Below are 53,741 nucleotides of genomic sequence, written 5' to 3'. Positions count from 1 at the left end.
AGCAACGGTGATCGATGCGCTGCCGTCCGTCGCCGTCGGGCCAGTACCGTCGGTGATGCTGATCGGCTGCACTGCAGTCGCCGTATCGCCGTCGCCATCGGTGATCTTGTAGCTGAAGCCGGCATTCACGGCCGAAGTGCTGTTCAGGCTCGCAACCGGCGTGAACGTCCATGCACCCGCAGACGTGAAGCTATAGGTGCCGTTCGCCGTGACGACCGGCGTCGAGCCCGAAGCCGCAACCGTATGCTCGGTACCACCAATCGTCACTGAGGTCAGCGTCGCACCGTCAGCACCGGCCGTGTCGTTGCCGAGCACGTTGCCGCTGATCTGCGCCCCACCCTCGACAACGCTCTGGGCACCGTCATCAACCGCCGTCGGAACGTCGTCGGAGACTGATACGTTCACCGTGCCCTCAGCCGTGTCGCCGTCCGTGTCGGAGGCGATCACCTTGACCGAGCCGAGGCTCGCAAGGTCATCGGCATTGACGCCGGGATGGCTGGCGTAGTTGTCGTTCAGCGTCGCCGTTACCGTGGCGCTGTCGCCGCTGCGCACCAGGTCGAGCGTGACGATCGCAACACCGCCGGCGCGGCCGATAATCTGCGTGTCGGAGACGCGGTCCCAGGTCAGTGCCCCGGTCAGGCCGCTGGTGTCGCCGAACGCGATCGTCGCGATCGCATCCGAACCGGCCGTAAAGCCGATCGTGCCGGCGCTCGTGTTCGAACCCGGCGTCGAGCCGTCGGCGAGGTTCTGGTCGTCGAGCGTCAGCGACGCGGTTCCGCCCTCCGCTGCGGTCGTCGGACCGCTACCGTCGGTGATGCTGATCGTCTGGCTGTCGCTCGTGGTGTCACCGTCGGCGTCGGTGGCCGACAGCGAGAAGGTGACGTTGACGCCACCGGCATTGTTGAGATTGCTGGCCGCATCGAACGACCAGGTCTTGTCGGCATTGACCGTCAGTGTGCCTTCGGCAAGCGTGAAGACCACAGACTGACCTGCCGTCAGCGCCAGCGTCTGGGTGGTGTTGCCGACCGTGACGTCCACGGTGCTGACACCGTCAGCGCCGGCCGTCAGCGTCCAGTTGCCGGCAAGCGCCTGGCCCTCGACCACGTTGGACGAGGCCGGATCCGTGATGCCGACCACCGGAACGTCGTCGGAGACCGATACGTTCACCGTGCCCTCGGCCGTGTCGCCGTCCGTGTCGGAGGCGATCACCTTGACCGAGCCGAGGCTCGCAAGGTCGTCGGCGTTGATGCCGGGATGGCTGGCGTAGTTGTCGTTCAGCGTCGCCGTTACCGTGGCGCTGTCGCCGCTGCGCACCAGGTCGAGCGTGACGATCGCAACACCGCCGGCGCGGCCGATAATCTGCGTGTCGGAGACGCGGTCCCAGGTCAGTGCCCCGGTCAGACCGCTGGTGTCGCCGAACGCGATCGTCGCGATCGCATCCGAACCGGCCGCAAAGCCGATCGTGCCGGCGCTCGTGGTCGAACCCGGCGCCGAGCCGTCGGCAAGGGTCTGGTCGTCGAGCGTCAGCGATGCGGAAGCCGCAAGCGGATCGACCGTCGGGCCAGCACCGTCGGTGATGCTGATCGTCTGGCTGTCGCTCGTGGTGTCACCGTCGGCATCCGTGGCCGACAGCGAGAAGGTGACGTTGACGCCACCGGCATTGTTGAGGTTGCTGGCCGCATCGAACGACCAGGTCTTGTCGGCATTGACCGTCAGCGTGCCTTCGGCAAGCGCGAACACCACCGACTGACCTGCCGTCAGCGCCAGCGTCTGGGTGGTGTTGCCGACCGTCACGTCCACGGTGCTGACACCATCAGCGCCGGCCGTCAGCGTCCAGTTGCCGGCAAGCGCCTGGCCCTCGACCACGTTGGACGAGGACGGATCCGTGATACCGATCGAGGGAACGTCGTCGACGATATCAACGCGCAGCGTCGCCGTACCCGTCGCGCCGTCAACGTCGGTGACCGTCAGATTGAAGGTATCCCGGTCCTGCTCGACATTTGCGCCCGGGCCGGAGCCAGTAACGGGGCTCGTCAGTTCATAGGTATACTGCGCCGCGCCAGTGGCGGGGTTGTACGCGGTGATGGTCAGCACGCCGAACAGGCCCGCGACCGATTGGCCGACGAGTCCGCCGATTGCGAAAGTCTGGCCGTTGATCGTCAGGCTGGCGACATCGTCCAGGCCGTCCGGATCGGAGATCGTGAAGATGCCGTTGACCGAAGCACTGCCATCGCCGGCGCGCGATCCGCTGGCGAGGCCAGCTTCGTCGACCTGCCGGTCGCTCACAAGGATGCCGCTGGGATCGCTGCTACCGCCATCGGGGATGATCGACGGATTGTCATTGGGGTCAAGCGTAAAGGGAAGAAGCTCGGTCGCCTCAAGCGTCGGAAATTCCAGGGCGGTCGGCGGCAACAGACCGATGACCGGTCCGGCCTGGCCAATGTCCGCGTTGGCGTCACCAAAGCCGCCGCCGCTGCTCTGGTTCGAGACGACGCTGATGCTGCCGTCCGGACCCGCTGCAACGTTGATGCCGTTTTCGCCGAGCACAGCCACCAGGGTTTCGCGCGGGATTTCAGCGTCGCCGATGACGAAGGTCGGAACCTTCAATGCGGCGTTGAGAATGGTGATCGTCGAGCCGTCCGGCTGTTCCAAAACGATATTGGTACCGACGACCTTGATATTCTCGATCGACGCGCCTGCGGGCAGGTGCACCACGTTCGAAGCATCGGCGGTGACCGTCGCGGGCATGGGCGAAGTCTGTGGCGCAGTCTCGGCGCCTTTCACCGGCGCTCCGGTTGCCGGGTCGGCGAGCTGGGGTTCTCCCTCTTCTCCCGTCGCCGCCTGCGCCACCAGTCGGTCAGCCTTGCCATCCGGCGCGTTGCGGAACTCGATTGCCTCTGCCTGCGTAGCGGCGGCTTCGTTCGAAATTGTGGTGCCTTCGGTTGCCATAGAAATACCCCTCGACCTTTGCGAGCAAGAAAACACCAAGCTTTTTGGAGCGCAATCGGGGGCTGAGGGATTAGCGAAAAACAGCATAATATATTATGCTAATACCCAAAATTGGTGAGCTTAGTACAAATTTAGTATTTCTGGTCATTGGTCCGCAACCATCTTCCGCGCGGGCACGGCGACTCGAAAAAGTAGCCCGGAAATCGTGCTCGACGACACCTGAGCCCTTCCATTGAATCGACATGCGGGCTTATCGCTTAGGGAACTTCAGGAGGATCTGCGAAACAAACGGTCGCGATTTGCAATCCACGCGACATGCCGCCAATGACGATGTTGCGGGTGTGTCTACAAGGTGGGCTGGCGACCTGATCCGAAAGAATACACAAGTATAAAATTTGAATAAAATTTTATACAAAACGTATTGTTCCGGAGCACACTAAATAATACATACCGCTTTACCGGCATTTTTCTTTTCGTTCGTACAGTGTCCTCACGAAACCGAGAGACACGGCAATGAACAAGAACAGCTGGAAGCACTGCGGAAAATACCTGAAGACTTCGGTGTTCGCGATCGGCCTGGTGTCGCTATCTGCGACATCATCCGTTCAGGCGGGCCAGTCCGGTATGCTCCACGCTGGTCTCTTCCAGCAGCTGCTGAGCATGGCAAGCCCCCTGGCAGCCGTCGCCACGGAGACGATCAACACCTTGTCGAAGCAGGCTTCCGAGGCTCTGAAGAGCCGGCAGGTGCAGAAGGTGGCGGTGACTGCGCGCGCGAGCCTCGGCGGCCAGGCAGCGGCAGAGTCGGAACCCTCCGCCGTGTTCCATTCGGTCGCCTTCCGCGTCTCTTCAATCCCAGTGGCGCGCAAATGGAAGACCGTCTATCCGGCAGTCGTGGCGGCGGACTTCAACCGCTGCGCACAGGAGAGCGGTTGTGCCGCCCGCGGCATTCTCGGCAAGGCGATCGAAAACGCCAACGGTCTTGCATTCCGCCAGAAAATCAGCGGCATCAACCGCACGGTGAATCGGATCGTGCGCTACCAGCCGGACGCGGAGAACTACGGCTCCAAGGACTACTGGGCAAAGCCGGATGAAATTCTTGCCCGCGGCAAGGGTGACTGCGAAGACTATGCCATCCTGAAGATGGCTGCCCTGAAGGCGGCCGGTCTGCCGTCAGAGGCCATGTCGATCGTTGTACTTCGCGATGTCCGGCGCAACCTCTATCACGCGGTGCTGGCAATCACGACAAGCCAGGGCCACTTCATTCTCGACAACCTGAGTGACGAGGTGAAGCTTGACCGCGCGCTTCCGAGCTATCAGGCGCTCTTTTCGGTCAGCGCCGATCGCTCCTGGATCCATGGCATCAAGACCACCGGCGATAAGGTCGCGTCTGCCGCACCTTTCTCGGATGTCATGCCCGGCGAAGGCGTTGCGGTTCGCTGAACCTCGGCTCCAACGTCGACGTCTTCACCGATCAGACAACGCCGCCCAGCCGTCCTCGCGGCAGGCGGACCTCCGAGCTCTCAGGCCAGGATGAAGCCGATGATCACGTCCTGGTCGGCAAGCGGGGCCAGTGCGGCGTTGAGTTTGCCGCGCGTCACCTGCCCCTGCACGCCGATAGTGAAACCCGCGGGCTGCGGCTCACCTGGAGCTGCCTTCAAACGGCGGACAAGATCGACGAACTGAACATCGAAGGCGAGCCTCAAGCCGCGCGCCGGCTGCGGCTGCTGCGACCGCAGAACCCGCGACTGGACAAAGGAGAGGAACGCGGGGTTGAAGGCGACGATGTTCTTGTTTCCCGTGAGCGCAAAGGCAGGCGTTGGGCTGGCGCGAACCTGGCCGGCGACGATCGCCAGATTGCTGCGTTGCCTGGCACCGATAAGCTCGTCGCGCATGTAGCGCGTGGCGACGTAGCGCAGTCGCGCCGTCAAATTCCCCTCGCCTTCAAGCTCTCTTTCACAAGCTGCAACGATATCCGCAAGTCTTCGTCCCTGCCGCGCGGCAAGCTCGCCAAGACACTGCCAATAGATTTCCTCGAGCTTGATCCCGCGGCGCTGACCGCCGATGGTGACGACGCGGAACCGCAGCGCGCTCAGGTCCTCATCGGACGGTGGAGGCTGCGTTTCGTTCATTCATCAGCGCTCCCGCAGAGCTTCCTCACGCGCCTTGTTGATCGGCTTCATCAGATAGGCAAGGATCGTCTTCTTGCCCGTCATGATATCGACCGAAGCGATCATGCCCGGCATGATGGCATATTCCCGCCCGTCCTTCACCAGCGCAGCCGTGTCGGTTTTAACGCGCACGAGATAATAGGTCTCGCCATTGTTCTGGTCGACGAGACTGTCGGCGCTGACGGTTTCAACGATGCCGCCGAGGCCGCCATAAATCGAGAAATCATAGGCGGAGACCTTGATCAAAGCCGGTTGGCCCGGACGCACGAAGGCGACGTCGCGCGGTGAAAGCCGCGCCTCGACGAGCAGCGTCTCCGATGTCGGCACGACGCCGCCGATCACTGCGCCCGGCGTCACATAGGCACCGACCGTGTTGACATCTAACGTATTGATGATGCCATCGACCGGGGAACGGATATCGGTGTTGGCGACCCGGCTGGTCGCCCCGCGGATCGTTTCGTCGATCACGGAAAGCTGCGAGAGGGCCTCCGTTTTTTCCGCCAGGGCCTCCTGCTTCAGTTGCAGGGAGAGTTCGGTGACCTGCAGCGACGCCTCCTCGAGCGCCGCCTCCAGCTTGCCGACCGATTGCTTCCAGAGGGCGAGCTGTCCCCGGGTGTCGGTCAATTCCTTTTCGACCCGCAGTAGCTCTGTTTGAGCGATGAGCTTGCGTTTGGCCATCGGCTCGATGAGCCCCTGTTCCCGTTCCGTGACCTGCAGGCTTTCGGTCAGCCGGGTGATGTTGGCTTGCGCCTCCGCCAGTTCCTTCTGACGCTGGCCCTCGCGGGCCTGCATGACCGACAGCTTGTTGTTGAAGTTTCCAGCCTTCGCCTGGAGCAGTTGCTCCTCGTTGGCGCAGATAGCCGGTGCGACCTTGGCGATATTCTCGGGGCAATTGTACTTGGCGTCGTAGGCCCCACTCTCTTCGAGCTCCAAGCGCGCTATCTGCGCGCGCAGCGACCGTGCCTTGGCTTCGAGCTCGCCAAGCGAGGAGCCGCTGGCCGTATCGTCGAGCCGCAGGATCAGGTCGCCGCGGCGGACGACCTGCCCGAGCTGCACGGCGATCTCGCGCACGATGCCGGGCTCGCTCGACTGGATGATCTGCGTCTTCGAGACGGGAATGACCTTGCCTTCGCCACGTGCGATTTCGTCTACCTCGGCAATCGCCGCCCAGGCGACGAAACAGCTGATCAGCAAGCCGATGACAAGCAGTCCGGCGCGCGCGGCAAGCGGCGGTTTCTCAGTCATGCTGCCCCCTCCCGCCACTTGCGGACAGGCATTGTTTCGTCGTCATGTCGAGAGCGTGGATCACAACCCCGCCCCCTCGGCCGGTCCGGCAGGACCGGAGCGTCGTTGCAACTGTTCGATGACCGCGGCCTTCGGGCCATCAGCGACGAGGCGCCCGCGGTCGAGAACAAGCAGGCGATCGACGAGGCTCAGCATGCTGTGACGGTGCGTGGAGATCAGAAGGGTGACATCGCCGCTGAACACATTGGAGAGCTTGTTGATCAGTTCACGCTCGCTGGCGAGGTCCATGGCCCCGGAAGGCTCGTCCAGGAACACCACCTTCGGCTTGCGCAACAACAGCCGGGCAATGGCGACCGCCTGGCGCTGCCCGCCCGAAAGCTGGGAACCGCGCTCACCGACCGGCATGTCATAGCCACGCGGATGATGGGAGACGAAGTCGTCGACGCCGGCAAGCCGGGCTGCCGCGACCACTTCTTCATCGCTGGCGGTCGGGTTCGCCATCAGCAGGTTTTCCTTGATGGTGCCGGAAAACAGGTCAGAATTCTGCGACACGAAGGAGACGGCCGAGCGGACGACGGAGGGATGCAACTGCCGGATATCGACGCCATCGAGCAGAATACGGCCGGCGCTGGGCGCGTAGAGACCTGCGAGAAGCCGGCCGAGCGTGGTCTTTCCCGAACCGATGCGGCCAATGATGCCAACACGCTCGCCCGCCTTTATCGTCACGTTCATGCCGCTGACCACTTTGTAGTCGGTTCCCGGATAGGCGAAATCGAGATTGGTGAAAGTGATAGTGCCGTTGCGGATCTCGCGGTTGACGAAACCGATCGTGTCCGGCCGATCTTCCGGCTGCTCCATCACCGCATTTAGGATGCGCAGCGACAAAATCGCCTGACGCAGCCGTGCCAGCGTCATCGCAATCTGCCCCAGCGGCGCGACGGCACGGCCGGAAAGCATGCTGGCCGCAATGATCGCGCCCGAGGAAATGTTGCCTTCAGTGAATTCGTAAGCGCCGGCGACGACAATGCAGACCGTCACCAATTGCTGCACGAATTGTGTCGCGTGCGAGGCCCAGGAGGAGATTTCCTTGATCTGCTCGGCCGTGTTCGAAGAGTGCTTGGCCAGTTCGTTCCAGCGGCGCAAAAGCTGCTTTTCCGAATGCAGCGTCTTCACCGTCTCGATGGCGCTGATCGTCTCTACCAATAGCGCCTGGCGCTGGGCTGATTCGTTCGAGGCGGCGGCGACGCGGTTGCCGATCTTGTACTGCGCGACATAGCCGATCAAGACGCTCAAGAGGAACGCGACCGCCGGGATGAGCGCGATCCAGCCTGCGACCGCGTAGACCGCTGCGATGAAAACGAAGACGAAAAGGCTGTCGATGAGGGTGCTGAGCGTATTCGAGGTGAAGAACTCGCGAACGAATTCGTACTGCATCGCTCGGTTGGCGTATTCGCCTGTCGAAGGTGGCCGCGATGCCATCGTCGCATGCAGTATCTTCTCGAACAGCATGTAGGAGAGCTTCAGGTCAGCCTTCCGTCCGGCATAGTCGATCAGCGCGGCACGAACCGTCTTGAGCAGAAAGTCGAACAGAATGGCGGTGCTGATGCCGAGCGCCAGCACCCAAAGTGTCGCCATCGCCTTGTTCGGCAGAATCCGGTCATAGACGTTCATCGTAAAGAGCGGCGCGGCCAGCGCCAGCACGTTGATGAAAAAGGCCGCGATCGCCACCTGCACATAGGCTTGCCAGAATGGCTTGACCGTGGCCGTCAGCCAATGCCGGCGGTCGATGTTACGGGCCTCACCGACGCCGCGGCCGGACGCCGTATTGAGATAGGTGGCTGAGAAGGACAAGGCATAGGCGAGACCGCCGAGCTGCAACTCAGACAGTTTCACCGCCGCTTCGCCGGGGGCAACAGCTCTGTTCGAAAGGTTCAACGTGCCGTCAGGCGCCTCTTCCAAAAGCGCCATGGCGCTGCCGTCACGAAAGACGAGCAGCAGCGGGTACACGAAATCACGATTCCCGATCCCGCGCCCGGAAACGATTTCCGTTTCCAGGCCGACCCGCTCCGCAATACGTGAGACGTCCTCGGCGCTCGGCAACCGCGCGTCAAAAGGAACGTCGGAATAAAGCACGCTGTCGGACGAGGGGCGGTTCAAGAAGATACAGATCTCCTTGAACGCCTCGGAAAAGCCAGTCAAAGACGGGCCGATCTGCACATGCCTGTCAATGCTTTGCACTACCACCGATTGTGTCCACCTTGACGAGGACTATCATTTCTGCCGGATCGGCGCCAACAAATCGAGCGGCAAGTCGTTCGTCTGGCGCGAAGGAACACGGCGATAGGTTTCCGTGGGCGGCGTATCCGGAACATTGAACTCGTTGCGGGCATAGGCTTCGGCCTGGGCCGGCGCCTTGATCTGCATCGTCGACAGGAGCTGGCCGGTCGCCGCAAGCAGGCGGTACTCGGCAAACAGAGCGGCGTACTGCGAGGTTTTCGCTAGAACGCTGACATTGAAACGCGAATTCTGCGCGCCGAGCACGTCAAGCAGCGAACGCTGCCCGACCTTGAGCTGTTCGCGATAGGACTCGACGAGCTGTACGTTCATCTGAGCCTGCGCGTTCAGCGTGCGGGAGATCTCGTACTGGCTGTTACGGCGTTCCCAGGAAATGCGAACGGCTTCCTCGACCTCGCGATGTGCCTGGTGGAAGACCAGCCGCTGTTCGCTTGCGCGGCGCATCTGCTCCTGCTCGTTGGCGATATCAATGCCGCCACGATAGAGGTTCCACTTCGCCACGATCCGCGCCTGGGCATCCCAGCTGTTGCCGGTCGCGCCGTCGATATCGTTGCCGGTGCGCACACGCCCTTCGGCGAAGACTTCCGGAAGCATGTTCGAGCGTGCCGCTTTGACCTGCGAATCTGCAGCGCTGATGTCGGAATCGGCGGCCTTGATGCGCGGATTGCTGCCGCGGGCGATACCGATTGCCGTCTCGAGCGTCTTCGGCAGAACGCCGGCGACCGACTTCGGCATGGACGGCTTCGTGAGGGGCTGGCCAACCAGGCGGTTGAAGCTGATCTTGACGGTTTCGAGCGATTCCTCTGCTTCCTGCAGACGGGCCTTGGCCGACAACAGGCGTTCACTCGCCTGCTGGCGATCCGCATCGGTCAGGGCGCCACCTGAAATCAGCGAGCTGATATCCGACAGGATCGACTGGTGCACGCCGACGTTCTTGCGCGCTTCCGCAACGATCTGCTGCTGGAGAATATATTCGAAATATTCGCGGACGATCTGCAGACCGATCGTCTCGGACCGTTCGAGGACCCGGAAGGAGGCGCTGTCGACGCGCGCAGCCTGACGCTCCAGTTCGGCGCGACGACCACCGCCATCGAAGAGCTTCTGCGTAATGGTCAGCCCGACGTCGGAAGGATAGAGCGGATCGTTCTCAATGGAACCAAGGCGACGGGCTTCGTCCTCAAGATGTTGAACGCCCGTCGAAGCTTCCATGTCGACGCTCGGCAGATAGAGACCGCGCGCCTGCCGCAGTTCGAACTCGATTGCCTCGCGGTTCTCGATCGACTGCCCGATTTCCGGGTTCGATTCCATCGCGATCTGAAGCGCTTCCCTCAGCGTCATCGCTTCGGCCGCGCCACCTGCAAATACGGTTGACGCGAGCAGAATGGAAAAAAGTCCGCCCTTAAAAGTTTTCCCCACTTTCAATATTATCCCCCTCGCAATCCGTACGTCATGCTGGCGAATCCGAGCGTGCGTTACAACTGCCGAAATTTACCGATAGATAATACAGAGGTAATATAACGCGGCCACCAATTTTGGGGTGGTTCTATGGCGCCCCAAGCTTTCGCACGGCTATGTTGCAAAAATGGAACATTCGTGTGGCAACAAGAGTAACCGTTAACCTATTGAAATAAAATAAATCAGCCGCGGCTGCCCAAGGTAACAAGGCGCTTCGGCCCGTTGCAACGTTGCCGTCAACGCAACGGCAGCGCGAAATCCTCACTATGGCCTCAGCCGCTGCGAGCGGAGATTACCCGTCTTCCCGTCACTGGCGCCGGCACCCAGTAAATCACGCTGAAGGGAGCCGGACGAAATCGACGGTTTGTGTTCCCTCGCTGGCAACCAATACAGTTTCGGATGCTGCCGCACGGCGCAACCGTTCGAGATCTACGCTGCCGTCGAACAATGCGCCGCCGACGCTAATTGCCAGATCGACCTTGCTGCCGTCTGCCGAGAAGTGTGCCGAAGCCAATGCCTTCGTCAGGCGGATGGAAACGTGCTCGGCATCCGATTCGCTCGCGCCGACCAAAAGAACGTCGAAGCTTGCCGGGCCGGTTCGAGCGACGATGTCATCGCGCCGCACCGAGGTGCTGATCGTGGAGGCGACGAACTGGAGCAGTTCTTCGCTCCAGGCCGGACCGAAAGCGGCACCGACATCGTCGAGGTTGTTGATCCTGAGATGAATGAGTGCTCCGTGAAGCTCTTCGCCGGCGCGTTGCCGGCGACGCTCGAGGCCATTGACCTGCTGGACCAGCCCGCGGCCGGTTACGCAGCCCGTCGTGGCATCGTGGGCGACGACATGGTTGATCTGGTTGCGAAGGCGCTGGGCCCGGCGAAACTGCGTCGCCGCGAGGACGATCAGCGGCACGCCCATCAACAGGGAGATCAACGCGGCGCCAACCACGGCGGCCGCATAGGGCCGATCGACGAGAGCCACCAGGCTGAGATAGACCAAAACCTGCGCGAGTACGGCGAAACCAACAATGCCACCGATGACATATCGCGCGATTCGCCAGTCCCTCTGCCCGTTGAACTGTACTTCTCTTCGCATCCACCGCTCCCGATTCACCAATGACGATCGGTCTAGCGCGAGTTTATGGATATTCCATTTCCAGGGTACCTACAACTTTATGCAGTATGCGGGCTTTCCAAGAAAAATGCTCCAAAACGGGATATCCGGTTCGCCGAAAGCAGCTTGCCGGTCCCTCCCGCGGGCTTGAACGCGCCGTCAACCTGCACCGACGAAAAGAAGCGATTCGATGCCGGATGTCACCTTACCGACCGGGCTCGCGCACAGCAACGCTGCCCAAAGCAGTCGCTGGCTGCCGTCGATCGCTTTGTTCTCAGTACGCGGTGCACCGCCGACAACCGACGAAGCGCGCCTTGTCTTCGGCGCTTGATAGGGCCCATGCGTCCGTTCAACTGCGACAAGGTCGGGAACCCTCCCCGTCTTTCGGCGTTCCTATTCCGCCGGGCGCCCTCGCCCGATGCTGAAGCGCCACGAAAGGAACCGATAATGTACGACAGGGAGCGTTGGCCAGAACAAAGGGCATCAACCGGACTGCCGGTCGGAATCATGCTTCTTTCAGCCCTCGCCATTACCGCCTATCTCGCCGTCGGCGGCGCTTTTTCGGACGGTGGTGATCAGGCTGTCGTCTACATCCCACAGACAATCGGAAAGTAACCCACGCAGCGCGGAAGTGCACGGCTACGTTGACCGAAGCTGGCGGACATGAGACATCTCGCAGGCGTGAGACGGGGCGGCTCCTCCTCCGTCCCGTAATTCACGACAGGCCTAAAATGTCTCTACAAACAATGCCGTGAGTGACCGGCAATGAATCCGGCCGAGCATACAGCCCGCCCGGTGGCCATTCACGAGCTATCAAGGTGACAGCGAAGGCCATTAAAGGCAACGAATCAAAAGGGTGGCGAACTCCTCAATTCGGGCTAGGCGGTGCTGATCTCAGCGTCGGGGTTTGCCTATCGCTCAACTGCGCGCGAGCGCCCGCCCGCCGTCCTTGAGACGATGGAGTGCCGACTGTCCGGGGGCCTTTCTCATCCGAAACGATCAGATCTAGCCGAGACGCATGTGGATCTTTCGAACGCGCCCCAGCGCGCGGCTCCAATATTTGCTAAATCGGCTATAAGCCACTCGGTCAAACCACTCAGGAGAAATCATGGAAACCGTCGAGATCAGCGGCCGCAGCGACTTCGCACTTTGGGCAATCCAGCGCGCCCAGGAAATCGTCACCGCCGAGGGCGCCGCCTTTGCTATGGCCGCTCGCGACATGAATGAGGATACGCTGGGGGAAACTGCCGCCGCGCTCGGCAAAGCCATCAGCGATGCCATGCTCGAAGTCTTTGACGGTCTGACCGCGGAGTGACCTGAGCCGTCGGGATGCACACCGGTCTCGCGATAGGGGCGAGCGCCGGATATCCAAATGGAGGGGGGCGGGTAGCGATCAGCCGCACATCTGGCTTGTGGTTCGCGGTCCGGAGGGCTCGCCGTTCGCCTGTCACCAGAACGCAATGGCGCGCGCCTGTCCTTCATCAACGCATCCAGTTCTTGAGGAGGGTTCACTTCTGCCGCACGTCGAGGCCTAATGCCTCGGCGATTGTGATGGTTTGGTCGATCGTGATGATCGCGTCCTTGAGGTGCACGTTTTCCGGTTCGATCGCACTGAGGTCGCTGCCTCTGAGATCACAGGCTGTGAAATCGATGCCGTGCAGCCACGCGCCGGAGAAATCGACGTCTCTCAGCGAGCCACCCTTGCAGGAGGCACCGGTAAGGTCTGCCTCCCGCAAGCGGGTTTCCTTGAAGGATGCGCGGCCGAGACCGGCGCCGGGCAAGCTGACGAAGGACCAGTCGCCGCCTGAGACCTGCATCTGGTCGAAGTCGCATGTATCGAACATGCTGCCGACGAACTTGCACTCTGTGAACCGGCTGTCGAAGAATTTGCAGGACACGAAAGTGCAATTCACGAAGGCACCCGCCTGATGCGACGAGGCATTGAAGCGCGCCCGCCGGAAGGTGCATTCGTGGAAGACGACACCAACGGTCTGCGCCTCGGTCAGGTCGAGATCGACGAACAGAGTGTTCTGATGACGCTCGCGATCGATCTGCCGGCCATACCAGTCCGCACCGGCAATCGTGATATCTATCTTCGGCGGCACTTCGCCATATCGTCGTTCAGCCATCGTCATCCATCCATTGAGCTCTGTTAGACGGCGAACGCCTGCCGTTCGGTCATCCTGTTCGACCGGGCAACAATTGAGGACACCGGCAGCGACCTCGCTTCACGCGAGGGTCGACAGACTGTTCAACCTGACTAGCAGAGTCGACAGATTCTAGTAACCGGCAGCTGCCGAAGACCAGCCCGGCCGCGCGTCAGTCGTCGATCCGGAAACCGACCTTCATGACCACCTGATAGTGCGCCACTTCGCCGTCCTTGATGTGGCCCCGGATCTGATCGACCTCGAACCACTCGAGATTTCTCATGGTTTTCGACGCCCGCGCGATCGCCGTTTCGATCGCCTCCGTAACGGAAGACTTCGAACTGCCGACAAGTTCTACCTTCTTGTAGACATGGTCACTCATGACACCCTCCCGGTTGCCTCTAGAAGCGATCACCAAGCCTACAGGCAAATCACGAAAGCAGCACCTGCCCCACGCATCGAAAGCGACGCGCGCGAGTTGCGGGCATCGCCACGGCTTGCTTCGACTACGGTCGTCCTGGAAAGCGAGCGTGACCTCAAAGCGGATCATGCCCATGCCCAGCGACCGCGTGATTTGCACAAGGAACGTGCAGTTTGCCTGGCACTGGCCAGTTTTTCCCGCAAATCGGACGCGCGGTCGTGCAAATGCAACACCGTTTCAGGTGGCCCAACTCTTGCTTCACTCTGTCTGAAACATCCAACCAAGGGATTGTCGGATGATGTGGAGTGGGTTGCTGCTGTCGCTGCTGCTGAGCGTTTCAATGGCCTTCAGCCTGACGGAGTTGAGTTTCGTGCGCAATGGCCGCGGCCAGCAATCGCGCGGCGATGCGGTGCGAACAACGCTCGCGATGTCATCTGGATTGACCGCTTTGGGATTGGCGTTCAGTCATCAGGGGCCATCACTGGGGGTAATGGCAGTCGTCGCCGGCATAGCGCTCTCATGGCTGGCGGCGCGGTTCGCCTCACGTACCGTTGCGCTCGCGGTCACCATCCTGTCGCTCGGCTTCTATCTGCAGTTCGCGGAACTCGCACCCTTGCGCCCTTGACCGACGGTGCATGAAAGCGTTCGCCCTTCGGTCACGATCGCATCCATCGCGATGTCGTGCCATTGTGGCCTGATGCTCTCCATTCTCTGCTGTTCGAACCCAACGCCGATCACGAATGGCTTCGGTTGAAGCACGGCGAGTGTACGATCGTAATAGCCCCCACCATAACCCAAGCGACAACCGCTCTCGTCGAAACCGACGACCGGTGCGATGACGATGGTCGGCTGAACATCCCGCCCCTCGGTCGGAATTGGGATCCCCCAAACACCCCTCTCGAGCGCCTCGCCAGCGCGCCAGGATCGAAAGCCGAGAGGTTTTGCCTTGGCGAGCACCACCGGTAATGCGCAGTTGGCGCCGCGGGCAATGAGCGTGTTCATCCAAGAGCGCAGATCCGGTTCACCACGGAACGGCCAATACAGCGAAATCGTTTCGCCTCGAACGTTGGGCAGAAGTTGGTCGAGCGCAGAAACGATCGCGTCTGTCCGTGCGGTCCGTTCTGCAATCGGAATGCCCTGTCGCGCGGATATCAGCCTTTTTCTCTCCTGCTCCCGCCATTGCACAATCGAGATCGCCTCTGGAGACTCCATGCCCATATAGGCCGGATCCACCTCGTGCATCAGGCAAGGCGGTGATGAAAAGCGCGACGGAAGATCGTCCTCATCAGGCGTGCACATGGTCGATGGCCTTTCTCCGTTTCCGGGAATGTTTCGAACGCAGTTTCACGAGATCACCTTGATTATCATTTCCCATTCGAGAACAATAAAGCAGCTTCATTCCCTTCGTAGATAAAATGGACTTCACGACCCTTGAGATTTTTCTGCTGGTAGCCGAGCGCACCAGCGTGACCCGCGCCGCCACCGAGATTGGCCGTGCGCCATCCAACGTCACCAACCGTATTCGCGCACTCGAGGAAGAATTGGGCGTCGGCCTGTTCAGCCGCGACGGCAAGAAGATGACGCTGACGCGCGAGGGGCGTCTTTTTCGCTCCTACGCCACACGGCTGGTGGCGCTCGGTGACGAGGCGCGCAACGCGCTGAAGCCGACGATGAAGCCGGACGTCTTGCGGCTGGGCAGCATGGAGAGTACCGCTGCCAGCCGCCTGCCGCCGGTTCTGCAGACGATCAACCGAACGCACCCGGATTTGGCGCTGAGGCTCTCAATGGGCTCGACGGAGGAACTGACCCGAGCCGTGCTCGCTGAAGAAATCGACTGTGCGCTGATCGCACGTTTGCCAAGCGATATCGCGATGCCGAGACCCGACCCGCTCGAGGACCTCGATGGAGAGCCGATCTACCGCGAAGACGTTTTGATCGTCTTGCCCGCGTCGCATCCGCCGATCAAAACCGCCCTGGACGTGCGTGTGAGCTGGTTGGCGGCGCTCGAACCCGGATGCACGTACCGCCGTGTCGCGGAACAATGGGCACGTCCCTCGCCGACGATTGCGACCAAGGAGGTTTCCTCCTATCACGCCATACTGGCGAGCGTTGCAGCCGGTGACGCGATCGGTGTAGTGCCACGATCCGTATTCGAACTGATGGACTGGCCAGGCGACGCTCGAACCCATTCATTGCGTGAAATTCAGACACTGCTCATCTATCGTAGGGAGGCCAGCTCCCCTGCGATCGAAATCCTGCGCCGCGCATTGCATACCGACGCTGGCACCCACTGAAATATTCAACCTACGCGCTGCCATTTACAGGTGACTGCATGACCAATTCGCCCAACCAGACGCCCTCGCAACCGCCGGGCCGTCGTTTCTTCGCGCCGATCCTGGCGGGTGCGACGTTGAGGGAGCGCCTGATTGCGTGTCTCGGAGCGCTGGTTGGTATCCTCCTGACCGGTATGATCAGCGGCAGTATCTTTGGTGGCGGTGCCAGCCTTCCGTTGATCGTGGCGCCGATGGGCGCATCCGCGGTTCTGCTGTTTGCGGTTCCCACAAGCCCGCTTGCCCAGCCGTGGTCGATCGTCGGCGGCAACACGATCTCCGCCTTCGTGGGGGTTCTGTCAGCTATGTTCGTGCCGGATCCGCTGATCGCAACCGGTATTGCCGTGGGGATCGCGATCGCGGCGATGTCCTTTACGCGCTGCCTGCATCCGCCCGGCGGCGCCGCTGCGTTGACGGCAGTGCTTGGCGGCCCTGTCGTGGCGAGCTGGGGCCTCCTGTTCCCGCTGGTGCCCGTCGCGCTCAACTCGTGCCTGCTGGTGGCTCTCGGGATCCTGTTTCACAAGCTGGCCAGACGCAACTACCCGCACGTCGTCGCTCCGCCCGCAAATATGCACGCGACCATTGATCCGCCCGCCAATCGCCGGGTCGGCTTTACCGGCGCGGATGTCGATGCCGCGCTCGAGGCGTTGGACGAAACGTTTGACATCAGTCGGGAAGATCTTGATCGGGTGCTGCGCCAGGTGGAATTGCAGGCGGCAATTCGGGCGACACCTCACATCCTGTGCCGGGACATCATGTCGCGCGACGTCATCTGCGTCCATCAAGACGACAGCAGCGAGGCCGCGCGCTCGTTGCTTCTCAGACACAATATCCGGACCATCCCCGTAAAGGATGGAAACGAGCGGCTTGTCGGTACAGTCGGACTGAGGGAGCTGACCGAGCCCGGCGCCACCGTCGGCAGCAACGTTGCGACGCCAGTAGTCGCGCGCCAGGACGACCGGGCGATGAACTTGCTTCCGGCGCTCAGCAGCGGAACAATTCACGCGGTCATCATCGTCGATGACGACCATCATGTGCTGGGACTGATTTCGCAAACGGATCTGCTGGCGGCAGCAGCGCGGACGTTGTTCGATCACAACGCAGGTCGCGAACAGGCTGCGTAGGATTTGCCTTCGGTTGTCCACGCGGATCAATCCACTGTGCCCGTCGGCAGATTGGCGAGACCAGCAGGCTCAGTGCAGCGAAATCTGTCGCGTCGGTTGCCTCACGTGATGCACGAGCGGTGTTTCGCTCGATATCAGTCGCGCAACCAGACGCCCTGACGCCGTAACCACATCGATGACGGCGTCGCAATAGTCGTCGTCCTTGGTCAGTTCATCGACAATCCTTTGACCATAGGCAACTGCGGGTCCATCCGATGGGTATTTCCGGCCAACTTCGTCGCGGCTGACGACGCCTGCTGCATAGATGTTGAACAGATAGCGGCGCATGATATTCCACTCCATACGGGATGCCGCGTCGGCGCTGGCCATGCTGATGGCACTGAAGGCGCTATGAGCGGCATTGAAGGGTTTGAAATGACCCTGCAACCTATCGCGACATCGTCTCCTTGTCGCGTGACCCGAGCGTGACATTTACTCTACGTTAAGCATCGTCAGCTTCACCGTGCTCGACGGACAAGGTGGGATCGGCGTGTCGGATGCGTCTGACGCTTTCCTGGCTCGGGACATATTGCCGGTCAAAAAACGGCTCGCGGTCGAGGTCGATCCCTGGGCGGACGACGCCCCGCACCTAAGAGGAACCGGTAGGTCGAAGACGAGACGCACGCGCGGTTCTGAAGTTTGCGCAGGCACAAAGACGAAGATCCTCCCCTCTCGTAGTCAAGGATGCTCTCTGCGCCGCGCGGCAGCCCGGAAGTCCCCGGCGCCGGAGGGGCCGATACACATTGCCTCAACCCCAGACGACTTCGATGCGTCCGAGCGCTGCTCGGAATTCGTCTGCAAGCATCCAACAAGGAACAGATGATGACCGATCTCAGCCTCGAAAGCACAGTCGCAACGATCGCAGCCGAATTGCCGGGGGCCGCGGAACTCTTCCGCCGTTACGGCATCAGCTTCTGTTGCGGCGGCAAGATGTTGTTGTCGGAAGCTGCGCTCAAGGTCGGTATCGCCCCTTCGGCATTGCTTACAGAACTGGAAACGCTCAAGCGTTCCGCAAGTCGAGATGCCCCGGAGGAGACCGCCGATCTCATCGCTCACCTCCTCCACAGGTACCACCAAACGCACCGTGCTGAGCTCGCATGGTTGATTCCGCTTGCTCAGAAGGTGGAACGGGTACACGGCGGCCATCCGTCGGCGCCTGTCGGGCTTTCCCAAGCCCTGGAGGCGCTGCGCGACGAGCTCGAAAGCCACATGATGAAGGAAGAGCTCGTGCTGTTCCCGATGATGCAGCGCGGTGATGGCGCGACGATTTCCTATCCGATCGCCCAGATGCGGCGCGAGCACGACGACGAGGTGGAGCATCTGCGAACGATCGAGCACGTCACCCACGGGCTTTCCTTGCCGGACGGCGCCTGCGGTTCGTGGACTGCGCTTTATACCGGGTTGCGTAAGCTCACCGACGACCTCGTCACTCATATGCATCTCGAAAATGCCGTGCTGTTTCCGCGCTTCGAGGCTGGCCTCCAGACGATTTGGTGATCGCGGCGCCAAAGGCGTGGACATCGATCTGGCAGGCGCCGCACCGACCCCTGTTCTTTCTGGCGGGTCTCTGGGCGTTTGTCGCGCCTGCGGTCTGGCTTCTGCCCGAGGGTATTGGACCGGACAAAGCCGCCTGGCACAGCCATGAGCTTCTCTTCGGCATGGCCGGTGCGGCGGCAGGTGGTTACCTGTTGACCGCCCTGCCTGCCTGGACAAAGAAGGGCCCGGTCTCGCGTGATGTCACCGTGCTCGCGACCGTTCTCTGGTGCGTGGCCCGCCTGACGACGGCTCTTTCGGCGCACCTCTCGGTCGTTGCTGCAGCGGTCGGGATGTCAGCCTACTTCGTCTTTCTCGCGGTCGTTCTCGCCCGGGGGGGTGTATCGAGCAGAGCGGGACGCCGCTTCTGGGCACCGTTCGCCATGGCGCTGATTGGCATGCTCAGCTCGCTGTGGCTTGACGGAGAGGCAAGCTATCTCGTCGCAGAGGCAGTGCCGCGGATCTTCCTCGCCTTGATCACCCTGATCGGCGGCCGTGCGGTGCCCGCTTTCACACGCTCCTGGCTCGGACGAACTGGTGAGGCAGATCTCGTTCGGGACCAGCCCGAGCTTTCCTACCTGGCGATCGGCGGCATAGTTGCCGCCGCCTGGCTCAACGCTTCCGAACAATCGAATGCAGAGGGCATCTTCCTCGTACTGTCCGGCTTGGCGCTCGTGTTACGAATGAGCGGCTGGCAATGCCTGAGGACCCGGCGCTACCCGGCGCTCTTCATTCTGCATCTTGCTTTTTGCTGGACGCCGGCGGCTCTTCTGCTCATTGGCTTCGCCACCATTTTTCCAGACCAGATGTCACCCGCGACCGCCGTGCATGCGGCGACCATGGGGGCAATGGGAACAATGATGGCGGCCCTCATGATGCGTGCTGCGATGGCACGCAACGAAAGCGTACTCGTGCTCAACGGGAAGATGGCATGTGCTTTCGCTCTTATCTGCCTCGCCGCAATGATTCGCATTCTGGCCGAATGGATCGGTAGCGCGTATTTCAATCCCGTCGTCGCCGCGGCCGCATGCTGGATGTTGGCATGGGGGCTGTTCCTTCTTGCCTATCTACTGGCGCTAAGAGGGCCTGTTCCGAGACCAGTCCTGAGCGCTGACAGGGCGCTAGCACCGCTGACCGAACCCGAACGATAGGCTTTGCGCGGTCCTTTCGGACCCGCCATGTGCACCGCCGCGAGAGCGAGTTCCGTTGCCGGAAACACCTGCCTGCCGGCCAATTGCACATTGCATCATGAACATTGTCAGGTCACAAGGTCGCGCTATCTTCCGGAAGATCCATTTAGCGGTAGCCGATGCCACGCCCTCCCAAGACCTCAACCCAGATTGCAAACACCTCCAGCAAGGGTGCCGATCGCCCGGAAAGCTCGGAATCGACTGTCGAGCATGTCGTGCTCCAGACGGGCGCTTCAAACCCATCCGACGGGCCGGATCAATCCACGAAAGCCACCCCCTCCCCGACACTCTTCGGCCAAAGCGGACAGGCAGCTCGCCATCTGTTGGTTGCGCTCGGCCACGACTTGAAGGTGGGTGCAACCTTGGTCCGCGCGAAGACTAAGTATGCGGCTTCCTATCTGAAAACGAAATTCAGGCCTTCGAATGCAGACGAAGCCGCATCAACTGCCGACGATCCCCGTGGGTGGTTCGTGGCTGCTCTGGCGAAGTTCGGGAACCGGCTGGGTGCGCTGCGTAAGAAGCCCTCCGAAGATCGCGCACGCACCTTCGTCAGGCCAAGCTGGTGGAAGGTTGCCATCGGCTTGGCCCTCCTCGCCTGCCTCCTTCTTCCCGGTACTGTACTCGTGTGGGCGCTGAAGGATGTTCCCTGGAGCGAGATCCGAGACGGAACTTTGAAGCCTGTCGTGGTGCTGGAAACGGCGGACGGAGGACCGCTGGTCAGACAAGGCCCTTATCAGGGACCCTACGCACAGTACGACCAATTCCCTCCGCGGCTGATTGATGCCGTGCTGTCAATCGAGGACCGCCGGTTCATGGACCATTTCGGCATCGATGTCAGAGGGATCGGACGGGCGCTTGTGCGGAACTTCGAAGCTGGCTCGGTGGTCGAGGGCGGCAGCACCATCACCCAACAGCTCATCAAGCTGCAATATCTCGACAGCGACCGAACAATGAAACGAAAGATCCAGGAGTTCGTGATCGCCCTGTGGCTGGAGTGGAAGCTGGGCAAGCAGGAAATTCTGACGCGTTACCTCAACACCGCCTATCTCGGCGCCGGCGCCACCGGCATGCCCGCAGCCGCAAGGATCTATTTCAACAAGGACATCGGCGCACTCAACCTACCGGAATCGGCGATGCTGGCTGGCTTGTTGCGGGCGCCGAGCCAGTGGAATCCGATCGACAATTTTGAGGGTGCGCGCCAACGCACATCGGTCGTCCTCGACACGATGGTAGCCAATGGCAAGATCACCGCACCCGAGGCTGCACAAGTCAAGGCGAGCTTCGCCACGCTCCATCCGACGACGCCGACGCCACGCTCCGGAAGCTGGTTCGCCGACTGGATCTCGCCGCAGGCGAGCGAAATCGCCGGCGCGTCGCCGGGTTCGACCACGGTGCGCACGACACTGTCCCCACAGCTGCAACGGATCGCCGAAAGGGTTCTGGCAAACGCGCTGGATACGGAAGGAAAGGCGGCCGGAGTATCCCAGGCGGCGTTGGTTGCGATGACGCCCGACGGAGCGGTCGTCGCCATGGTCGGCGGTCGCGACTATAAGCAAAGCCAATTCAATCGCGCAGTGACCGCCATGCGGCAACCGGGTTCCACCTTCAAGCTGTTCGTCTACTATGCGGCCCTGAAGGCCGGGTTCACTCTGTCCGACCAGGTCCTGGATGCGCCGATCGACATTAACGGCTGGTCGCCCGAGAATTCCGGTGGCCGCTATCGCGGCTGGGTCACGCTTGCCGAGGCCTTTGCCCGCTCGCTGAATGCGCCAACGGTGGCGCTTGCCCAGGAGGTCGGGCTCGACAATGTGATCGCCGCAGCGCGCGAGCTCGGCATAAACGCGCCGCTTGCCAATACGCCGTCCTTGGCCCTCGGCACTTCCGAGGTCAGCTTGCTTGACCTCACCAGCGCCTATGCCTCCGTCCATCTCGGAAAGGCGCCCGTAGAACCCTGGGGCATCATCGACTTTCAGGCGGCCGGGCAGCCGGAGGCGTTCCGTGTCGGCTCACAGGTCGCGCCGACCATTGATCTCTCCGCCTACCAGCCGGATCTCGTTGGCCTTTTACAGTTGGTGGTCGAGCGCGGAACCGGACGAGGGGCCGCTCCCGGCGCGTTCGCGGCCGGCAAGACCGGCACCAGCCAAAACAATCGCGACGCCTGGTTCGTCGGCTTCACGGAGCCACTCGTCGCCGGCGTATGGGTTGGCAATGACGACGATACGCCGATGAAGGGGGTCACGGGTGGCGCCTTGCCAGCGCATATTTGGCGCGACTTCATGCGGGAAGCGATGGCGGCGCCTGCGGCGGGAGCGCTTGTCGAAAGCCCGGCCGCGCCGCAGTCCTGCAACATCACGGCCTGCTCCCGCAGCTATCGTTCCTTCAGGCCGTCGGACTGCACCTATCAGCCCTATTATGGCGGACGGCGACTCTGTGAAAAATGAGCCTTACTTGGGCGCGATGCCAGCTGACTGGAGCACGGCCTTTGACGTTGGACGGTAGGGACAGCGACACCCTCGCGCGTGCGTCGATCGAGACGGCGCACTGCATGGATTCGCAGTCGGTGCGAAGCTTGCCGTTGCATCGATGCCTGGGCAATGCTTGCAGCTCGATGGATTGACAGCGCGCATTTCACCGGCGAGATGATCGAGGCGAACACGATCGCGCCTGACCTGCCACCGCTCTCTGCTCAAGGCAGCGTATGACAACTAGACCGCTGAACCGATGATACACAGCAATCGCTCGATCTTCGAACGCCCCTTCTATCTGGCCGTCCTTTGGTGTCTCCTCCTGCTTGTCGGTGGAGGCATGCTGGTGGTCTGGGAACGGCAGGCGCTGGTTGCCGAACTTGAGCAAGAGAGCACGCTCCTCCATAGCCTGGCCTCCCAGCGGGCCGATCAGCATGATGCGCACCTGACCGCGTTGTCGGCCGTTGCCGTCGCATCCGAAGGGCGCAGGCATGACCTGTTCCTCGAGGTCGCCCGCACGATTGCGCGCTTCTATCCACGGATCGACGAGGTTCAACTCGTCCCCCTGGATCCAAACGCGGAGACCGTCGGGACCGATCCACTCGACGCCAAGGCCGCCGAGCTCATCCGGACAGCTGCCAGAGCTTCGGACGGGCGCATCGCTCTCCTGCCCCATCCGCAACGCCCCGACCACTACATCATGGTCAAGCGCAGCCCGAACACCGACGAGGCGCGCTATGGTTTGATGCTTGGTATCGATGCAGCAAAGTTGATCGGAGAAGGCGGGCCATTCTGGTCTCGCCCGGGTGTCGCGGTGCGGTTGTCTTTGCCGGACCGACACCTTCTGCTCCAGCCGGCCGCCCTGCCCGAGGCAATCCGCTTTTCGAAGGCGCTGAGCAGCGTATCGCAGCCGTTGGTGCTGGAAACAGGCATGGAGATCGGGTTCGCGGACATGTTCCCGCCCGTACAGACCGGCTTGACGTTTCTGGTAGTGAGCCTTGCCTACCTCGCAGGATTGGCTGCATTGCGCCAGCGTGCGCGCACGCGCGCCGCAGAACAGCAGGCAACGCTCAGCGCGCTCGAATCGCGCCTCACGCACGCCTCACGCGTCAACGCGCTTGGCGAAATGGCGAGCGGCATGGCGCATGAACTGACCCAGCCCCTGACTGCAATCCTGGCGCAGGCGCAGGCCGGGCGCCGGCTGCTCAGCCAAGGGCAAGACGCAGCGCTTGCTCCGGTACTGGAGGATACAGTGAGCCAAGCGCGCCGGGCATCCGCCATATTGGAAAGGTTCCGCAACTGGTCGCAGCCCCATGCGGCGCCGGTTGCTGCCTTCGATCTGCGTCAGGCGCTCGCAAATGTTGAAGCGTTGCTTGAACCAGACGCGATATCACGCGGAATTCAGCTTGATTTTCAAGTTCCAGAAACACCGGTTTCAGTCGTTGCCGATCCGGTCGAGATTGAACAGGTCGCATTCAATCTGGTCCGCAACGCCTTTGAGGCATTGGCTCAACAGGCGGGCGATACAGGACGCGTGACCGTTACCTTGAGCGCGGACGACAACACGGTGGTCTTCGAGGTCGCCGACAACGGTCCCGGCGTTCCGGAAACACTTCGCCCGCGGCTGTTTACGCCATTCGTAACGACCCGCGCCGGCGGCACCGGGCTCGGTCTGGCACTGAGCCAGCGGCTGGTGGAACGCGCCGGCGGCGAAATCGCCCTGGTCGAGAGCGACCCCGGTGCCACCTTCAGAGTGACGCTGCCCCGTGCGCGCCGAACCGAGGAACCGAGGCGATGACCCTCCCCGTCTATCTCGTTGACGATGACGATGCGGTGCGTCGCGCGCTCAGCCTGTTGCTCTCGACGGTCGGCATCAAGGTCACGGGTTTTTCTGATCCGCAAGTCTTTCTGACACAGGTTTCGCGCCTCGAGCCCGGCTGCCTGGTGCTCGATATCCGCATGCCCGCCATCTCCGGGCTGAAGCTGCAGGAAAGACTAAGGGAGCATGGGGTAGACTGGCCGACGATCGTTATCTCCGGTCATGGTGATATCGAGGCCTGCCGTCGTGCCTTCCGTAATGGCGCGATCGATTTTCTCTCGAAGCCGGTGGACGAGCAGGACTTGATCGATGCGATCCACAAGGGCCATGAACTGCTGGAGCGCACCATGCGCGTACATGCCGAGAAGGCAGAGACGCTCGCTTTGCTGGCGATGCTCACGCAGCGCGAGCGCGAAGTTCTCGACCGTATCGCTGCGGGTTTCACCACCCGCCAGATCGCCGAAGGTCTCGGCCTTTCGCCGCGTACTGTCGAAAGCCATCGGGCCGCAATCGGTGCCAAGCTCGGCAGCACGTCGCAGGCGGAGATGACGCGCATCTGGCTCGACGGAACGAAAACTCCGTAGAACTACGGATGCTCGCGCAAGGTCTACGAATACCGGCGACAGCCGAGGCGGGATAGCCTTTCCACATCAACAGGAAAGGAACCTATGATGATCCGCAATATCGTGCTCGCAGCTGCGCTTCTCGCTCCCGTCGCCGCCGCGGCGCAGGAACTGCCGACCGCGGCCTACCTGCCGCTCGACATGGCCGTCAAGGCTGCCGAAGCCGCAGTGAAGGCTTGCGCTGCGGAAGGCCACAATGTCAGCGTTGCCGTGGTTGGTCGCGATGGCGCAACCAAGGTGATGCTGAAGGCCGACAATTCCGGTCCCCACACCGGTAACAGCGCGCAGGGCAAGGCCTTCACGTCCGCTGCCATGGGTCGTGACACGGCTGGCCTCGGCGACTTCATCGTCTCCAAGCCGGCGAATGAAGGTCTTCGCGACATGGACGCCCGGATGGTGATCCAGGCTGGCGGCGTGCCGATCAAGTTCGGCAAGGCCCTGGTTGGCGGCATCGGCGTAGGCGGTGCGCCGTCGGGTGATATCGACGCGAACTGCGCCACTGCCGGCCTTCAGGCAATCGGCGCCAAGTAATCCGCTGGACATCAGAAGTGGCCCTCCCAAGAGGGCCACTTTCCGTTGGAGGTTCTGCGCTTGGGAACCGATCCAACGGAAACCTTCGCAGGGCCGAAGCGCCTGCATGCACTGGCCGTCAGTTCTGCCTGGGCTTTATGTTGCCGACGGATATCGTGCCGGACCTCACGCCTCGGGCAAGGTCTTTGCGGACCCTCGGTCCCAAATGCTCCGCTGCGCCGGCCATCATCTGAACCCCACTCGAAACCGGCCCGCACTGGTCCCTTGAAATTGCGGCCGCCCACTCCATTTAAGGGGCATCACCCGTTTCGAGAGCCTGTCATCAGCGATGCTATCTGCATTCAATGACGGCACTCCGGGTCCGAACAGGGCGCTCCCCGGAACACGGGTCGAGCGCCCTGTTTCGTTGAACTCGGGCGAGCGGAATACCGTCGTAGATGAGCGGCATTGGCCGTCCCAGCCGGAACCGAGCATTCCCGGCGCGCTCAATCTGCTTTGATCCGCTGGCGATAGACGAGATACGCACCTGCGGCGCTCATCGTCGCGAGTGCGAACCACGTCAGCGCATAGACCAGATGGCTGTTGCGAAAGCGGACGATCGTGAGGCCGCCGATCGGCAGTCCACCGGGATTGGGTGTTGCATCCGCATCAATAAAGTAAGGTGCGACATTGTGCAGGCCCTTCGCCGCGGCGATCGCAGCGACGTCTCGCGAAAACCACCGATCGCTTGCCGGGTCATTGGACCGCAGGAAGGCGCCGCCGGGTTCGGTGATGCGCAGAAGCCCGGTTACCGTAACGGTTCCGTCGAGCTCACCCTCACCGCGTGCGGCAACATCGCGGCGATCGGCCGGCACGAAGCCACGGTTGATCAGCACGGTTGAGCCATCCTCAAGCCGCATCGGCGTCAAGACCCAAGATCCAGCGCCAAGCTCCGTCACCGCCTGTACCAGCGCGGTTTGGTCGTGACTGAAGGTACCGGTCGCGGTGACGCGCCGGTATTCGTCCTTTTCCCGATTGACGGCGCCCCAATCGGATTGTGCTGGCGCCGGTACAGAGGGTGCACCGACACGCGCCTCGACACGGGCAATGAGATCGAGCTTCCAATAGAGCCGTTGCACCTGCCAGGTGCCGAGCGCCAGGAACACCGCAACGAGGAAGAGCAAGGCACCCGTCATCATCAGGCGGGCGCGGGAGGATACGCGGCCCCTCCCCGTCGCCTTGTCGTCGGTGATCATCGTCGTATCCGCCTGACCCGTCCCGCGCTCAGGGCATGTTCTTCATCATCTCGTGGGTCATCGGCATCATGTTGGTATTGAGATGATGCATGACCCAGAGCGAACCTGCGAGCGCGATACCGACGATGACGATCGTGAAGATCAGCGCCATCAGCGTCCAGCCCCCTTCGGAACGGGCGTTCATGTGCAGGAAGTAGATGACGTGCACAACGATCTGGACGACGCCGATGCCCATGACGATGACGGCGGTCAAAAGCTTGCTGTCCAGCACGCCGCCCATGACCAGCCAGAACGGGATAGCCGTCAGAATCACCGACAGGATGAAGCCCGTCATGTAGCTCTTGAACGAACCGTGACCGGCGGCATCGCCGTGATGGCTGTGCGCGTGATGAGGTTCGAACGCGCTTTCGTGGTCGGAATGTGCGCTCATCCGAGAGCTCCCAGGAGATAGACGAAGGAGAAGACGCCGATCCAGATGACGTCGAGGAAGTGCCAGAACATCGACAGGCACATCAAACGGCGTCGGTTTTCCGGGATCAGCCCATGTTTGCTGACCTGCACCATCAGCGTGATCAGCCAGATGATGCCGAAGGTGACGTGCAGGCCGTGCGTGCCGACCAGCGTGAAGAACGACGACAGGAAGGCCGAACGTGTCGGGCCGGCGCCCTCGTGAAGCAGGTGATAGAACTCATAGAGCTCCACAGCCAGGAAGATTGCGCCGAACACGCCGGTGACGCCGAGCCAGAAGAGCGTCTCCATCTTGGCGTTGCGCTCCATCTGGAGCATGGCAAAGCCATAGGTGATCGACGACAGAAGCAGCATCGCCGTGTTGAAGGCAACGAGGCTAAGGTCGAACAGGTCGGCCGGTGACGGTCCCGCCGCATAGTTGCGGCCGACGACGCCGTGCGTGGCAAACAGTACGGCGAAGATCAGGCAGTCGCTCATCAGGTAGAGCCAGAAGCCCAGCATGGTGCTGTGTTCCGGGTGATGTTCTTCCGTGATGTAGAACTGCGGCTTCTCGTTTTCTTGGACTTGGGGTTCGCTCATCGTCTCAGGTCCGTTCCGCGAGCAGCTTGGAGCGTGCATCTTCAGTCGCCGCTACAGTCTCTGCGGGGATGAAGAAATCTCGCTGATAATTGAAGGTATGGCCGATTGCGACGGCAAGCAGGGCAATGAAGGACACGGCCACCAGCCACCAGATGTACCAGATCAGCGCGAAACCAAGCACGACGCTGATGCCGGCGAGAATGACGCCCGTGCCGGTATTCTTCGGCATATGGATCGGTTTGAAGCCGGTGAGCGGACGCTCATAGCCGCGGTTCTTCATATCGTACCAGCTGTCGTGGTCATGCACGACCGGGGTGAAGGCGAAGTTGTAGTCCGGCGGCGGCGACGAGGTCGACCATTCAAGCGTTCTGGCATCCCAGGCGTCACCGGACGTCTCGCGCAGTTGCTCGCGGCGGAGAAAGCTGACGATCAGCTGCATGATGAAGGAAGCGATGCCGATCGCGATCAGGACGGCGCCGAAAGCGGCGATGATGAACCAGATCTGCAGCGACGGATCTTCGAACTGGCTGACGCGGCGGGTGACGCCCATCAGGCCGAGCACATAGAGCGGCATGAAGGCGAAGAAGAAGCCGATCTGCCAGAACCAGAAGCTCATCTTGCCCCAGAAGGGATCGAGCTTGTAGCCGAAGGCCTTCGGCCACCAGTAGACGAGCCCGGCCATCAGCCCGAACAGCACGCCGCCGATGATGACGTTGTGGAAGTGGGCGATGAGGAACAGCGAGTTGTGCAACACGAAGTCGGCTGGCGGGATCGCCAGCATGACGCCGGTCATACCACCGATGACGAAAGTGACCATGAAACCGATGGTCCACAGCATCGGCAATTCGTAGCGGATGCGGCCGCGATACATGGTGAAGAGCCAATTGAACATCTTGGCACCCGTCGGGATCGAGATGATCATTGTGGTGATGCCGAAGAAGGCGTTGACCGACGCGCCAGACCCCATCGTGAAGAAGTGGTGCAGCCACACCAGGTACGACAGGATCATGATCACGCAGGTGGCGTAGACCATCGAGGTGTAGCCGAAGAGACGCTTGCCGCAGAAGGTCGCCACGACTTCGGAGAAGATGCCGAAGGCCGGCAGGACGAGGATGTAGACCTCCGGGTGGCCCCAGATCCAGATGAGGTTGATGTACATCATCGGATTGCCACCAAGGTCATTGGTGAAGAAGTTCATACCGAGGTAGCGGTCAAGCGACAGGAGCGCCAGCGTCGCCGTCAGGATCGGGAAGGTCGCGACAATCAGGATGTTGGTGCAGAGCGAGGTCCAGGTGAAGACCGGCATCTTCATGAAGGTCATGCCCGGGGCGCGCATCTTCACGATGGTCGCAATCAGGTTGATGCCCGATAAGGTCGTGCCGACGCCGGCCACCTGTAGCCCCCAGATGTAATAGTCGACCCCGACGCCGGGACTGTAGTCGGCGCCCGAGAGCGGCGGATAGGCAAGCCAGCCGGTGCGCGCGAACTCGCCGACGAACAGCGACATCATGATGATGACGGCGCCGCCGGCGGTCATCCAGAACGAGAAGTTGTTGAGGAAGGGGAAGGAGACGTCGCGTGCGCCGATCTGCAGCGGCACGACATAGTTCATGAAGCCGGTGACGAACGGCATCGCCACGAAGAAGATCATGATCACGCCATGGGCGGTGAAGATCTGGTCGTAGTGATGCGGGTTGAGGTAGCCCTCATTGCCGTTGAAGGCGATCGCCTGCTGCAGGCGCATCATCAGCGCATCGGCAAAGCCGCGCAAAAGCATGATGATCGCTAGGATGATATACATGATGCCGATCTTCTTGTGATCGACGCTCGTGAACCACTCGTGCCAGAGATAGCCCCAGAGCTTGTATTTCGTGATCAAGGCGAGGATCGCAAGGCCCACCACTGCCACGACCGCGAAGGTCGCGACGAGGATGGGTTCATGATAGGGGATCGCTTCCCAGGTAAGCCGCCCGAAGATGAATTGCGTGAGGCTGGTGTCACCAAACATGGGTCTTCCAATATGTCTCGAATTGCGGCCCAAAAAGGACCTTGGCGCTCGCTGGATCGGAGCCGGCGAGCGCGCGAAATCCTACTGCGTCTTGTGCATATCGTGGTTCATCGGCGCCGGCTGCTCTTCCTTGACGCCCTCGGCCGGTTCCTCGCTTTTGGCGGGATTGCCGGTTTCGGGGAAGGTCGCGGCAGGCGCGGAGGCTTCCGCCGCGGCGCCGGCATGACGGTTGTCATGCTCGAGCTTGGCGCGGTTCTCATGGCTTTCGACGCCGGCGCCGCCCATCATGTCGATGTGCATCATGTCGTTCATGCACATTTGCCCTTCCCGCACGCACATGTTGAGCACCGCCTCATAGAGGCCGTCGTCAACGGAGGCGTAGTAGCGCACCGGCTCCTTGATGCTCGGCTTTTCGAGCTTCAGGTAGGCATCGCGGTTGAGCATCGTGCCATTCTGCTTCGCCCGGGCGACCCACTGGTCGAAGCCCGCCTTGTCCACACCGTGGAATTTGAAGCGCATATGCGAGAAGCCGTCACCGCTATAGTTGGATGAGAGCCCTTCGTATTCGCCCGCCTTGTTGATGACGGCGTGCAGCTTGGTCTCCATGCCGGGCATGGCATAGATCATGCCGGCGAGCGCCGGAACATAAAAGGAGTTCATCACCGAGGAGGCTGTGATCTTGAAGTTGATCGGCACGTCCACGGGTGCTGCCATCTCGTTGACTGTCGCGATGCCATAGTCCGGATAGAAGAACAGCCATTTCCAGTCGAGAGCTACGACCTCGACCGTGATCGGCTTCATCTCTTCCGTCACCGGGCGTGCCGCATCGATGCGGTCGAGCGGCCGGTAGGGATCGAGCTTGTGTGTGCTCACCCAGGTGATCGCCCCGAGCGCGATGATGATCGCCAGCGGCGCCGACCAGATGATGACTTCGAGACCGGTGGAATGGTGCCATTCCGGATCATATTTGGCGGCCGTGTTCGACTGGCGATAGCGCCAGGCGAAGAAAAGCGTCAGGAAAATGACGGGTACGATAATCAGCAGCATCAGGACCGTCGAAATGACGATCAGATCCCTCTGCTGCGCGGCAATATCGCCGGATGGCGACATCACAACCATGTTGCATCCCGTGAGTGTCGAGAGCAACAGGACGGATATCATCGATCGTCCGGCTAAACTGAATGGCTTCGGCATTGCGGCCTCAACTTGCGTTTTGTCTAGTCGGCATTACTCGGGCATGATCGCGCATGGAAGTGAGGTCCATCGTCGCAGCGCAGCATTTTGCCGCAGTGCAGTGACCGCCTTATCGCTCTATGCGCGTTTGTACGGGCGCAAAGTCTATTGTCGGTCCGATGCCAGCTGTTCCAGCGAACGTTAGGCACGAACTCAAATGAGACATGTGCGCATGTACGTGCGCGGCATTCTTGATATCAGACGCCAATTGGTCAACACTCTAACGACAAGACGTTCGTTCGTCGGAGAAATTCATGGTTTCGGTCTCTCACCCCACATCGTCTGGTCTCGAGCGGGATGCACGTCGCATTCATGAAGACGACAAGCCTCTGTCGCCGGGTAGCATCGCCATTGGGGTGGTCATCGGCCGAACCTCCGAATTCTTCGATTTCTTCGTCTACGGGCTCGGTTCGATCCTTGTCTTCCCGAAATTGATCTTTCCGTTCGCGTCCAATGCGGTGACCGCGACGCTGATGTCCTTCGCGCTGTTCCCCCTCGCCTTCCTCGCGCGCCCCGTCGGGTCCTTCGTCTTCATGTGGGTCGACCGGAACTACGGACGCGGCACGAAACTCACCATCGCGCTCGTCATCCTCGGCGGCTCAACGGCATCGATCGCCTTCCTGCCTGGCTACGACACGATCGGCTACTGGGCCGTGGCCCTGTTGGCGTTGTTCCGCCTTGGACAGGGTTTTGCGCTTGGCGGCGCCTGGGACGGTCTCGCCTCACTGTTGAACCTCAACGCGCCGCAGAATCACCGCGGCTGGTACGCGATGATCCCGCAGCTCGGCGCGCCGATCGGCTTTGCGCTGGCGAGCATTCTTTTCGGCTATTTCGTCAGCAGCCTATCCGAGGCAGACTTCCTCGCCTGGGGTTGGCGCTATCCTTTCTTTGTCGCTTTCGCGATCAACGTTGTGGCGCTCTTTGCGCGTCTGCGCATCGTTGCCAGCAAGGAGTTCGGTGCGGCCATGGAGGCCAAGGAGCTTGAGGCCAGGCCGATCTTCGAGATGCTGAGCAAGCACAGCATCGATGTCGTGCTCGGCGCCTTCGTGCCGCTTGCGAGCTTCGCGATGTTCCACCTCGTGACAATCTTCCCCTTGAGCTGGGTGACGCTCAATGGCGGTCAGTCGGCAGCCGAATTCCTGTGGGTCCAGGTTGCAGGTGCCGCTCTCGGCGCCATCGGCATCGTGCTGTCGGGCGTGATCGCCGACCGGGTCGGTCGGCGAAACCAGCTGATGATCGGCGCCATCCTGATCGCGATTTTCAGCTTCTCCGCGCCGTTCCTGCTCGATGCCGGCGGCAAGGGCCAGGATGCGTATATCCTGATCGGCTTCGCCATCCTCGGCCTTTCTTTCGGCCAGTCCTCCGGCGCCGTTTCGTCGCGCTTCACCCAGTACTATCGCTACACCGGCGCGGCGCTGACATCCGACCTCGCCTGGCTCGTTGGCGCGGCCTTTGCGCCGCTCGTCGCACTCGGCCTTGCCAGCAGCTTCGGCATCATCTTCATCGGCGGATATCTGATTTCAGGTGCGATCTGCACGATCGCGGCGCTCAGCCTGACCCGTGCGCTCGATCAGCAGTAAGGGCATGGCGGGGCGGCGACGCCCAGCCTGACATCCTCAGAGACGAACTTCGACATGAAAGCCCCGGTCCATCCCCGGGGCCGGCGAAGCGATCAGCAGTCGTCCGTGCATTTGTTCCATCAGTCGCTGCACGATCGCAAGGCCGAGGCCGGAGCCGGAAGCTTCCGTCGGCCCGCGATTGAAACGCTTGGTCAGGCCATTCAAGGTATCCGCGTCGATGACGGCACTGTCGTTGGTGACGCGCACGCCTTGCGCATCGACGTCGATCCTGACCGGGCTGCCGGAAGGACTATGGATAAGCGCATTCTCCAGGAGATTGCGCAGGACGATCGCAAAGGCATCGGGGGGAATCGGACGCACGAGTTCGGCGCCTTCGGCGACATGAACCTTGAGACGGCTTGCGCCGAGCGCCGACCGCTCCATGTCCTCCAGCACAAGAGCCAGCACCGGCAACAGATCCGTGTTTTCGTCCGAGATGGCGATCCCGGCTTCGGCCCGCGACATCTGCAACAGCTTCTCCGCCAGTCGACCGAGGTGAAGCAGCGCGCGTTCGATCTGGCTGGTTCGTTGCCGAAAAGCCGGAGGCACTTCGCTCGCAAGCCGCTGTGTCTGCGCGAGTGCACCGGCGATCGGGGTCCTCAGTTCATGGGCGCTGTTCGAGGTGAACTCCCGTTCTGCTTCGAGCGCGGCCTTGAGTCTCGTCAGCAGAAGGTTCACCGAACGGGCAATTGCCCGCAGTTCCTTCGGCAGCGCCGCTTCGTCGAGCGGGGCCATGTTGCCGCTGTCCTTGGTGAGGATTTCTTCGCGCAACCGTTCGACCGGCGCAAGCGCGCGGCGCGCGACAAGGATGATGGCGATGATGCTGGTCGGAATCAGGGCCAGCAGCGGCAAGAGAAGCGCCGTGCCGCCCTCGAAGAGAGCTTCGGTGCGATGCTCGAAGGCGTCAGCCACTTGGACGAAGAGGGAGCCGTCGGTTGTTCCGGCGGTGTAGATCCGGTGCGTTGCCGTTTCCGAGAAACCGACCTCAAGCGGAACGGCGAAGGGTTCCGGCGCGCCGTCGTCAAACAAGACCCTGCCGCTGCGATCGCGGACCTGATAGGCTAGATATAGTGAATTCAGCGCTGGCGCGACCAAGCCGACAGCGGGTGTGCCATCGGCACGGTCGCGGGCGATGTCGTCGACTACGATTTGCAGCAGCCGTTCGGCCGTTTCCTGGACACCGCTGTCGAAAATCTCGGTGAATTCGTCCTGCATGACATAAACGCCAAGGCCGAGCGCGACGAACCAGAAGATGGCGACGACGCTCGTCAGCGCGATGGTCAGCCTGCGGGTCATGCTTGCAACGCGCGACATCCGGTCACCTGATGCTGTAGCCGAGGCCCCGCACGGTCTCGATCCGGTCGGAGCCGATCTTCTTGCGCAGGCGGCTGATATAGACCTCAACCGTATTGCTTTCGATCTCAGCGCCAAAGGCGTAGAGCGCGTCGTGGAGTTGCTCTTTCGAAACCAGCGCGCCGGGGTGGGCGACGAGTTTGTCGAGCACGGCCCATTCCCTTGCGCTGAGGCTCTGGCTTTCACCTTCGACCAGCACCTTGCGATGGACCTGATCGATCTCGATGCCGGGAAGCCGGACCGTTGGCGTCGCCTTGCCGACATACCGCCTGGAAACGGCCAGCATGCGGGCACTCAGCTCACCGAGATCGAACGGCTTGACCAGATAGTCGTCGGCCCCGCTGTTCAATCCTTCGATGCGATCGGAGATCTGGTCGTGTGCCGTCAGGATGATGACGGGCGTGCCGTCGCCCCGCATCCGCAGCAAGCGCAGGAGCGATAGCCCCGAACCGTCAGGCAATCGAAGGTCGAGCAGTATCAGACCATAGAGAACCGTCTCCGTCGCGGCCGTGGCATCGGCAGTGCGCGTAAACCAATCGACGGCGTGGCCGGCCGCCGCGACATGGTCGCGCAGCGCCTCCCCCAGAACCTGATCGTCTTCGACTAGTAGGACTCTCAAGATATCACCGGACACTTGTTCGTCCTTGCCTATGTTCGATGGGGGATGGGCGTCAAGCCCCTGAAGCATTGTGCATCACTTTGCGGCAGCGGCGGCGCCGACGCATGGATGGTCGCGATCGTGGAGCAATGGGCGCCAGCGGGCTGCTAGGATGCGGCGCGTTCGCGAAACGCGCCGCGCCTTTTCATATAGCTGACGATCGCCGTGCCGATGCCGACGAGCGCCATCAGAACGCCGAGCGCCGCGAGTACACCGGTATTGTGTTCCACGGGGGCATTGCTCGCGAACTTGTACATTTCGGTGGCGAGGATTGCGATCATCGCGGCCGAGACGGTCGAGTAGTCCTTGCCGATAACGCGCTTGACGTTGAACGACATTCCCTCGGTAGACTGCGCAAAGTTCCTCATTCGCAATGCCCATCGCGGCACGTCGCGGCAATAGGCCTGGTAGGCTTCGCCGAACGTTCTGTCGAGGAAGGCTTCTTCGGCATAAACGATGCACTGGTACATGAAGGCAAAGAGCCCGATGCCGAAGACGACGAGAAGCGGGTTGCCGTGCAGCAGGAACACGCCTGAATAGAGCAGCATGTTTCCAACGTAGAGCGGGTTGCGGCAGACGCCGAACATGCCTTCCGTAACGAGATCCTTGGCATAGACCTTTTTCTTCAGGCCGCCGCGCTGAATGTATTTGTACCCGACCACGGTCGCACGCAAGGTGAGGCCGGCCAGGATGACCAGTACGGCCGCGAGGTCCTTGGCGAGCGTTAACGCTGGGCTATCGAGCACCAGGGCCGGAGGCGGCGCCAGCAGAAACAGAACAATGATGATGGCCGGAAACAGTTGGTTCCGGAAACGGAAGAGAAAATTACCGATCGCGATCATGGCCCGACGTTCCTACTTGATCGCGATGATGCCGCAGAAATTGTACCAGCGGAAAAACACCTCGACGCTGCGGAATCCTGCTTCCTTCAGGAGCTGGAGGTTTTCCTCCAGACGGTAGGGAATGAGCACGTTTTCGAGTGCTTCGCGCTTCTTGGCGATCTCGATATCGGAGTAGCCGTTGCGGCGCTTGTAGTCGTAGTAGTGCTCGATGAACAGGCGGTTGAACGTCGAGTCCTCGCTGGTGAGCTTTTCGACAAGCAGTAGGGCGCCGCGTTCATTGAGCCCGTCATAGATCGTGCGCATGATCCGCTCGCGATAGAGCGGACGGACGAACTGCAACGTCAGCAGCATCATCACGACACTTGCGTCGTGAATGTCGATGCCCTGGTGAAGGTCGCCGACCCTCAGGTCTATCGACCGGTTGGTGTTGGCTTCGACGATCTTCTCCCTCGCCTTCTCGATCATGTCGGGAGCGTTGTCGATGCCAACGAAGCGGACGGAGGGATCAACCATGGCGTCGAGGCCGAGCAATGTCGTCGCCGTCGAACAGCCAATATCGTAGAGACAGCTACCCCGTTCAGCGAAGTCTCCGGCTAGTTCGCAGACCATGCGCTGGATCTCGCCGTAATAGGGAACCGAGCGGCTGACCATGTCGTCGAAGACAGCGGCCACCGTCGCGTTGAACGCGAAGTCGCCGACCGGCTGATCTGGTGTTGCGAAAACCTCGTCTCGCCTGTTGTTGTTCTCGTGCACCTGTAGGTGCGGTACCTTGCTAGCCATTCGCAGGTTCCTTTGTCCGTCCAAAGCACTACGCGGACCCTTGCCTTCGTTGCGGCAGGGGCCAATTTGCGGGCTAGAGGGCCATCGAAACCTGACATGAACCTGAATGGCGGCACCAACGCACACGACACTCCAACAGCGCCAATGTAACGCTCTGATTTTATGAACTTGCCGGCCGTCCGGATGCCGACTATTCGAGTTCGTCGGCTCCGTCGTCAAAAGTCACGGAGCAGCGATGCCCGGCCGGTATGTGGTTGTTGGGATTGGGAAGCTCTATTCGCAAGCCGAATGTGCCGCTCGCTGCGTCGAAGACCTGATCAACCACCTTGATCTTGCCGGTAAAGCGGCCCTGGATCGGAGCATTCGGGACGACCTGCGCATCCATTCCCACATGTAACTTGCCGAACTCGCTGACCGGGATGAAGGCCTCGACAAAGAGCGGGTCAAGCTTGGCAATTGTCGCCAGCTTGCCGTCCTGATCCAGGTATTCTCCGTTGAAGAGTGAACGCTCGAGCACGACGCCGCTGATCGGACTGCGGATCGTCCTTTGCTCAACCACCGTCTGCGCCCTTTGCAGTTCCAGCTCAGCGCTGCGCTTGCGGGTTTCGGCGGTCGCAAGCTCCTTCTGGATGACCTCCATTTCGGCAACGGCCTCTTCGAGCTTGTCGGTCGAGGTGACATTGCGCGCAAGCAGCGCCTCCGCCCGTTTCATGCGGTTGCGAGCAAGATCGAGCCGCGCCTTCTGCGCCTCGATCTCGGAGGTACTCGCGGCCTGCTCGGACATCAGCTCCACGGTCGCCTGCTCCGCATCGGAATGGAGCCTGGCGATAATCTGGTTTTCGTTCACCTGGTCACCGCGAGCGATCAGAACCTCTTTCAAAAGGCCGGGAACCGGACTGCCGATGCGTACGACGACAGAAGGGTCGATGACGCAATCGAAAGCGTGTGCCGAAGCCGGCGCGATGGAGCAAAGCGGAAAGAGAACGGCGAGCATCTGCCGCGCCTTCGCGCGCCTGTCCGCCCGGGGTTTTACCATTCCGTCTTCTGACATTGCGACACTTTTCATCGGGTCACTCCGGCAAGCCTGAAAAGGCCAGCAATGTGCCCAGGCGTCGATCCTGGGCCAGAAGGTTCTTTCGGTCCTTGGCATGCGTTCGTTCCGCCCGCTGCTGGGCCAGATCGAAAAGCAATAGCCGGGCACGCTTTCCGCATCGACCGAGCAGACGCAGCGGCTGCCAGGGAATGAGATCAAGCAGCGGGTCTTCCAGAGACAGGATCGCTTCCGTGCTTCCCGGGTCTCCCTTGCGGGCGGTTCGTCCCTCCATCTGCCTGTCGATGCGCCCCGCGTCATGTCGTTCGCTGAGCAAAACGTGAAGGCCACCCAGCGCGAGAGCCTGCGGGACCACGGCGATGTCGACGCCGCGTCCCGCCATGTTGGTGGCGACCGTCACCCGACCGACGCCGCCGGCCTGCGCAATGATCTCGGCCTCCTGCGAACTCTGTTCCGCATTGAGCACCCGATGCTCGATCCCTTGCCCCTGCAGTACGACACTCACTGCCTCGGAGGCCGAGACCGAGCGCGTCGCAATCAGGACCGGGCGGCCGGCGGCTTGCAGTTCCTGGACCCGCCGCACGATCGTAAGCCATTTGTCGTCAAGCGTTGGGCAAATCGTCGTCGGCAGTTTCGTGCGCCGCGAGGGCGCGTTCGGGGGAATACGCATCACCTGCAGCCCGTAGACATGCCGGAGTTCTTCGGTAATTTCGCGTGCGGTTCCCGTCATTCCCGCCAGGTGGAGGTATCGGCGGAAAAACCGCTGATAGGTCATCCTCGCCATTGTCAGCTTGCGGCTTGTGATCACGCAGCCTTCCTTTCCTTCGACCAGTTGGTGCAGCCCGTCGCTCCAGGAGCGATCAGGCATCACGCGGCCGGTATACTCGTCGATGATCTGCACCTTGCCGTCGCTGACGAGATAGTGCTCGCCCTTCTTGAAGAGCAGCAGCGCGACAAGCGCCTGGCTGGCAGCCTCCTCACGCCGGATGCGATTGCGCCAGATGCCGCCGATCGCCTCGGCACGTTCTGCAAGCTTGGCCTTTCCGGCTTCGGTCAATTCCAGCCTGCGCTCATCGAGCAGCAGCAAATAATGGGTCGGCTCCTTGAAGCCGTCGATCAGCGCGAAGGTCTGCTCCACCCATTGCCGCTCGCCGTCCGCGTCCGTTTCCTGGGAAATGATGAGCGGCGTTCTCGCCTCGTCCACCAGTACGCTGTCGGCTTCGTCGACGATGGCGAAATGCAGTCCACGCATGACAAAAGATGGCTCTTGGCCACGGCGCTCGTCCAACATGCGGTTCACCTTCGCGTGAACGGGCCGTGGCTGGCCGCCGAAAGTGATGCGGTCGCGCAGATAGTCGAAGGCGATTTCCTTGTTGCTGGCATAGACGACATCGCACGCGTAGGCTGCCGGCCGATCCGGTCTTGGCACAGTACTGTTGACGAGACCAGTCGTCAGCCCAAGAAAATCGTAGATTGGGCGAAGTATATCCAGATCGCGCGCCGCCAAGTAATCATTGACGGTGATGACGTGGACTGGAAGCCCGGCAAGCGCGGCGATCGACGCCGGCAGGCCGGCGGTCAAGGTCTTGCCCTCGCCCGTGTCCATCTCCGCCACGCGCCCCTTCAGCATGGCAAGGCCGGCAAGTATCTGCACGTCGAGGTGGCGCAATCCGATGGTACGCTGTGAAACTTCGCGCACGATCGCAAAGCCGAGACAAATATTGGCATCGATGAGGCCATGGCACCGCAGGGCCGCACGGACTTCGCCGATGCGCGCAGCGAGCCCCTGCCCGGTTTCGTCGCCCAGGGCTGCTCCCGCCGCATTGATCTTCTGGACAAGTTCCCTCAGATGGCGCCGGTGCAAACGACCGGCAACCATCTGCGGAACGCTGGTCACCATCTTCTCGATGCCGTCAAGCCAGTGCTCGGGTCGGTCCTGGCGTTCGGGGTAGACGACCAGTGGAGGCGGCGACCAGCTCGGGACGCGAATATTCATGGTCGCTTGCCCAATCCGCCTTAGGCGCTCGCTTCCTCGACGGGCGCATCTTGGCCGTTCCGGTAGCTCTTCGGCTGCTTCGGTACGGCGGGCGGAGCGTCTCCCTTACCGGCAGCATCCACGGCTTCGGGCATGCGCTCCAGCATGCTCGAGAAATGCCTGAGCGAGTGAAGATGCAGGTACGTGCATTCCAGCTCGTCATTGGTGAACATGGCCTGCATGTCTTCGCTTGCCAGCGCTTTCAGCTTTTCACGGTTGACCGTCATGAACCCGGAAAGCGACCGGCGTTCGCCGCTGTTGAGGTTGAACTGGGCCTGCATCGGCTGCAGCAGCCCCAGTGATTTCAACCGCTCACAATACTGGCGGGTTCGCTGGTGCCTTGCCTGATAGTCCTGCAGGAAGCCAAGCACGCTCTTCAGGTATTGGGTTTGCTGTCCCTCGCTGTCGAACAGGCGCTCGCCGCGGCCTTCGCGATTGAAGCCGTCGAAACTTTCGTCGATGTGAAGGATGAACGTCTTGCCGCTGCGGTCCGTTGAGAACACGAACGGATAACGGCGCACGAACGCCGGCACATATTTGCCGAGCCAGGCACCGTCGTCGCCGACGAAGAGGTTTTGCGTCTGCTGGGCGCCGAGAACCACCGCAGGTGTCACCGTGTCGTCCGTGCCGGCAAAGACGATCGGATATTCGGCGGCGGCCTGAGCAAATTCGATGGCCGTCACCGGAACCGAGTTCACTTCTTTTGCGAACTTGTATGAAGTTCCGCTTTTAATCGACACATCCTTATGGCGATCGGCCGAGACAGGATGCACGTCTTGATAGAAAAGAAGTTGCGCTGTCATGGTGGTTTCCCTCTAGTATCTTGTAAGTGCCACTCAGGTATTCTAAAAGACAATCGCCAGATTTTTACTCAGGCTGATTTGATCGAACACTTTATTAGACTTCGTGTCCAGTCAAACTTTAAATAAACGCAGGAATATCTGCCGCGTTGAACGATAAATTCTACTGGCGACGGGCGAGGACCCGTGAGAGAACCGCACAAAGACACGTCCACCTATTCGAGGCACGGTCGGGCTCTCGGTCAGCATCAGGTCGAGATGCAAAAGATTGGCAAGCACCCGCCGCTGTGACGTGTCGCGGGGGTCGAGCGCAATGGCACCGCCGCCGGCGGTGCTGAGCGCCGCATTGGGCAATGTGTCGGTTAGCGCCGGAACCTCGCGGACAACGACCGCCCTGTAGATCTTCGAAAAATCCTCGACGAAGCGCAGACTTACGTCCCGTGTTTGCGAACGGACAAGGTCGGCGTCCTCCTCCGGGACGATGACCCGAATGGTTGGCTTGTCGAAGTGCGCAACGTAGGCGATCACCTTGCCACGTTGCACGAACTTGCCGGGCAGGTCGCGATCGTCGGGCAGGATCAGCGTGCCGCTCGATGGTGCTCGGACGATCAAATTCTCCTGCCTTTGCCGTGCCAGGTCGAGATCGGCACGCGCAAGCCGCAGTTCCTCCTTGACCATGCTCGCATGGGCAAGATCCGACAGATCCTGCTTGGTAAGACGCCGTTGGAGCTCGGCGACACGCAGTTGCAGCAGGTCGACGCGCGCCGCCAGCAGCGGATCCTCCTGCCGGATCAGTGGATCGCCAGCCCTGACCTCGGCGGCGGGTGCGGCGGCAATTTCATCGACCGTACCATCGGTCTGAACATGGACGATCGCATCGCCTGGCAACCATACGATCCCCTGCACGACAGTCGCGTGCGGAATGGGCAGCACGAAGACCACCAGCGCGACTGCGGCGAGGACGGAGCCGACCACTGCGAATGCGCGGCCCCGGCTTCGCCGCAGGAGCGGGCTCGTCAGCAGGAACCAGAAAGCCTTTGCCAGCGGCACTGCAAACATCAGAATGAGCGCCCAGATGGCGAGCAAGGTACCGACGATGAAAAACTTCTGACTGACGAGCGCGATGATCGCGCCAGTGACCACAAGGCGGTAGAAGAACGCCGAGACGCCGTAGAGAACGAACCAGAACTCCTCCCCAGGCGCCGTCGCCGGCGAGTTGACCGAGCCGATCTTGAAGGCGTAGCGCTGAACGAGATAGGCAAGATATTTATTGGCCCGGCTCGCGAGGTTGGGTATCTCCAGAAGATCGCTCAGGACGTAGTAACCGTCGAAGCGCAGAAGCGGGTTGCCGTTGAAGAGCACGGTTGACACGCCGCCGATCAGCATGACGTTGAAGGCGAAGGCCCGCACGAGCCCCTCCTCCGCATAGACCCACACGATGAGGGCAACCGCGGCAAGCGTCATTTCCACGAAAATGCCGGCGGCACCGACGAGGGCGCGTTGCCACTTGCTGGCAAAAGCCAGGCTGTCGGATGCATCGACATATGGGACCGGCATGAAGACCAGCATCATCGCACCGACCTCGTGGACGTCGCCGCCCCATCGCTTGACTGCGTAGGCGTGCCCTAGCTCATGCAGGGTCTTGATGAGCGGATAGGCGATCAGCATCAGGAAGAGGTTCGACGTTGACAGAACGCGGTCGGTCACATTGGCGGTCAGCGCGTTCCAACTCATGCCGGCAAGAACGGCGGCATAGGCGACAAGACAGATGAAGACGAGCGCGCCGAACCATGAGAACAGCACCCGGCCGACAATGGCGGTGGCGTTCAGAAACTCGTTCGGATCGAGAAGGCCGAAGCGAATGGCGAGGGGATTGCCGAAACTCATCAAGAGCTTGCGATTGCGCGCCTTCTTGCCGCGCTCGGCGATTTCATTGATGTCGGGCGGAACATTGCCGAACAGGACGTCCGCCGCGTGCAACTGCCCGAGAAGCTGGATGACCTCATCCTGGGTCACGACCTTGTCGGTGAGCTTGTCGCAGGCGATGTCCCAGATCGCCTGCATTGTCCGGTGACCATCCATCAGGCTGATGATGAGATAGGTCTCGGGCGTGAAACGGTGGAAACGCCCGGATGTTCGGTCCTGCAGCACGTACCAGAGCTGATCACGAAAGACCGTTCGATGGATGCGTACATGGCCGCGCAGCTTCAGCTTCAGTTGCGCGACGCGGTACCAGGATGAGCTGAAGTAGGACCGTTCCATGTCCGCGCCCTCACGGCAACCAGCGCCACGCGGCGAGATAGGCCCATTGCACCATCTTGTCGGTGTAAACGCGGATCAGGAGCCGTTCGTCGACGGAGGTCTTGGCAATGCCCTCCATACCAGGCCGAAGCCGATCGCTCAGATGATCCAGAGCTGCTTCGACCTTGAAGAAATTGTGTCCCTCCTTCTGGGTGGAAATCGCGGTGATCTGCTCAATCCGATAGGTGAGCGGCTCCTGCGGAAGCGCGGAAACTCGCAGGACTCCCTGGCGGCCGATCTCGACATCGTCAATGTCGCTTTCATCGACTTCGAGGATGACGCGATAGGACTTGAGCGGTGCGATCGTAAAGAGCTCCTGCCCGCGCTCGACCGCAGCGCCGATCGACTGGCTGAGGTCGCCGTTGACGACATAGCCGTCAAAGGGAGCGAGCAGCCGGGTGCGCTTGAGCTGTTCGTCGATCAAAGCGAGCTGGGCGTCGGCCTGATCGATCTGCGACTTGACGATGAGCGCCTCGGCCCGTTCGTGCTGCATCAGCGCCCGGTCATATTCGGTCGTCTTCTGCTGTCGGGTGGTCGTCAGCCGAAGCCGTTCCAGTGTCAGATCCTGGTCGTCGAGCTGCGCCAGGATCTGCCCCTGTTTGACCACTTCGCCGGCCCTTGCCGACTGGCTGGATACATAGCCGTTGAATGGCGCCACGACGGTTCGCTGGATTGTACCGCGAACGACAGCCGAAGACGTGACGGAGTATTCCGTTGTGGCCACGCTGAAATAGGCGGCCAGGATGACGGCAATCAGCGTCGCGAGCTTGCGGCCGAAATAGCCTGGGCCCAGCAGGCGCCGCAACTGGTTGCCGGCGGCCTCCCAAAGCTTCACCAAGACGTTCCTGTCGTTGCGGCGTTTTTCCTCAAGTACTGGTCCGACGACCGCTGCCACTGCATCGCACAGGTCGACGGTCGTCTCGTCGAAGGCACTGCCGCGTGGGCGCTGCAGCGTCAGGGCGCCCACGATCTGATGCCCAGATTGCAGGGGAATCGTCAGCACGCCTCCGCACTTGTGCGTCTCGACCAGCTCTTCGTGCGCCCGAAGGACACGATACTCCCAGTGCTCCTGCGGCGGGTAGAGAACGATGGCGCGCTGATCGACAGCCTCGTCCATCGCCGCGCCGATGTCGCGAATGATGTTTACCTTGTTGCCGAAGCCTGCCGCATGCGAGACCGTCGCGACACGACATCGCCGTCCGCGGACGAAACCGACGCTGACGGGGTCGCAGGCAAGCCGCATGGCGAGTTCCGTCACGAGCGCGGTGGCCGCTTCGGCGAAACCTTTTGCCTCGATCACCGCGGCAAGCATGTCGAAGGCCAGCCTGTTGCGTTCGCTGACTTCTTCGTTTTCGACTTGGAGCTGGCGCCTGAGCAGGACCTCGACCCAGCCGGAGGCCCATTGCACCTTGCGCATCACCGCGTTGATGGAAGCAGGCTCGACGGAAAGCGAAAGCGCGCAGGCGCCGTACAAGCGCTCGTTGACGATCAACGGCGAAGCGATCATTTGCACCATACGGCTACCGGTCGTTCCGGTGGAGATGCCCTGGCGTTGGCTCAGCGCCCTCTCTGCGATGGCCGTCAACCCCTCGTCGGCGGCCCTTTCCGGCCAGAACGCGATCGGCGTGTAGGGCCCGGTGTCCGGTTCCCCGAGCATGACCATGCCGCTGGCGACGCCAGAGATCTGCCGGCAGAGTATGGCCAGCCACGTCTCCATGAATTCGTCTGGCTCGGTCGCATTGCGGAATTTTTGCCAGAGTGCTTGATCCAAAATAGCATACTTCACCGCCCCCGGGCCTTCGACCGGGGGCGGTGGTGCATATTCCCTGGCAATGTGATCAGTCATGCCGGCACGCGGTGGCCAGACAGTTTACTCGCACGCTAGCGCCCTCCAAAGAGACTGACCAGTCGAGAAAGCAGTCCCTTTCGGGCCTCCCACTCGATTATGCCGTTCAACACTTCTTGCTCACTCGCATCCGCATCATTCTCACCGGCGCCAGACGTCTTGGCGGCGTGATCTCCGACCTGCGTCCAGGCCGTTGGGTCGACAAACGTGCCGGTTGCCTCGTCGAAGACCCATGACTTCTCGTCGCTATTGCCGAAGCGCGCTATGCCATCGCCCCCACCTGTTGCCGTTTGCCAGGCGACCGCCAGAGCGCCTCTGCCGCTTCCGGCCCAGCCGGATGCCGCGGCTGTCTCGTTCGCCTCGCTACCCCCTGAGATATGGAGATCCGAGGCGCTGATGCCGGCAAGTTGCATCAGCCGTCGCTCAGTCGGGGTTACGAACAGACCGAGCTCCTCATCGAACACCTGGGCGTCGTTTCGCGTTTCGGACTGGGTTGCCGGCAGCGGCAACCGGCGCTCGCCGACCTCAAGCGTTTCGGCCATAACGCCGCCGACAGCATCGTCGGCAGAGTGGACCAATCCGGCCTCGTGACCCATTTCATGGAGCAGGACCGAGAGCAGATCGAAGCGTCCCGCGGCAGGGCTGCCACCGATCGCCTGCCACTTACCGTCGACAAGGCTGTACTCCTCGTTATCCTGCGGCGTGAGATCGACGAACCAGCCCCGTCCCGCGGCGTTGCGGTCGATCCTGATTGCGCCGAACACGGCTTCGGCCAGTCGGTCGCCCTCGAGATCGACGATCTGCAGATCGATCGTGCCAAGGCGCGCCAAGGTTGATGCATCGAGCAGTCCCGATTTCGCCCAGAGGGCGACGGCATCGTCGAGCACCGAGAGTGCCTGTCCTCTCGTGATCTCGCCACCGGCGACGGTCGTGTCGCCGGTCGCCGCCAGCAGATTGGTCGACGTGTTGAAGGCGGGATCGTTGGTACGGATCAGGAAGCGATCGAACGAGCTTGATCCGACACGTGACATCGTGCCGAAGCCGCCATCGACCAGTGCAGCATTGAATCCATAGGTGCCGACGAGGCCGCCGTTCACCTGAATGCTGACCGCCGCCCCCTTGAAGATCACCTTCAAAGAATAGTCGACGCCGACATCAAGGACGCGACTGAAGGACTGATCGATCTTGTAGCCGCCCTTGGCACTGACGTGGCCGACAAGGACCTTGTCGTTGACCGCATCGAGGGCGACGAACTTGTAGTCGTTCGGACCATAGCTGTCGAAGACGATACCGCCCGTGCCTGCCGTCAGCAGCTTGGCCTCGAGTTCGAGGTAGGAGTCCGCCCGGAGCTTGGTGCCAAGGTTGAACGTGCTGATGGAAGCGCCGGCGGCGCCGACGAAGCGACCACCTGCGACGGTCCAGCCCGTGGCCGCCGTACCGCTCATCGGGAACCGGCTGGTTGCGTCGAAGTTGTCGGTATAGTCAAGCGACAGGTTTGGCGGCAGGATCTGAACCGAGAAGTTGTCCACCTTCGACTTGGAGCCATCGTTGCCGGCGCCCACCAGGCCGCGGTTGAGGCCCACGGGCACGCCATCCTCGATCCTCGGCGCGAAGGTGTAGCCGAACCAGTTCACACCCGCGACCGTCACCGTGACGTTCGTGCCGTTGACGGCAAGGAGCACGTCATAGGTTATGCCAGCCTTCAACTGGACGGGCTTGTTCGACTGGGCGACCTGGTGCCAGCCGCTGGCGTCGCGGTAGCCCATTTCGATCTTGTCATTCGAGATGTTGATACCAGCCCATTTGAAGTCGGTCGGCGAGTGGTAGTCGAAGATGACATAAGAGTTGGCCTTCCAGCCCGCCAAAGGCTTCTGAGCGGTGATCTTGGCCGAGATCTCGAAATAGATCGGCAGGTACTGGTCGGCATAGAAGACGGCAGCCGCCTGCCCCCACGATGTCTCGGATTCGACCGACATCATGCCGCTCGAGACTGAGAACTTGCCCTGGTCGGCGGCGAACACGTCGAGCGTGCCGTCGTTGAAGTCGGCCGTGCGCAGAACGTCGCGTCGTCCACCGGGGATATTGCCCGGTTGCGGATCAGTCGGTCCGCCGGTCTGGTCTTGCCAGATGCCGTGATCCTTCTGGGTCACCAGGCCAAGTTCGCCTTCGACCCCGCCCTGGAACTGCGACACATGGCTGTATTGGTCACTGCCATTGACGCTTCCGGTATCGGCCGTGCGGGTGATGTCGACACCATCGCTGAAGGCTTGCGCATAGAGGAAGTCGAAGAGCTGCGGCGGCACCTGACGGCTGACCGTCGCGATGCCGAACGGAGCGAACGGCACGAGATAGCTGTTGAACTCGCCGACCCAATCGATCAGGCGGTCGCCGCCGGTGTTGCCGATCAGGATGTCGAGCCCGGCGCCGCCGAAGACACGATCCTCGTAGACCGGATGCGTTTCCGGCTGGTCGTTCATCCAGCCATTGGTGCTAAGCACATCGTCGGCATTCATGAGGTCATTGCCCCAGCCGCCATAGATGTGATCGCGCCCTGTGCCGCCGACGATCCAGTCGTTGCCGAGGTCGCCGAAGATGGCGTCACTGCCGTCCGTATTGCGGTCGGCGAAGGCGATCGGCGTGCCGTTGGGCGAGAACGCGATCGCGCCGTTGACCAACGGTCCCTCATTGTCGACCAGGTTGAGGAAATACTGGAACTGGGTCGGCGCAGCACCCGACTTCCAGACGGTTCCGTCAGCATTGAACAGAATCGTCCGGCGCGGATCGTATTCGTCATAGAGGAAGAATTCGCCGAGCTTACTCTGAACCGGCTTCGGTGCGTTCCACGGATCGGTATCGGCACCAAAGCGCAGGATGTCTCCCGGGTTCCAGGGCCGTGTGAAATCGGTGCGCACCAGCCCGACCACGACGCCGTTTTCGAAGCGCTGGGTGTAGCTGAGCGGCAGGGCTTCGCCGCCGCCGACGGCATCGTCGCCGGCGCCGCCATGGATGAAGTCGTCGCCGAGACCGCCGAAGATGATGTCGTCGACGACATTGGCGTCGAACAGCGGATCATCTGCGCCCTGAGCGTTCGGCTTCAGGTTATAAGGCGTAAGGTCGACGGATTTCTTCAGCTGGCCGCCGATATTGATCGTCTCGGTCTGCACCTGCCCGGGCGTGTAGATGAATTCGTTGAGGACGTCGCCCTGGCTGGTGCGGGTATCCGGGTCGGTGGCAAGGAGGGCCAGGACGCCGTAAAGCGGCTCGGCATAAGTGGCGCTGTTGCGGCTCGTGAAGATCCGTCCGTCATCACCGAGGATGCCGTCCTGGCCGGTACCGCCGGAGATCCAGTCATTGCCCCAACCGCCGATCAGATCGTCATTCTCGGCATCGCCGAACATGCGGTCGTGGCCGCCGCCGCCATAGGCGATGTCGTCGCCGGTTTCGCCGTGGAATTCGTCATGGCCGCCGATGTCATTCTTCGCCCACAGACCGAATTCGTTGCGATAGGCCGCGTCGTTCGGGTTCGTCTTCGAGAACAGGTCAGGACGGAAATCCGGGCCGCCCGGTGTGTAGTCGAGAAGGTGAACGCCGCGGACGACGATGCGTTCGGCGCCGGTGCGGGCCGGATCATTCACATCGTAATTGTACCGGACGTAGAGCTGTTGGTTTGCCAGCCCGTTCGGGTTGATATCGACGCCATTGATCCCGACAATACGGACGATATTACCGTTGTCGCCGACCATGGTATCGGCATCGCGGGCATAACGCGCAGCCGCAAGGGTGCCGTCGCCCGGAAGGTCGAGGTCGTTCCGGTCGATTTCGGCGCCGGTACCGCCGAAGATGTAGTCGTCGCCGTCAGGCCGTGCATTTGCATCGGTCAGACTAAAGAACGAGGACGAGCCACCGACCAGGTCGTCCTGGCCGAGGCCGCCGAACAATTGGTCATCGCCACCACCGCCTTCGATGTAGTCCTGGCCATCGCTCGCAGCAGCAAAGGATGCGATCACTGTCAACGGACCGATCGGATCGGCAACACCACCCGACGTCCGGGATGCACCGACATGCGAGGTGCCGGCGAAGGCAAGTTCGATACCTCCGTCGCCCTGAATGACGTCATTGCCCAGTTGGCCGAAGATTTCGTCATGACCTTCGCTGCCGGCAATGTAGTCGTTGCCGAAACTGCCAACGCCGGCAGCTCCCTGGTCGAAGGCGAAGGTGTGAAGGGTCGCATAGTCGACCGCATACTCGCTCCACCACGGCGCGCCGTCCGGGTCGCGGTAACGGCGTGCGATACCGTCGACCAAGAGGAGACCGCTGTTGTCGCCAGTGACGGTGCCGAAGCCAGCCGGGATCGGCCGATCCGTGCGGCTGTAGAGCAGCGCGCCGGCCAAGGTCTGGAAGCGCTTGCTGAATGTGTCGTCCAGCAAGTTGCCGTCCGCGCCGCCCTGGCGGGTGAGGTAGACGTTGTCGCCGAAGATGCGATCGTCCTGCTGGTCGCCGTCCAGCATGTCATGGCCGGCACCGCCGACGATCACATCGCGGTCAAGCCCGCCGAACACGATATCGTCGGCGCCGTTCTGCAGCTCGGCCGACTTGATCGCCGTCACGAGCACGAGCTCGGTCGTCTGGATTCGCTGTTTGAGACCGGACGGCAGGTTCGGATCGTCCACGAACATCTCGACGACGCCATGGTCGGCGAAGACGATGTCGTCGAAGTCGCCGAGTACGCCGGCCGCAGCGACGGCACTCGGGCCGTAGCCGAGATGGGACCCTCCATCACCGAAGATCAGGTCACGGCCAGCCTGCATGAGGTCGCGAACCGCCGACTTCACCGGCTTGATCGTGGTGCCGTTGGTGTCGGTGTTCGGGTTGGCGGAAGGCAACGGGCTGTTGTCGACCGTGTCGATGAAGAGCTGGCGGGTGAAGATGTTCACGTTCACGCCGCTGTCGCCATAGATATGATCGACGCCGCGGTTGCCGATGATCAGGTCGTCGCCGGAACCACCGGCCAGATGATCGCCGGCCTGGCTGCCATAGATCGTGTCGTTGCCCGCGCCGCCATAGATCGTCAGTCCGACGCTGGGCAGACTCCCTCCTGCAACGCCCGCAAACAGTGCGCTGGCGTCGATGACGTCGTTGCCAGCGAGCTTGTAGGGATTGGCGAGCGGGAAGACCCATTCATCGTCTTCGTTCTCGCCATCCTGCAGTTGCGGGAAGGGATCGAACGGCTTTTCACCGAATTCCATGCCGAGCACATTGTGTGCCTGGCCGGAATACCAGATGCCGTCCTGGCTGGTGTCGCCATAGATGACGAGCGGCGAGTTCGGACCGGCGCCGCCATTGACCTTGATGTAGTCGCCGCCGACGCGCTTGCCGCCATCGAGCGTGGTGTCATAGCCGAACACGGTCAGTTGGACGCCCGTTGCCGGTGTCAACGCCACGTTCTGCAACGTCATCACCGCGGCAGTCAGCGCCTGGATCGTGAACGGTCCGGCATGGCCGCTGACATAGACCTTCTGGCCGACATAGAAACCGTCTGCTTGCCAGCTCCCGGCGCTGCGCGTCAGGCTGTTGGTGGCAACGTTCATCGTGCCGGAAGCCGTGATCGTGCGTGCTTCGGCGACATGCAGAGAGCGTTCGGCGTAGCTGTTGAACGCATCGGCCGCCAGCGAGACGCCGGGCCCCTGCCCGATGTGGGTGTTCGGCGCGCTCAATACCAGGGCGCTGAGATCGCCCCAGGTCAGGGCCGAGTTCGGCGGCGGCGGAAGGGTCGCGTCGACGATGGCAAGGATCGTCCGGGTGTAGGTCTCGCCCTCAAGCTGGATGACCTGGCCGACCTGGTACCGGTCTTCGGACCAGTCGCGCCCATCGAGGCGGGTCACGACGATCGAGCCACCGCCGCCACTGGCAATGTTCATCTTGCCAGCGCTTTCGAGGTACATGTTGCCGCCGCCGTGGACGAGCGTCAGGCCGCCATGCGCACCCTGCACATAGAAGCTCTTGACCGCATCGTTCTGTGTGGCGAGCAATGCGCCTTCTAGCTTCAGCGAGAAGCCGTCATCGGAGATCTCGATGATGCGGAAGTCGCGCTTGCCGTTTTCATCGACCATGGTGATGAGGTGACCGGCAAGATAACCCTCGTCCGCCCACTTGACGCCGTCCTGACGGGTGACGATGCCACCGGTATAGGTCGGATCGATACTGACATCGGTGACCACCGTTTGCAGGATGGCGCTGGTGACCGGGTTGATGCGGTTGATGGTCCGGGGCGCGTCGCTGACGAGCGCGAGCTGACCGCCGGTGACGCGCATCGTCGAGCCGACAATCGAGACGATCTGGTATTCACCCTTCGCGAAGTCCTCGTCGATAGTGATGAAGTCACCGACCGCAAAGCCGGTCCATGAGCCTCCATCGGTGCGCTCGATGATGCCGCCGGCAATCGTCTGGAGGACGTCGACGGACTTGTTGACGGTGATCACGTCCTTGTCGATCGCGGTGATGGTCAGTGCGCCGCTCGCAACGCCAGCGAGCGATGGGCCGCTGAGTACCAGGATCGAATTGTCGTTCGGGTCGGCGCCTTCTTCCGGATGCAGCGGATCGATGAGGGCGTCGTTGATCGCGACCACGGTCCAGGTGCCCACCTGCCCCGCAATCTTCACGGTCTGGCCGACGAGGAAGCCCATGGCCTTCCAATCGAAGCCCGCGCGCACGATCGTGCCGCCGTTGTTGCCGTTCGGCGTCACCGTGAAATTATTGGTGACCTGAACGGAGGGCGCCGGATCGAGCGTGCCCTGGATGACGAGACCATCATTGCCCTCGCCGAGCATCAGATTGACGACCTCGATGGTGCTTTGCGTCGCATTGGTGCCGAACTGGCCGTCAGAACCGACGCTGATCTTGCCGAAGCTGATGCCGCCCGGGAAGAAGCCCGATTCGCCGAAGGTCGGATCGCCGGTGACCCCGAGGCCGAGGCTCAGATCATCGGCCATGTTGAAGCCGGTCAGCGTCGTCTGCGTCATGACGCCGTCGACATCTTCCTTGCTGGTGTCGTTGAAGATGTTGAGGACATCGATCTGTTGCGATTCCGGCGGCTGGGCGCCGATGGCGATCAGGAAGTCGTCCGCTTCACCCGGCAGTTTCAGGCCGTTTTCCAGCGAACGGTCAGCGCCCGTCGGGCCGCCTTCAACAGCCAGCGGTCCGCGCAGCTTCGAGAGATAATGTCCCGAAGCCGGGAAGACCTTCACGCCTTCGCGCGTGACGGGGATGTCGTAGTTGTCATCCGCCTGCAGGACGACCGTCTGCTGGATATAGTAGTTCCCCGGATTGAACGTCGCGACCGCCGCGGTGCGCAGCACCTTGACGCCCGCAAGCGTGCTGCCGACCGGCAGCAGTCCAGCGTTCTCCGAAGTGATCTGGATCGTGGCATCCTTGGTGTCGTTCTCGCCGCGAATGATCGCGATCTTGAAGTTGCCGATAACGTTGTCGGCGGCGTCGAAGACACGGATCCACTGGCCTTCCAGGAAGCCATAGGCGAGCCAGCCGTCCGCATCGTCGGCAAGGCCGGCGATCGTCATCCGATAGGTGGGCGTGCCGTCCTCGATGACCGTATGGAACTGGATATTGCCCGTGAAGGCGCCATCGCTGGCGAGGTCCGAGAGGATGACATCGGCAAGCTGGCCGCCGGTACCGAACGTCCGGTCAACCTTGATGAACTTGCCGTCGACCGTGTCGATTGCGGTGATGTAATAGTCACCGCTGTTGCCGCCGGCGTTGCCGACGCGGATTTGCTGGCCGACGAAGAAGCCTTCATCGACGAAGCTGCCGAGATCGGCGCCCGTGCCGCGGGTAATCTTGCCGTTGAGGCCGTCATTGCTGAAGACAAGGTTGCCGTCGAAAATCTGCGTCGGCCTGAGCCCGCCGATCACCGTATAGCCCGAGCCGGGTGTGACGGCGACGCCGTTGACGCTGACGACATCCGCCAGCCCGTCGGTGACGATCGCGACCTGTACGGTGGTGCTGGGCGCCTTCGTCAGCCGGATCGTGTAGTCGTCCGTGTCGCTGCCATCGGCATTGAGCAGAGTCGTGCCGCCGCTTTCGAGCACGACGGCGCCGGCCGTGTCGTTGTCAATGACTTCGATGTCGACATAGCCGGGGCCGGAGCGCAGGTTCGGGAAGACATAGTCGTGGTCGGCGTCAGTCGTCAGAACGTCGTCGCGCTGGAAGTAGATGACCGCCGTATGCGGATCTTCGCGCGGGATATCGTCACGCGCCTGAACGCCGATGCGAACCGGGTCATCCCAGTTGGTATGGTCGAAGGTTAGCCGCCAGTAGCCGTCGGCATGTTTGTACATGCGGTCGCCGACCGAGTTGAAGATGTTCGTCGGATCGTCGACATCGAAGATCTGGATATCCTCGTCGCTCGCCTCGTTGAGGAAGAGCTTGACGACGATGATGTCACCCACTTCCGGCGCCGTCGAAAGCTGAACGAGGATCTCGTCCGTCAACTGGGTCGTCGGGCTGCCTTCGATGACCAGCGACCGGCCGTCTTCGATGTTCGTGCCAGGCGCCACCTCGGTGACATAGATCCCGGGTGTGTCGTTGTCCCTGACCAGCACTTCGACGTTGCGGACGTCAGCCGCGTCAAAGGGGTCTCCATCGGGATATTCGGCATCGATGTCGATGACATTTGTGTCGACGCCGCTGAGATCGGAAATCACGCTGTGCTGGATGACGACCACGCGGTCGCCTTCTGCCCGCGGGTCGTCCGGCGCATAGACGTAGACCATCTGCGGATTCATCCAGTTGCCGCTGTCGAACCGCAGCACGACCGCGCGATCCTTGATGATCTGCGGTACGCCGTTGACCATGACAATATGCTGGAAGTCGCTGTCGGTGACGGTTCCGCCGGGGTTGACGGTGGACAGCCAGATCGTGTCGCCGAGGCCGTTCGGCAAAGGCGCTGGGTTCAACAGTGTGCCGTCTTCCTCTTCCTGCGGCGAGCGTGCCGCAGACACGGTGACATAGACCACCTGGCCGGCGAGCGGAGCGATTGCCAGCTTCACCGTGTAGCTGTCGACATTGACCGGGCCGCCTTCGCGCACGGCAGTAAAGCCGCCGGTTTCGTCAATGCGGATGATGCCCTCTTCTCCGGAAGCGACGTTGTAGTCGAAACCGTCGACCAGCACACCGTCGTAGAGCGCGTCACCGGACGTGACGAGATGATCGACAGCACCGGAGGCCCCTTCGAGCTCGCGGGTCACGATGTCTTCGGTCACGTCGCCGGTGACGTTGATCGTATCGGATCCCAGGCCGCCAATGACGCGATAGGCAACGCCGAAGGCGGTCGACTGGACAAAGAATTCGTCGTCACCTTCGAGACCATCGATTTCGACCACTTCGATCGTGGTGTAGCGCACATTAAGGCCGGCGCCGAAAATGCCACGTTCGGTGATCGCAAAGTCGTCGGCGAACTCCGTGCCGAGGATGAC

General features: G+C 61.6%; 37 protein-coding genes (1 of these 37 cut by a window edge). 12 read left to right on the top strand and 25 right to left on the bottom strand.

From position 1 onward, the window contains the following. A partial coding sequence (locus tag AC3WWH_RS18555; protein ID WP_492377146.1) for a beta strand repeat-containing protein occupies positions 1 to 2,949 on the bottom strand: 2,949 nt, incomplete at its 3' end. A gap of 513 nt (positions 2,950 to 3,462) precedes the next feature. Here AC3WWH_RS18555 and AC3WWH_RS18550 point away from each other — a divergent pair. Continuing rightward, positions 3,463 to 4,389 (top strand): transglutaminase-like cysteine peptidase, encoded by a 927-nt coding sequence (locus AC3WWH_RS18550; protein ID WP_492377145.1) that lies wholly within the window; start codon positions 3,463 to 3,465, stop codon positions 4,387 to 4,389. An 80-nt stretch (positions 4,390 to 4,469) separates the two neighbouring features. On the opposite strand, the gene AC3WWH_RS18545 is transcribed toward AC3WWH_RS18550, so the two are convergent. The 5 genes from AC3WWH_RS18545 to AC3WWH_RS18525 form a co-directional block, all read right to left on the bottom strand. Beyond that, positions 4,470 to 5,078: a ribbon-helix-helix domain-containing protein gene (locus tag AC3WWH_RS18545; protein ID WP_113399256.1), complete on the bottom strand. Its 609-nt coding sequence runs from the start codon at positions 5,076 to 5,078 to the stop codon at positions 4,470 to 4,472. 3 nt (positions 5,079 to 5,081) lie between these two features. Continuing rightward, positions 5,082 to 6,362 (bottom strand): HlyD family type I secretion periplasmic adaptor subunit, encoded by a 1,281-nt coding sequence (locus AC3WWH_RS18540; protein ID WP_057249622.1) that lies wholly within the window; start codon positions 6,360 to 6,362, stop codon positions 5,082 to 5,084. A gap of 60 nt (positions 6,363 to 6,422) precedes the next feature. Beyond that, positions 6,423 to 8,600: a type I secretion system permease/ATPase gene (locus AC3WWH_RS18535; protein ID WP_492377168.1), complete on the bottom strand. Its 2,178-nt coding sequence runs from the start codon at positions 8,598 to 8,600 to the stop codon at positions 6,423 to 6,425. Between the two features lie 33 nt (positions 8,601 to 8,633). After that, complete coding sequence (locus AC3WWH_RS18530) at positions 8,634 to 10,082, bottom strand: TolC family outer membrane protein (RefSeq protein ID WP_373419816.1); 1,449 nt, start codon at positions 10,080 to 10,082, stop codon at positions 8,634 to 8,636. Between the two features lie 361 nt (positions 10,083 to 10,443). Further along, complete coding sequence (locus tag AC3WWH_RS18525; protein ID WP_058320878.1) at positions 10,444 to 11,205, bottom strand: GGDEF domain-containing protein; 762 nt, start codon at positions 11,203 to 11,205, stop codon at positions 10,444 to 10,446. A 1,126-nt stretch (positions 11,206 to 12,331) separates the two neighbouring features. Between AC3WWH_RS18525 and AC3WWH_RS18520 the strand changes: the two genes are divergently transcribed. Beyond that, positions 12,332 to 12,538 (top strand): hypothetical protein, encoded by a 207-nt coding sequence (locus AC3WWH_RS18520; RefSeq protein WP_057249614.1) that lies wholly within the window; start codon positions 12,332 to 12,334, stop codon positions 12,536 to 12,538. Between the two features lie 193 nt (positions 12,539 to 12,731). On the opposite strand, the gene AC3WWH_RS18515 is transcribed toward AC3WWH_RS18520, so the two are convergent. After that, positions 12,732 to 13,352 carry a pentapeptide repeat-containing protein gene (locus tag AC3WWH_RS18515; RefSeq protein WP_058320879.1) on the bottom strand — a complete coding sequence of 207 codons (621 nt, stop codon included), beginning with the start codon at positions 13,350 to 13,352 and terminating at the stop codon, positions 12,732 to 12,734. A 190-nt stretch (positions 13,353 to 13,542) separates the two neighbouring features. After that, positions 13,543 to 13,752, bottom strand: a complete 210-nt coding sequence (locus tag AC3WWH_RS18510; protein WP_057249612.1) for a dodecin — start codon at positions 13,750 to 13,752, stop codon at positions 13,543 to 13,545. Between the two features lie 334 nt (positions 13,753 to 14,086). Here AC3WWH_RS18510 and AC3WWH_RS18505 point away from each other — a divergent pair, with 334 nt between their 5' ends. After that, a complete protein-coding gene (locus tag AC3WWH_RS18505; RefSeq protein WP_058320880.1) occupies positions 14,087 to 14,416 on the top strand; it encodes a hypothetical protein in 330 nt (109 codons plus the stop codon). Here the strand turns inward: AC3WWH_RS18505 and AC3WWH_RS18500 are convergent. After that, positions 14,377 to 15,090, bottom strand: coding sequence for a 5-formyltetrahydrofolate cyclo-ligase (locus AC3WWH_RS18500; protein WP_058320881.1), 714 nt, complete (start codon positions 15,088 to 15,090; stop codon positions 14,377 to 14,379). The genes AC3WWH_RS18505 and AC3WWH_RS18500 overlap by 40 nt on opposite strands. A gap of 116 nt (positions 15,091 to 15,206) precedes the next feature. Here AC3WWH_RS18500 and AC3WWH_RS18495 point away from each other — a divergent pair, with 116 nt between their 5' ends. Further along, positions 15,207 to 16,085 (top strand): LysR family transcriptional regulator, encoded by an 879-nt coding sequence (locus tag AC3WWH_RS18495; protein WP_058320882.1) that lies wholly within the window; start codon positions 15,207 to 15,209, stop codon positions 16,083 to 16,085. Positions 16,086 to 16,123: 38 nt separating this feature from the next. After that, positions 16,124 to 17,245 (top strand): HPP family protein, encoded by a 1,122-nt coding sequence (locus AC3WWH_RS18490; protein ID WP_058320883.1) that lies wholly within the window; start codon positions 16,124 to 16,126, stop codon positions 17,243 to 17,245. A gap of 69 nt (positions 17,246 to 17,314) precedes the next feature. Here AC3WWH_RS18490 and AC3WWH_RS18485 read toward each other — a convergent pair whose 3' ends face one another. Beyond that, complete coding sequence (locus tag AC3WWH_RS18485) at positions 17,315 to 17,572, bottom strand: DUF6894 family protein (RefSeq protein ID WP_141679501.1); 258 nt, start codon at positions 17,570 to 17,572, stop codon at positions 17,315 to 17,317. A gap of 534 nt (positions 17,573 to 18,106) precedes the next feature. On the opposite strand from AC3WWH_RS18485, the gene ric reads away from it, so the two are divergent. The 6 genes from ric (at position 18,107) to AC3WWH_RS18455 (ending at position 25,445) form a co-directional block, all read left to right on the top strand. Next, positions 18,107 to 18,781 carry an iron-sulfur cluster repair di-iron protein gene (gene ric / locus AC3WWH_RS18480; protein WP_058320970.1) on the top strand — a complete coding sequence of 225 codons (675 nt, stop codon included), beginning with the start codon at positions 18,107 to 18,109 and terminating at the stop codon, positions 18,779 to 18,781. After that, entirely contained in the window at positions 18,778 to 19,968 is a 1,191-nt protein-coding gene (locus AC3WWH_RS18475; RefSeq protein ID WP_058320971.1) for an NnrS family protein, read from the top strand. Before ric ends, AC3WWH_RS18475 begins: the two co-directional genes overlap by 4 nt. Positions 19,969 to 20,126: 158 nt before the next feature. After that, positions 20,127 to 22,448 (top strand): PBP1A family penicillin-binding protein, encoded by a 2,322-nt coding sequence (locus AC3WWH_RS18470; protein ID WP_058320885.1) that lies wholly within the window; start codon positions 20,127 to 20,129, stop codon positions 22,446 to 22,448. A 364-nt stretch (positions 22,449 to 22,812) separates the two neighbouring features. After that, on the top strand, positions 22,813 to 24,270 hold the full coding sequence (locus AC3WWH_RS18465) for a sensor histidine kinase (RefSeq protein WP_245299049.1): 1,458 nt from the start codon (positions 22,813 to 22,815) through the stop codon (positions 24,268 to 24,270). After that, on the top strand, positions 24,267 to 24,875 hold the full coding sequence (locus AC3WWH_RS18460; protein ID WP_058320887.1) for a response regulator transcription factor: 609 nt from the start codon (positions 24,267 to 24,269) through the stop codon (positions 24,873 to 24,875). The genes AC3WWH_RS18465 and AC3WWH_RS18460 overlap by 4 nt, the downstream gene beginning before the upstream one ends. A gap of 87 nt (positions 24,876 to 24,962) precedes the next feature. Beyond that, positions 24,963 to 25,445 carry a GlcG/HbpS family heme-binding protein gene (locus AC3WWH_RS18455; protein WP_492377167.1) on the top strand — a complete coding sequence of 161 codons (483 nt, stop codon included), beginning with the start codon at positions 24,963 to 24,965 and terminating at the stop codon, positions 25,443 to 25,445. Between the two features lie 485 nt (positions 25,446 to 25,930). On the opposite strand, the gene AC3WWH_RS18450 is transcribed toward AC3WWH_RS18455, so the two are convergent. The 5 genes from AC3WWH_RS18450 to cyoA form a co-directional block, all read right to left on the bottom strand. Then, positions 25,931 to 26,680, bottom strand: coding sequence for an SURF1 family protein (locus AC3WWH_RS18450; RefSeq protein ID WP_058320888.1), 750 nt, complete (start codon positions 26,678 to 26,680; stop codon positions 25,931 to 25,933). Positions 26,681 to 26,708: 28 nt separating this feature from the next. After that, positions 26,709 to 27,110: a cytochrome o ubiquinol oxidase subunit IV gene (cyoD, locus tag AC3WWH_RS18445; RefSeq protein ID WP_057249586.1), complete on the bottom strand. Its 402-nt coding sequence runs from the start codon at positions 27,108 to 27,110 to the stop codon at positions 26,709 to 26,711. Beyond that, the gene (gene cyoC, locus AC3WWH_RS18440) at positions 27,107 to 27,727 is read right to left on the bottom strand and encodes a cytochrome o ubiquinol oxidase subunit III (protein ID WP_113399250.1); all 621 of its coding nucleotides are present in this window, start codon (positions 27,725 to 27,727) and stop codon (positions 27,107 to 27,109) included. The genes cyoD and cyoC overlap by 4 nt, the downstream gene beginning before the upstream one ends. Before the next feature lie 4 nt (positions 27,728 to 27,731). Next, complete coding sequence (gene cyoB, locus AC3WWH_RS18435) at positions 27,732 to 29,735, bottom strand: cytochrome o ubiquinol oxidase subunit I (RefSeq protein ID WP_058320891.1); 2,004 nt, start codon at positions 29,733 to 29,735, stop codon at positions 27,732 to 27,734. An 81-nt stretch (positions 29,736 to 29,816) separates the two neighbouring features. After that, on the bottom strand, positions 29,817 to 30,896 hold the full coding sequence (cyoA, locus tag AC3WWH_RS18430; RefSeq protein ID WP_113399249.1) for a ubiquinol oxidase subunit II: 1,080 nt from the start codon (positions 30,894 to 30,896) through the stop codon (positions 29,817 to 29,819). Between the two features lie 326 nt (positions 30,897 to 31,222). On the opposite strand from cyoA, the gene AC3WWH_RS18425 reads away from it, so the two are divergent. Beyond that, positions 31,223 to 32,548: an MFS transporter gene (locus tag AC3WWH_RS18425; RefSeq protein WP_058320893.1), complete on the top strand. Its 1,326-nt coding sequence runs from the start codon at positions 31,223 to 31,225 to the stop codon at positions 32,546 to 32,548. A gap of 36 nt (positions 32,549 to 32,584) precedes the next feature. Here the strand turns inward: AC3WWH_RS18425 and AC3WWH_RS18420 are convergent, their stop codons facing one another. From AC3WWH_RS18420 to AC3WWH_RS18375, 10 genes are all read right to left on the bottom strand, one after another. Then, a complete protein-coding gene (locus AC3WWH_RS18420; protein ID WP_492377144.1) occupies positions 32,585 to 33,901 on the bottom strand; it encodes a sensor histidine kinase in 1,317 nt (438 codons plus the stop codon). A gap of 4 nt (positions 33,902 to 33,905) precedes the next feature. After that, a complete protein-coding gene (locus AC3WWH_RS18415) occupies positions 33,906 to 34,559 on the bottom strand; it encodes a response regulator transcription factor (protein WP_113399257.1) in 654 nt (217 codons plus the stop codon). A gap of 146 nt (positions 34,560 to 34,705) precedes the next feature. Then, complete coding sequence (locus tag AC3WWH_RS18410) at positions 34,706 to 35,440, bottom strand: methyltransferase family protein (RefSeq protein ID WP_058320895.1); 735 nt, start codon at positions 35,438 to 35,440, stop codon at positions 34,706 to 34,708. A 12-nt stretch (positions 35,441 to 35,452) separates the two neighbouring features. Continuing rightward, the gene (gene cmoA, locus AC3WWH_RS18405) at positions 35,453 to 36,220 is read right to left on the bottom strand and encodes a carboxy-S-adenosyl-L-methionine synthase CmoA (RefSeq protein WP_058320896.1); all 768 of its coding nucleotides are present in this window, start codon (positions 36,218 to 36,220) and stop codon (positions 35,453 to 35,455) included. 190 nt (positions 36,221 to 36,410) lie between these two features. Continuing rightward, a complete protein-coding gene (locus tag AC3WWH_RS18400) occupies positions 36,411 to 37,256 on the bottom strand; it encodes an efflux RND transporter periplasmic adaptor subunit (RefSeq protein WP_197417246.1) in 846 nt (281 codons plus the stop codon). Between the two features lie 34 nt (positions 37,257 to 37,290). After that, positions 37,291 to 39,267: a preprotein translocase subunit SecA gene (locus tag AC3WWH_RS18395; RefSeq protein ID WP_058320898.1), complete on the bottom strand. Its 1,977-nt coding sequence runs from the start codon at positions 39,265 to 39,267 to the stop codon at positions 37,291 to 37,293. 20 nt (positions 39,268 to 39,287) lie between these two features. Next, positions 39,288 to 40,109: a SapC family protein gene (locus AC3WWH_RS18390; protein ID WP_063891425.1), complete on the bottom strand. Its 822-nt coding sequence runs from the start codon at positions 40,107 to 40,109 to the stop codon at positions 39,288 to 39,290. Between the two features lie 111 nt (positions 40,110 to 40,220). Further along, positions 40,221 to 42,368 carry a peptidase M50 gene (locus tag AC3WWH_RS18385; protein ID WP_058320899.1) on the bottom strand — a complete coding sequence of 716 codons (2,148 nt, stop codon included), beginning with the start codon at positions 42,366 to 42,368 and terminating at the stop codon, positions 40,221 to 40,223. 10 nt (positions 42,369 to 42,378) lie between these two features. Further along, positions 42,379 to 44,124, bottom strand: coding sequence for a GAF domain-containing protein (locus AC3WWH_RS18380; RefSeq protein WP_197417247.1), 1,746 nt, complete (start codon positions 44,122 to 44,124; stop codon positions 42,379 to 42,381). 164 nt (positions 44,125 to 44,288) lie between these two features. Then, a protein-coding gene (locus tag AC3WWH_RS18375) for an LEPR-XLL domain-containing protein (protein ID WP_492377143.1) crosses the window boundary here: on the bottom strand, positions 44,289 to 53,741 show its final stretch. Its footprint extends 17,520 nt past the window's final position; only the last 9,453 of its 26,973 coding nucleotides appear in the window; its start codon lies beyond the right edge, outside the window; its stop codon occupies positions 44,289 to 44,291.

Source organism: Ensifer sp. EB106-03-01-XG145 (assembly GCF_058792075.1).
The sequence above is the reverse complement of the archived record's forward strand: the minus strand, read 5'-3'. Positions and strand labels throughout refer to the sequence as shown.

Coding starts and splice junctions, on each gene's coding strand:
- AC3WWH_RS18550 (WP_492377145.1), top strand. CDS start 3,463: ATGAACAAGAACAGCTGGAAGCACTGCGGAAAATACCTGAAGACTTCG.
- AC3WWH_RS18545 (WP_113399256.1), bottom strand. CDS start 5,078: ATGAACGAAACGCAGCCTCCACCGTCCGATGAGGACCTGAGCGCGCTG.
- AC3WWH_RS18540 (WP_057249622.1), bottom strand. CDS start 6,362: ATGACTGAGAAACCGCCGCTTGCCGCGCGCGCCGGACTGCTTGTCATC.
- AC3WWH_RS18525 (WP_058320878.1), bottom strand. CDS start 11,205: ATGCGAAGAGAAGTACAGTTCAACGGGCAGAGGGACTGGCGAATCGCG.
- AC3WWH_RS18520 (WP_057249614.1), top strand. CDS start 12,332: ATGGAAACCGTCGAGATCAGCGGCCGCAGCGACTTCGCACTTTGGGCA.
- AC3WWH_RS18515 (WP_058320879.1), bottom strand. CDS start 13,352: ATGGCTGAACGACGATATGGCGAAGTGCCGCCGAAGATAGATATCACG.
- AC3WWH_RS18510 (WP_057249612.1), bottom strand. CDS start 13,752: ATGAGTGACCATGTCTACAAGAAGGTAGAACTTGTCGGCAGTTCGAAG.
- AC3WWH_RS18505 (WP_058320880.1), top strand. CDS start 14,087: ATGATGTGGAGTGGGTTGCTGCTGTCGCTGCTGCTGAGCGTTTCAATG.
- AC3WWH_RS18500 (WP_058320881.1), bottom strand. CDS start 15,090: ATGTGCACGCCTGATGAGGACGATCTTCCGTCGCGCTTTTCATCACCG.
- AC3WWH_RS18495 (WP_058320882.1), top strand. CDS start 15,207: ATGGACTTCACGACCCTTGAGATTTTTCTGCTGGTAGCCGAGCGCACC.
- AC3WWH_RS18490 (WP_058320883.1), top strand. CDS start 16,124: ATGACCAATTCGCCCAACCAGACGCCCTCGCAACCGCCGGGCCGTCGT.
- AC3WWH_RS18485 (WP_141679501.1), bottom strand. CDS start 17,572: ATGCGCCGCTATCTGTTCAACATCTATGCAGCAGGCGTCGTCAGCCGC.
- ric (WP_058320970.1), top strand. CDS start 18,107: ATGACCGATCTCAGCCTCGAAAGCACAGTCGCAACGATCGCAGCCGAA.
- AC3WWH_RS18470 (WP_058320885.1), top strand. CDS start 20,127: ATGCCACGCCCTCCCAAGACCTCAACCCAGATTGCAAACACCTCCAGC.
- AC3WWH_RS18465 (WP_245299049.1), top strand. CDS start 22,813: ATGCTGGTGGTCTGGGAACGGCAGGCGCTGGTTGCCGAACTTGAGCAA.
- AC3WWH_RS18460 (WP_058320887.1), top strand. CDS start 24,267: ATGACCCTCCCCGTCTATCTCGTTGACGATGACGATGCGGTGCGTCGC.
- AC3WWH_RS18455 (WP_492377167.1), top strand. CDS start 24,963: ATGATCCGCAATATCGTGCTCGCAGCTGCGCTTCTCGCTCCCGTCGCC.
- AC3WWH_RS18450 (WP_058320888.1), bottom strand. CDS start 26,680: ATGATCACCGACGACAAGGCGACGGGGAGGGGCCGCGTATCCTCCCGC.
- cyoD (WP_057249586.1), bottom strand. CDS start 27,110: ATGAGCGCACATTCCGACCACGAAAGCGCGTTCGAACCTCATCACGCG.
- cyoC (WP_113399250.1), bottom strand. CDS start 27,727: ATGAGCGAACCCCAAGTCCAAGAAAACGAGAAGCCGCAGTTCTACATC.
- cyoB (WP_058320891.1), bottom strand. CDS start 29,735: ATGTTTGGTGACACCAGCCTCACGCAATTCATCTTCGGGCGGCTTACC.
- cyoA (WP_113399249.1), bottom strand. CDS start 30,896: ATGATATCCGTCCTGTTGCTCTCGACACTCACGGGATGCAACATGGTT.
- AC3WWH_RS18425 (WP_058320893.1), top strand. CDS start 31,223: ATGGTTTCGGTCTCTCACCCCACATCGTCTGGTCTCGAGCGGGATGCA.
- AC3WWH_RS18420 (WP_492377144.1), bottom strand. CDS start 33,901: ATGTCGCGCGTTGCAAGCATGACCCGCAGGCTGACCATCGCGCTGACG.
- AC3WWH_RS18410 (WP_058320895.1), bottom strand. CDS start 35,440: ATGATCGCGATCGGTAATTTTCTCTTCCGTTTCCGGAACCAACTGTTT.
- cmoA (WP_058320896.1), bottom strand. CDS start 36,220: ATGGCTAGCAAGGTACCGCACCTACAGGTGCACGAGAACAACAACAGG.
- AC3WWH_RS18400 (WP_197417246.1), bottom strand. CDS start 37,256: ATGGTAAAACCCCGGGCGGACAGGCGCGCGAAGGCGCGGCAGATGCTC.
- AC3WWH_RS18395 (WP_058320898.1), bottom strand. CDS start 39,267: ATGAATATTCGCGTCCCGAGCTGGTCGCCGCCTCCACTGGTCGTCTAC.
- AC3WWH_RS18390 (WP_063891425.1), bottom strand. CDS start 40,109: ATGACAGCGCAACTTCTTTTCTATCAAGACGTGCATCCTGTCTCGGCC.
- AC3WWH_RS18385 (WP_058320899.1), bottom strand. CDS start 42,368: ATGGAACGGTCCTACTTCAGCTCATCCTGGTACCGCGTCGCGCAACTG.
- AC3WWH_RS18380 (WP_197417247.1), bottom strand. CDS start 44,124: ATGGAGACGTGGCTGGCCATACTCTGCCGGCAGATCTCTGGCGTCGCC.